This is a genomic window from Geothrix sp. PMB-07 (assembly GCF_030758935.1).
Lineage (GTDB): Bacteria > Acidobacteriota > Holophagae > Holophagales > Holophagaceae > Geothrix.
Map to the genome: position 1 here is coordinate 2216078 of NZ_CP132333.1, position 57671 is coordinate 2273748.

A 57671-nucleotide genomic window follows, 5' to 3' on the forward strand; every position below is an offset into this window, starting at 1 on the left:
TGGAAGGATCCAGGTTCATGGCTTCTTTGATCATGCCAGACGCGGCGCCCGTGTTCAGCCTGGGCCGCGCGTCACGGCAGCCAGGCGCCGCAGCCATCCGGTTAGACTGGAGACATGTCTGAGATCGGCTTCACTGTCCCCCGCCCTGCCCAGCTCCGCCGTTTCGGCCGGGTGTTCTATCCCGCGGGTCTGCGCCTGCAGAAGGCCCTGGCGGAATATGTGAATGAGGATGGGCGCCCGGACCAGCTCGTGATCCTGGAGCACGATCCCGTCTTCACCTTGGGCCGCAACGCCACCCCCGCCGACATCCACATGAGCGATGATTTCCTGAAGGCTCAGGGCGTGAGCGTCCACCGCACAGACCGGGGCGGTGAGGTGACCTATCACGGCCCTGGCCAGATTGTGGCCTATCCCATCTGCAACCTGCGCGGCGGTCGTGAGGATGTGGGCCGCCTGGTGCGTGGACTGGAAGAGGCCATGATCCGCACGGCGAAGGATTTTGGCATCACCGCCGACCGTCTCAAAGGCGCGCCGGGCATCTGGGTGGAAACACCTCGAGGTCCCGAGAAACTGGGCGCCATCGGCCTCCACCTCAGCCGCTGGATCAGCACCCATGGCATCGCGTTCAATGTGAACCCGAATCTGAACCACTTCAAATGGATCACACCCTGCGGTTTCACAGACAAAGGCGTGTGCAGCCTGGCCTCCCTGCTGGGCGACGCCGCGCCCACCTGGCAGGAAGCCGCAGATCGGCTGCAGGCGCACCTCATCGATTGCCTGGCCCTCGACCTTCAACCCGCGCGGGAACCCAGTCGCAGCGTGTCCGCCCTCACCTGGCGCCAGGGCGCCACGGAGCCTGAGATTCTCATGATGCTGCGGGTGCCGGAGCACGGCCTCTGGTGGCAGAGCGTCACCGGGATGATGGAGCCCGGCGAACAGCCCGAACAAACGGCCCACCGCGAAGTGATGGAGGAAACCGGCCTGGTCGGGCAGCTGTGCCCCCTGGGCCTCGCCCACAGTTTCTGGGTGGATCCCGCCATCGTCCGGTTTCCGGATGCGGAACCGCGCTTCAACACCGAGACTTGTTTCGCCATGGAGGTGGCCCCCGAGGCCCAGGTGCGTCTCGAGCCTTCTGAGCACAGCGAGTACCTGTGGTGCGGCCTGGAGGAGGCCCAGGAGCGCATGAAGTGGGAGGGTTCCAAGGCCGCCGTCGGCCTGCTTCGGCAGCAGCTGGGACGCTGACTTCCCACCCGATGGAGACTCACGGTGAAACCGGCCTGAACCGATGCGGTTCTGAGACCGCCATGCCTTCTCCCGAAGCCCAGCCCTCGCCCACCCTGCTCGGCCCATGGCCGAAGCACATCCTGTGGGTGGTGGCGGGGTATCTGGCCCTCGGCGCCGGGTCCTTCCTGCTGGCCCCCCACGCGCGCAGCCTGGGCCTGAACCTGCTCAACACCCTCGCCTTCTTCCAGGCGAGCGCCCAGGCCCTCGGCCGGGCCCGCCGCGAGCCCATGGCGCGCCGCGGTTGGCAGGTGCTCAGCGCCGGGTTGTTCGCCCAGTCCGTCAATCAGGCTTGGGCCACGATCCACATGATGCGGCTCGGAAACCCGCCCCCCTTCCCCTCTTGGGCGGACCTGTTTTCGCTGCTCTCCCTCACGCTCATCGCCTCGGCGCTGCTCGCCTGGCCCCTGGCCTCCGCTTCAGGTTCCGAGCGCTTACGGAAGGGCATGGATGGCCTGGGGGCGGCCATGTCGGCGTTTTTCATCGGCTGGTACTTCGCCTTGGGGCCCCTGTTCAGAAGGCCAGAGACCTTGCCCCTCGACCGCTGGACCATGGCCTCCTTCTTCATCGGCAACGCCACGATCCTCGGCACCTGCGCCTACCTGGGTGCGCGCCGAGCCTCTCGCTTTCGGGGGCCCCTGGGCTGGATCACGCTGGGATTCACCATCTCGCTGCTTCAAATCGTCTTCCAGGTGCCGCTGGCCCTGGTGGGCCAGTACCGCTTGGGTGATCCCCTCGACCTGATGGTGCTGCTGGCGGCCGTCTTCATGCTGCTGGCCCCCCTCGCGCCGGTGGCCCTGGAGCCAGGTCCGCCGCCGGGCGAAGAGATCCAGGATCGCTCCCCGGTGGCCCTGATCCTGCCCATGCTGCCCGCAGCCACGGCCCTGGCCTTCGTCCTGGCCTCCCTGGTCTGGGCTCCCGCCCGTCTGGACACCCCCGTGCTCGCCATGGCGACCCTCATGGCGGGCCTGGGGCTCTTCCGTGGCCTGCTGGCCCTCAGGGACCTTCAGCGCCTTTCCGCCAGCCTGGAGACCCGCGTGGGGGAACGCACCCGGGATCTCGAGATCATGCAGGAAGCCATGCTCCGAACGGAGCGTATGAATGCCATGGCGGTACTCGGTGCCGGTATGGCCCATGATCTCAACAATGCGCTTGCCACGGTCAGGGCCTGCGCGGAGTTGGCCCTGACGCGCCTCGAAGAGGGACGTCCGCCGGCAGCCAAGGACCTGGACCACATCCTGGTGGCGGCGGATCAATCAGCCGCCCTCACGCGGCGACTCATGATGTACGGCCGAGTGGAAGACGACCAGGCCAGCCACCTGTGCCTGCGGGATGAACTCGCGCACATGGAGACCATCCTCAGAATGCTCATTGGCCGACACATCAGCCTCCGCCTTGAGCTGGGCGGATCCCCCATGCCCATCCTGGGATCCCGCTCCCAGATCGAGCAGATCTTCGTGAACCTCGTGGCCAATGCCCGGGATGCCATGCCGCAGGGCGGAACCATCACGCTGCGCCTCTCGCGGGCTATCTCCAGGGGGAAACCCCTGGCGAGGGTGGAGGTCCAGGACACCGGCATGGGCATGACGCCGGAAGTCCAGGCCCAGATCTTCAACCCCTTCTTCACCACCAAAGGCCCGGGTCGCGGCACGGGCCTGGGGCTCGCCTCGGTACGCCAGCTGATGCAGGAACTGGGCGGCAGTCTCTCCGTGGCCTCCCAACCGGGCACGGGCACCACCTTCATGCTGCGCCTTCCCCTCGTGGAAGGTTGAGTCCCCGACCGGAACCAGCGCTCCGGGCGCAATGGCCAGTCAACGGCGTGAAAGGCCTGTCAGAACAGCAGTCGTCTGTGTTTGCGGTCTGCACTTCGAGGCAGCCCCTGGCTCACCCAACCAGCGTTTGCCCGCGCCCTTGATAATCTGAGGCAAACCCCGGAGAAGCCATGTTCCCCCAGTTCACTGAGGATCAATCCGCCGTGCGGGAAGCGGCCCGCGATTTCGCCCTGGCGGAAATCGAACCTGGCGCCGCAGCCCGTGATGCCAGCGGTGAATTTCCTTCAGAGATCATGAAGGAGCTGGGCGAGATGGGTTTCCTGGGCATGACCGTGCCCGAATCCTATGGCGGCGCTGGCGTGGATTTCCTCAGCTACATTCTCGCCCTGGAACAGATCGCCTACGCCGACGCCTCCGTGGCGGTGACCATGAGCGTCAACAACTCCGTGGCCTGCGCGCCCATCCTGGCCTTCGGCACCGAGGGCCAGAAACAGAAGTATCTCAAGCCCCTGGCCAGCGGCGAGGTGCTGGGCGGCTTCATGCTCACAGAGCCCGATGCAGGCTCCGACGCTGCGGCCCTGAAGACCCGCGCCACCAAGGTGGAAGGCGGCTGGCGGTTGAACGGCGCCAAGGCCTGGATCACCAACGGGGGCGTGGGGCGCTACTTCGTCACCATGGCCCGTACCGACCCCGACAAAGGCAAGAAGGGGATCAGCGCCTTCATCCTGGATGCGCAACAACCCGGCGTTGTCGTGGGCCGGGCCGAAGAAAAGATGGGCCTGCGTTCCAGCAAGACGGTGATGGTGGCCCTGGAGGATGCCTTTGTGCCTGAGGATGCCCTGCTGGGCAAGCTCGGAGATGGCCTGAAGGTGGCCTTCGGCGGGCTGGACGGTGGACGCATCGGCATCGCCGCCCAGGCCCTGGGCATCGCCCAGCGGGCCATGGACGAGAGCGTGGCCTACGCCAAGGCCCGCAGTTCCTTTGGCAAGCCCATCGGCGAACACCAGATGATCCAGACCTACCTGGCCGAGATGGAGGCGCGCCTGCAGGCTTCCCGCCTGCTCGTCTACCGGGCCGCGGCGCTCCGACAGGCGGGGAGGACCTGCACGGTGGAGGCCGCCACCGCCAAGCTCTTCACCACGGAAAGCGCGGTCTGGCTCTGCGACCGGGCGGTCCAGATCCATGGCGGCTACGGCTACTCGCGGGAATACCTGGTGGAACGGCTCTACCGGGATGTGCGGGTGACCACCATCTACGAGGGCACCAGCGAGATCCAGCGCATGGTCATCGCCAGGGAGTTGTTGAAGTAAACATTTTCAACACACGATGAAATGATACTTGCCCTCATCTCGCGAGGGAGACATGATGCTTGCTGGGTTAATCTAAACCGGTCCCCGCATTTGTCCGTAGGCAGCCTGTCCGTGTGGCAGCTCTTTTCGATCTTCAAGGAGTGGTGATGATGCGTCTTCCTATCTTCCCGGCCCTGCTGGTGGCCTTCTCCCTGGTGGCCCAGGACGCTCCGAAGGCCCCTGATGCCTCCCAACTCCGGCTGCAGGATGCCATCCAGATCGCCCTGAAGAACAACCTCCAGGTGCAGATCTCGCAGCAGACCCGGGAAAGCACCAAGGCGCAGGAACTCCAGAGCCTTGGGGCGTTTGATTGGACGCTGAACAGCGCCTATGCCATCACACATTCCAAATTCCAGCCGGACGGCCACAGCTTTGATGGCAGCGGCAACCCCATCTTCGGCAACACCATCACCGATACCCGCAAGTGGAACGTGGGCGTGTCCAAGCCCACAGAGTGGGGCGGCCTCTTCAATGTCGCCTACACCAACCCGAACTACAGCTCCACCGAGTACAACTACGCGGGAAGCCCGACCTTCTCCACGCGCTATCCCTACACCGGAAGCCTTTCCGCCTCCTTCACCCAGAGCCTGCTGAAGGGTTTCGGCCGGGAAGCCTCCGCCACCAACCTCATCGTGTCGCGCTACGGCGCCCAGGCGGCAGACTACACGTTCCAGCTCGCCATCATCGGCAACGTCGCCGCCACGGAATCGGCCTACTGGGACGTGGTCTACGCCAAGCGGAACCTGGAAAACAAGCGCCAGGCCCTGGCCCTGGCCCAGCAGCAGCTGAAGGAAAATCAGATCCGCGTGCAGGTGGGCACGCTGGCTCCCATCGAAGTCACCTCCTCGGAAGCCTCCGTCGCTCAGGCGGAGCAGGACATCATCACGTCCGAAGCGGGACTGCTCAACGCCAAAGATGCCCTCATCCGCACCCTCTACCCCACCACGGACCGGCCCGCCAACCTTGACACTGTGGACCTCCCCAGCGTGAAGCCCTTGGAGCTGGACGAGGAGAGCGCCGTCAAGCAGGCCCTGGTCAACCGTCTGGAACTGAAGAGCGCGCAGCTCGACCTGAAGGCCAAGCAGGTGCAGGAATCCGCCGCCAACAACCACCTCCTTCCCCAGCTCGACCTGAGCGTGGGCTACAACCTGAACTCCAACGTGCAGAACTCCTGGAGTTCGGTGAACACCGACCTCACCAACCGCAAGGACCCGGGTTACTCCGTGGGTCTGCAGTTCTCCCTGCCCATCCTGAACCGTGGCGCCAGGGGCAGCCTGGCCATCGCCCGGGCTTCCCGCCGCAGCAGCGAACTGAACCTCCATGATCAGGAACTGGGTATCGTGCTGCAGGTGCGCACGGCCTACCGAACCCTGGAATCCTCCGCCAAGGGCGTGGCTGCCGCCGAGAAGACCCGCTACTTCCGCGAGAAGGATCTCGAAGCGGAACAGAAGAAGTTCGAGAACGGCATGAGCACGAACTTCCTGGTGCTTTCCAAGCTCAACGACCTGAACACCGCCAAGGGCAATGAACTGCAGGCCCAGATCACCTACGCCAAGGCCGTGACCTCCTTGGATCAGGCGGTGGGCCGCCTTCTGGAGGCCCGCAAGCTGGAAGTCAAATAATTATCCGGGGGTTCCGCGCTGCGCGCACACCCCCGGGCCCCCGCGCAGAAGCCCGGCACAGCCGGGCTTCTGCTTTCCATCCTCCGGGGGTTCCGCGGCTATCTCCGCCGAGGGGCGGCAGGGCTGGTCGGGGTTTCTGACTTGGCATCGGCATCAGCAGGCAGCGTGTCCAGCAGCGTCTTCCAGTCGAACCAGGTCTTCTGGCCTTTGATCCACTTCTCGAACCAGTTGAACTCGCTGACCATCTTCACCAGCTGATAGCGGGGCTCACTGAGGCCGTGGGGCATGCCGGGATAGACGAGGTATTCCACAGGCACCTTCAGCTGCTTGAGGGCCATGTAGAGCTCATCGCTCTGGGGCTTCGGCACACGCTGATCGGCCTCGCCCACGTGAATGAGCGTGGGGGTCTTCGCGTTCTTGATGTATTTCAGCGCCGATTCGTGCACGAAGTTGTCCCAGGCCTCGTAGGGCTTGCCGCCCAGGTAGAACTCGCGCACGCTCTGCGTGTCGCTTTCGGCATACATGGAGATCCAGTTCACGGCCCCGGCCCCGGTGCTGATGGCCTTGAAGCGATCAGTCTGAGTCAGCGTCCAGCTGGACAAGTGACCGCCGGCGCTCCAGCCCATCATGCCGAGCTTGTCGGCGTCAGCGATGCCCTCGTGGATGAGGTGGTCCACGCCGCTGATGATGTCGCCGTAGGACAGCCGCATGAAGTTGCCACCGATCTGCCGGGTGAAGGCCTCGCCGTAGTTCGTCGAGCCCCGGTAGTTGGGCTGGAACACGACGTACCCGGCTGCGGCGTAGATGTGCGGGTAGGTCACGTAGCGGGCCTGGAAGCCGCTCATTTCCGCCGAGGCGGGACCGCCGTGCAGCTGCACGATGAGCGGGTAGCGTCGGCCCTTTTCGTAGCCGATGGGTTTGATGAGCAGGCCTTCCACCTGGGTGCCGTCCTTGGCCTTCCAGCGGATGGTTTCGGTCTCGCCCAGGGACAGCTTCGCCACCTGCGGGTTGGCATCCGAGACCTTCACCCAGGCCGAGGGTGTGCCGATGGACGCGGGCTTCGCCACGTAGAGATCCGCGGCTTTCCGGGGGTGACTGAAGCTGAAGAGGAAACGCTTCGCTTCAGGATGATAGGCGCCTGCGATCACGCCGGTCTCATGGGTGAGCTGGGTTAGCGTGCCATCCGCCGTGGAAAGCGAGAACAGGTGCTGGCTGGTGCCCAGCCCCTCGGTGAAGTAGAGGTTGCGGGAATCCTCGCTCCAGCTGGCGCGGGAGACGCTCATGTCCTTGCCCGCCAGAAGGTTTTTCGCGGGACCACCCGCGGTGGGAAGGATCCACAGCTTCTCATTGCGCAGCCGCTCGAAGCGCTCGGGCGCAGAGTACATCAGCCACTTCCCGTCCGGCGAGAAGGCGGAGTACCCCGCCTGCTTCTCCAGGATCTGCCGGGATTGCCCGCTCTGCAGGTCCAGCAAGTGGAGGCTGGCCTCCTCCTGTGTGATGTCACCCACTCGGCGGGCCGAGGGCATGGCGAGGTAGTCGACCCAGCGGCCATCCTTCGACAGATCGAAGGAGGTCACGGTGAAGTCCGCGCCTTCCGTCCAGCGCTTTTCGGTTTTGTCCTTGAGATCCACCGACCACAGATGCACCGGCGGCTGCTCCGGGTCGGCCACCCGCACGTCGAATTTCTTCTCCTTCCGCTTGGCCTCGTCCTTGTCCAGGCGATCCGGGCTGGTGAAGAAGAGGCGGCTGCCATCCTCTGCGATCTCGAAATCGCGGATGGGGGTGGCGTGTTTGGGCAGCGCCACGGGCGCCAATTCCTCCGAGGCCAGATCAATGATGGAGAGCTGGCGATCCTCCGCCTTCCCGGCGCTGAAGACCAGCCATTTACCATCGTGGCTGAAACTGAATGCGTGGACACCATCCTTGGCGTCCGTGAGTTTGCGGGCCTCGCCACCATCCACGGACATCCAGTAGATTTGCTGGCTGCCCTCACGGTCGCTGAGAAAGGCGAAACGCTTGGCATCCCGCGCCCACTGGGGAGATGTCTCATTCTTCTCGCGGGTGAAGGTCATCTGGCGTGCCGCACCACTCTGCGCATCCGCCAGGAAGATGTCCGTGTAATTTTTCCCGGATTTCCAGTGGGGGATGCTCATGGTGTAAAGCACTCTGGCGCCATCCGGCGACAGCTGGCCCCCGCTCACCGACCGCATCTCCATGACATCCATGAAGGTCATGGGCCGTGTGGCCGGGGCCACCGCCGGAGTCGTCACCTGAGCCATCGCCGGAGCCGCCGCCACCAGGGCCGCCATCACACCATTCCATTGCCTTGAACGCATGCCGCCTCCTACCTCGTCACATGAGGTTTATCATGGATCACCCAAAAAGCTCAGTCCATCCGCAAGCTGAGATCCACCGAGGGCGCGCTGTGCGTGAGGGCACCCACGCTGAGGAAGTCCACACCGGTTTCCGCCACGGCTCGGGCCCGCTCCAGGGTGATGTTGCCGCTGGCCTCCAGGAAGAGGCGTCGGCCGCTGCGGTCGCGCAGGGCGACCGCCTCGCGCATCTGATCGAGGGCCATGTTGTCCAGAAGCACCCCGTCTACATCCGGCAGTTCCAGGCAGGCCTTGAGCTGGCCCAGGTTTTCCACCTCGACCTCGATCTTCACCAGGTTCGGCGCCACCCGGCGGGCGGATTCCACCGCCGCCCGGATGCCGCCCACCGCCGCCAGGTGGTTCTCCTTCAACAACACACCATCGCTGAGGTTCAGGCGGTGGTTCACGCCGCCCCCGCAGCGCACCGCGTACTTTTCCAGCACCTTCAGGCCCGGCGTGGTCTTGCGCGTATCCAGGATGCGCGCACCGGTGCCTTCCACCGCGTCCACGAATTTCCGCGTGAGGGTGGCAGTGCCCGAAAGCCGCTGCAGCAGGTTCAGCATGACCCGCTCTGCCAGCAGGATGCCGTGGCTGGATCCGCGCAGCCGCATGACCTCTGTGCCCGTCCCTACTTTCTGGCCATCGTGCTTGGGCAGCTCGATGACCATCGAACCGCAGGCCAGCTTCAGGGTTTCGGCGGCCACGGGCAGCCCGGCCAGCACCAGATCGGCCTTGGCCACCACGCGGGCGGTCATGGGGCGATCCGGCACGGAGGCGGTGGTCCAGTCCTGCGTGCCCCAGTCTTCACGCAGAAAAGCGCGCAGCTGGTCGCGGTAGGTCTCGGGATGAGGCGGATGGAACATGCGGGAAGCTCCAGATTCAGCCTACAATCATGACCAAACCCGGAGTGTTCATGTCCTTCCTTCTCGTCGAGAAAGCAGATCGCGTTGCCTGGATCACGCTGAATCGACCCGAAAAGCTCAACGCCCTGAATCATGAGGTCCTGAAGGGCCTGGACCTGCTGTTCCTGGACCTGGAGCAGGATCCCGAGGTGGGCGTGGTCGTGATCACCGGAGCCGGTGAAAAGGCCTTCATCGCCGGGGCGGACATCACCGAGCTGAAGGATCTGGATGCCGCCGCCGCCCGTCGGCTGGCCCTGCTGGGTCAGGCCGTCTTCCAGCGCATTGAATCCCTGCCCAAGCCCGTCATCGCCGCCGTGAACGGCTTTGCCCTGGGCGGCGGTTGCGAACTGGCCCTGGCCTGCCACATCCGCATCGCCAGCGAGAACGCGCGCTTCGGCCTGCCCGAGGTGAGCCTCGGCACCATCCCCGGCTATGGCGGCACCCAGCGGCTGCCCCGGCTGGTGGGCAAGGGCGTGGCCCTCGATCTCATCCTCAGCGGCGACATGGTGCCCGCAGCCGATGCCCATCGCATGGGCCTGGTGAGCCGGGTGGTGCCCCAGGCCGAGCTGCGGACCGCCACGGAGAAACTGGCCAAGACCCTGCTCTCCCGCGGCCCCCTGGCCCTGCGCAGCGCCCTGGCGTCTGTGAACGAGGGCCTGGACATGCCCCAGGACCAGGGCCTTCAGTACGAGGCCGCCCTCTTCGGCCTGATGGCCGCCACCCAGGACATGAAGGAAGGCATCAGCGCCTTCCTGGAGAAGCGGAAAGCGCAGTTCAAAGGCGTGTAGAACGCCACAGAACCAAAAGCGGGGCCAATCGGCCCCGCTTTTTTGCATGCCGAGTGGAACCTACCGCTTGGCGGCGGGCGTTCCCAGCGACACGGCGGCGGACTGCTCGTTGTTGTGGAGATCCACCACCTTCACCAGGAGGCGGTCGCCGCGCACCATGTCCCGGGGCACCAGCACGTCGAAGCGCTCTTCCTTCTGATCGAAAACGCGATCCTCGGGCACGATCAGGAGCCAGTGCTCGCCATCGGCACTGACGGCCGCTTCCTTCAGCACGGAGGTCTCGTCCCGCGCCACGAAGCGCACCCGAACGCCTTCGCCTTCGGGCACGGCACTGAGTTCGGAGATGGCGGGCGGCGTGTGGTCCACCGTGAAGGGCGCCGTGCGCCAGGTGCTGGTGAGCGCCGCATTGAACGGTGCCGACGGCGCGTCAGAAGCCACCACCTCCAGCCGGTAGCGCCCATCGGGCACTGGCAGGGTGTCGAAGCTGAAGAACTTCTCCTTCCAGGCTTTTTCGAGGAGGATGGGCGCACCTTTCTCAGGCAGCAGGCGGATGGCGAACTGCAGGGCGTCGCCATTGGGATCGTTCACCCGGAACACGAAGCTCTGCCCGCCGCGCCGGAAGCTGCGCTTCTCGGCACCCATGTAGCCCAGGGCGGGAATGAGCTTCTGGGTTTCCAGGGGGACGCGCTCGATGCCGATGTCGTCGGGGGGCGCCGTGCGGGTGATGACCAGGCCCGGAGGCATCAGGTCAACCCCTTCCCAGACCGGTGCGAGGTTCCGCTGGGCCCAATAGACGTTCACCGTTTCCACGGTGGGCGTGGCGCCGCCACGGGTGCTGCTCAGGCGCAGCCGGAACTGCGCGAAGCGTGCGGGCGGCAAGGCCGGGCGCTCGCCGCTGCGAAGGGGCGGCGTCCAGTTGCTCCAGGTGGCATCGGGCGTTTCTGTGCTACCCGTGCGGAACTGCAATTCGACATTGGTGCCCGTGGGGGTTTCCGCATCCAGGTAGGCCCGGCCCCAGTCGGCGATGGGCGCCCCCTTGAGGATTCTCGATTCCAGGGTGCCTTCCGTGGCCTGCGCTTCGGAAAGCAGGTGGAGTTCGGCGGGATTCGAGCCCACCACCAGCAGATCCCCGCCGGAGGGCAGGAAGGCCGTGGCCTGGGCCGTGCCCAGCTCCTGCACCACCGCGAAGGGTTCCGTATCGCGCCCCTTGCCGAGCGGCAGGGAGAAGAGGCGTGAGCGGTTGCCCGTGGCCACCAGCAGCTGGCCCTTCCAGGCGGCCAGGGCATAGACCTGGCTCTGGGAGCTCTGCCACAGCGTTTCGGGCACCCGGTCCTTGTCGAGGCGGATGACTGCCGAGCGGGTGGTGGCCGTGGTGTCCGCCTGGAGGTAACCCTCCCGGCGCTCCAACTGGCCTGTGCTGAACTTGGGCGTCAAGCCATTGTCGGCGCCGATGAAGAGCTGTCCATCCACGTAGGCCAGGGCCCGCACTTCCTCAAAGGGCGTATCCATGAGGGTTTCCAGGCGGTCGCCCTGGCGGCTGTAACGCAGCACCAGACCGCGCCCATGGCTGCCGAGGTACCAGCCTCCCTGGCCGTCCGAAGTCAGGGCCGTGAAGGCGGTTTCATCGGCCAGCTCCGTCAGGCGTCGGCTGGAGCCTTCGCGGGCCTGCACCAGGACCGCGCCCTTTTCAGCCCCGCCCGCCACCAGCACAGTGTCGCCTTCCACGGCCAGCGCCCAGACGATGCGGGCCTCAATCTCCGCAAAGGACTTCACGTCCCCGGTTGGTGAAACACGAAGCAGCTTGCCCTCGCCTGTGGGCGCCACGATGAGATCCTGGCCCAGCCGGGCCATGGCGAAGACGATGCCCCCCTTCACCTGGCCCAGGGGCTTCATCTGGCCACCGGTGTAGTGGAAGAGCTTGCCGTCGGTGCCAGCGGACAGGTAGGCGCCACCGGAACCATCCGGAAGGGCCGACCAGATCACGCCTTCAGGCAGTTGGCCCACCCGTCGCAGGTTCGGCGCCAGGCGCAGTCGGCCGTCGGCACTGATGCGCACCCCCCGGGTTTCGGAACCCAGCCAGTCGTTGAACCCTGAGAAGGTGGCCATGGGCTGTTCCGCCAGAGCCGAAACCCCCACCACCGCCGAAAGAAGGCATGTCATCCAGCGCATAGAACCCTTTCCTCGCAGACGCATCTATTCGATCTCCACTTCAATTTGGCTGAGGCCGCGGACTTCCCGTTCGAGGGGCAGCAGGGCGCGCCCCACGATGCGGCGCTGCAGGCGGTTGTCGCTGCTGGCCCCATCGCCGCCCACAAGGCTGGCCACGGTGGGTGGAATGCCCTCGATGCGGCTGCCGCGCAGGCCCGCGCCGGGCTGCACCTGTACCAGCAGGGCGTAGGCGTGGTTGTTGCGGAGGGCCCCATTCAGGATGCGCACCACATCGCCCATGGAAGCTGTCTCAATCGCGCGCTCATCCGGATCGGCGGCCATGAGGCTGAAACCATCGCCGACCATGAGGGTCGCCTTGCCCTTGGCCGCCGAGGAGGGCACCTGAATGTTGAAGGTGGCGGTTTCCCGCACCCCCTGGATGTTCTGGAGGGTCACCAACACCGGCAGCACCTCGCCACGCTTGGCCCGCGCCTTGAGCAGGCGCACCCCGGCAATGGCGGTGAGATCCAGCCGCTCCTCAGCCTTGATGGTGATGGAGATGCCCTCGAACACGGGCTTTTCAAAGGGATTCAGGCAGATGGCCTGAAGCATCCCGCCCAGGTATTGGGCGAGACGCCCAGGGTTCAGGTCGGCGATGACATTCTCGATCTGGATGGCTGGATGCCCGGCCAGCTTGATGTTCCCCTGCATGGAAAGGCTCTGGAATCCCAGGCCGCGGGTGTGGGCGTCCAGGGTCTGGGCCACGGCCGTGGCGGCCAGGGCCGCCGTGGCCACGGGATGATCCATGAGCTCGAAGCGGAAATTGAGGGTGCGTTTGCCCCCCAGGTTCAGGCCCAGGCGCATGGGCACCATGCGGGCCTCGGCGCCGAGGATGCCCGCCACACCCGAATTGCGATCCAGGCGCAAAGCGCCAATGGGAGCGACCGGCATGGCCAGCTTGAAGGAGCTCTGGTAGCTGGACACCGTCGTGGCCACGGTGGCGGACCAGAGCGGCAGGTCCACGGGCCCGAGGTTGAAGAGTTGGTGCCCGAACATCAGCACCCGCTTGCCGGACACATAGGTGATGGTGCCCGAAGCCGTCAGGTCGAGATCGCCCTGCATGAGGGAGATGGCTGCCATGCCTCCGGGTTCCAGAGGGCTGGCCTCCTCCCGGCCACCCGAAAGCGCCGGTCCCGCGGCAAAGGTCACGGGCCATCCGGCCCAAAAGCGTTGCGCCTCGGTGCCCAACGGGCTTCCCGCCAGGGCCATGGGCAGCGCCTGGGGATCCAGATCGCCCATCACCTCTGAGAACGGCAGCATCTGGCCCAGCAGGGCCGATTTCAGCACCTTGGGCGGCTCCAGCTTGGGCAGGATGAGTGGCGTCCGGCTGGGCGCAATATCGGGAATATCCTTCAGCTGCTCCAGCATCTCCGCAATGGGCGTGATGCCCCCGATGGGTTCCTTTTCGAACATGATTCCGGTGCTGAGAGCGCCGATGAGCTTGCCGTCGATGTAGCAGGGGCTGCCGCTCATACCGGCCAGGATGCCGGTATCCGCCAGAGGGCCGCCCGAGGCCCGGACCATGATCCGGCTTCGGCCTGGGGCCGCATTCTTCTGCACTCCGACCACTTCAAACTCGAAGCGGTCGATCTTGCCACCCTGAAAGACCGTCCTGCCATGGCCCTTCATGCCTGCGCGGATCTCTGAAACCCCCATGGTGGCTGGCCCCTGGGCGAATAGGGCGCCCAGAGAAATGAAGAAGGAAGCCAGGACAACCAGTTTCATGGGGATCTCAAGGAAAGGTAGAAGCCTAACAGATGGCCCGGAATGGAACCCCTGTGACCATCTTGTGCCATTCGTGTCACATTCGTTCCTTGACCCCAGGTCAAGGTGCTATCAAGAGCCTCGGCCCGCTACTCTTGGGTATCGGAGGAACTTCATATGCGTTCACGGCATTTGCGTAACTCATCCTTGGTGGCGCTGCTGGTGGCAGCGGCTCCCCTCGTCGCCCAGGGGGTATCCACTCAGTTGGGCGGTCGGGTCCTGGATGCCAAAGGCCAAGCGGTTCCTGGGGCCACGGTGGTCATCCGCAACACGGAGACCGGCCTGACCCGCACCCTGCAAACCAGTGAGGAAGGCCGCTACATGGCCACCCTCCTGCCCGTCGGCCCCTACCAGGTCACCGTGACCAAGGCCGGCTTCCAGACTGCCGCCAACATCAAGGTGAACCTGAACCTGGGCGACGCCGCACCCCTCACTGTCCGCCTCGCCGTCGAAACTGGCGCGGTGGTGGAAGTGATGGCCACGGCTCCCCAAGTGGACGCCGAGCGCGCCAGCGCCGCCGCCATCGTGTCCCCGGACAACCTCACGAACCTGCCGGTCTTCAACCGTAACTTTACCAATCTGGCCACCCTGACCCCCCAGGTGGTGGTGGACAGCAGCCGCGGCAATCTTGCCATCGCCGGCCAGCGCGGTGTGAACACATCCATCAACATCGATGGCGGCGACAACAACGAGCCCTTCTTCGGTGGCGCCATCGGCGCAGCAGAGGGCAAGACCCCCTTCACGATTTCCATCGAAGCCATCCGCGAATATCAGGTCATCACCGACGGCGCCAGCGCCGAATTCGGCCGCATGGGTGGTGGCTATGTGAACGCCATCACCAAGAACGGAACCAACGAACTTAGTGGCAGCGTTTTCTACTACACCCGCCCGCGCATCTGGGTCGAGTCGGGCCCCACCCTTCTGCAGCCCAGCGGCTCCACCACCGCGAACCCCGTGGGCAATTTCCAGCAGGAGCAGTTCGGCTTCAGCGTGGGCGGCCCCCTGGTCAAGGACAAGCTCTTCTATTTCGTGGCCTATGATGCTCAGCGCCGGAAGGATCCCATCAACCAGGTCTGGGGACCGGCCAACGCCCCCTCCGTCCTGAACCCGGCCAACGCCGCCGATGCCGTGCTCCTCGCCAAGGGCGGCAACTATTCCAGCAAGGCCGACTCCGACACGCTGTTCGCTCGCTTCGACTGGAACATCACGACCGACCAGGCCCTCCAGTTCCGCATCAACCACTCCAAGTTCAAGGGTGACGTGGGTGCCGGCGCCCAGGCTGCCTACGAGAACCTGTCTTCGGACGAAATCACCACGGACACCTATGTGTTGCAGTGGAACTGGGTCATCAATGGCAACTGGATGAACGAAGCGCGTCTGAGCTACGCCAAGGACGACATGCCCCGGAACCCCTACGCCTCCCTGCCTGAGGTGGTCATCGGCAGCGGTTCCAACACAGTCGGTTACTACGGCGCATACCCCTTTGACCGTACCTACAACACCAAGCGCACTCAGATCCAAGAGAACATCAGCTACGTGACCCCGACCATCCAGGTGAAAGGTGGTATCGACTACAACTCTGTGGATGTTGCCGAATTCTTCGCCGGAAACTGGCGCGGCGTCTACAACTTCACCTCGCTCGCCAATTTCCGCGCCGGCAACTGGTCCTACTACCGCCAGAACTTCGGTCTGAGCGGCCCCGTGCAGAGTGCGGGCCAGTTCTCCGCCACAGAGAAGCAGCTCGCCGCCTTCATTCAGGCTGATCTCCGTGTGAGCGACACCCTGAAGGTTGGCCTGGGCGTTCGCTGGGACAAGCAGGAGAATCCTAACTATCCGATCCTGGATATGAGCAACCGCCTGGCCACCTCCATGCCCCTGACGGCGAAGATCCCCACGGACAGCCAGATTTCCCCTCGCGCCTCCTTCACCTGGACCCCTGCCATCGACCAGGGCAAAACCGTCTTGCGCGGCAGCCTCGGCCGCTATGTGAGCACCACCCCCGCCGTGTTCCTCTACCAAGTGTTCGCCGCGAATGGTCGACGGACAGGCTCCAAGGACTTCCAGCCCTCTGAAGCCGCCACCTATGGCATCCCCATCGGCGCGGCCTTCAACCCCGCGAACCCCTTCTGGTTCTCCTCCACTCCGAGTGCCTTCACGCCTTTCAACATCTGGACTTTCTCGCCTAGCTTCAAGAACCCCTACACGGACCGCGCCAACGTTGGCATCGAGCGCTCCTTCAAGGATCTCGTTCTCGGTTTCTCGGCCACGTACGCCAAGAGCAACCAGCTGGAGCGCACGGAAGATCTCAACCTCGGCACGCCGACTGCCAATGCTTCCGGCCGGCTGATCTACCCCAGCACGGTCAGCGCCAGCGGGGCCTATACACCCGTCCGCCCCAATCCGAACTACGGAACCATGGGCTACTACCTGTCGGATGCAACGGGCATCTACCATGCCTACACCGCCAGCCTGAAGTACCACAAGGAAGGCAGCGCCTTCGACGCGCAGCTGTACTACACCTACGCCATCAACAAGGACAGCGATTCCAACGAGCGCAACTATTCCGGCATCAGCATCCAGGATCAGGGCAAGCTGGGCAGCCAGTGGGGCTACGCCGACACCGACCGCCGCGAAGTCCTCACTGGCTACTTCAGCTATCTGGATAAGGACATCACGGGCATCCTGACCTCGCTCTCGGTCCGTTACCAGACGGGTACGCCCTACACTCTGACCTACTCGGCCGATGTGAACGGCGATGGCAACAGCTCCAATGACCGCTATTTTGACAACGGCCGCGACACGGGCCGCAACACCCAGCGTGCCGGTTCGGTCCTCTCCTTCGACCTTGGCCTCCGCCGCGAGTTCCTCCTGACCCGCCGCGTGAAGATGACCCTCTCTACGGACGTCTTCAACCTCCTGAACCGCCAGGACACCTACCTGTCCACGGGCGTGTCCTACCCGACCGGTGTGACCCCGGCCACCGTGGATGCGAACTACGCCAAGAACCTGACCCTCAAGCAGAACTGGCTCGGCTCTGCCCGCCAGATCCAGGTCGGCGCTCGCTTCGCCTTCTAGGCTGGACAGATCCCCCCAAGGGCGGCGCGCAAGCGCTGCCCTTTTTCGTTATGGTTGAAGCATGCGAATTCTGGCGCTGGGCGATGTGGTGGGGGAACCGGGACGGCGGCTGGTGGAGGCTTTCGTGCCCGACCTGCGCCGCGAGACCGAGGCCGATTTCGTGGTGGTGAACGGCGAGAACGCCGCCCATGGCCATGGCATCACCGAGCCCATCGCCCGGGAATGGTTTGATCGCCTGGGCGTGGACGTGATCACCACCGGCAACCACGCCTTCGATGTCAAGGGCATCGAAGGGTACTTCCGCCAGGAACCACGTCTCCTCCGCCCCGCCAACCATCCGCCGGAAACCGCCGGCAATGGCTGGGTGAAGCTACATACCACCTCGGGCGCCGAAGTACTCGTCATCAACCTCATGGGCCGGGTGCACATGCCTCCCTGCGATTGCCCCTTTCGTTGCGTGGACCTGATCCTGCAGAAAGAGCGGGCCGATCTCGTTCTCGTCGACATGCACGCCGAGGCCACCAGCGAGGCTCAGGCCATGGGCTACCATCTGGAGGGCCGCGCTGCCGCGGTGCTGGGCACCCACACCCATGTGCCCACCCTCGACGCCAAGGTGCTGCCGGGCGGCACCGCCTATGTGACGGACATCGGCATGACCGGACCCTATGGCGGCGTCATCGGGATGAAGAAGGAAGCCAGCCTCGGCCGTTTCCTGAAGGTGCAACGCCCCAAATACGAGGTGGCCGAAAGCGATCTGCAACTCCATGCCGTGCTCATCACCACCGAAGGCAAGAAAGCCATCCGCATCGAGCGGATCCTGCGGACGCTATGAATCTTCCACCTGAAATCGCGAGGCGATTTCAGCGGCTGAACCTTCGCAGCATGCGCATGTTCCGCCGGTAGGCCACGCCCCGGGTGAAGTTGATGGCCACCTGGCGGGGAAAGCGGGTGATGGAGCTGGCGAGGGTGATGAAGGTACGAACGGTCTGGGCGGCGGTACGCCCCTGGCGGCTGGCGTTGTCGTAATAGACCATGAGGGCCTGGCGCATGGTGGCCCGGGGCAGGTTGAAGAGGCCATAGCTCTCGATCACATCGTGGTTGATGCGGCGGGTTCCATCCTGTTCCGTGACGATGAGGTCCTCAGGGCGGATCTCTTGGCTCATGGCAACTCCTCGGGTCAAAAGTGTATCGGCCCGAAAAGGGGTTTGCTCAAGCCGTGCCAATCCAGCCGGGAATCAATCCTCAAGCTTGGGGAACAGAACCCCAGCCAGGGCTGCCCCGATCAGGGGCGCCGCCCAGAACAGCCAGAGCTGGGACAGGGCCCAGCCGCCCACGAATAGAGCCGGCCCGGTGCTGCGGGCAGGGTTCACGGAGGTGTTGGTCACCGGGATGCTGATCAGATGGATCAGCGTCAGGCAGAGACCGATGGCCAGGGGCGCAAATCCCTGGGCCGCCTTCTTGGCCGTGCTGCCCAGGATCACCAGCAGGAAGAAGAAGGTCATCACCACTTCCGTGAGGAAGGCGGCGCCCAGGCCGTACCGGCCCGGGGAGTGCTCCCCGAAGCCATTGCTGGCGAAGCCGCCGATGGCGGAGCCGTTGCCTGTGGCGATCACGTAGAGAATGGCCGAGGCGGCCACGGCCCCCAGCACCTGAGCCACCCAGTACGAGGCCAGATCCTTGAAGGGGAAGCGCCCGCCCACAGCCAGGCCCAGCGTCACCGCCGGATTCAGGTGGCAGCCGGAGATGGGCCCGATGGCATAGGCCATGGTCACAACGGTCAAACCGAAAGCCAAACTGACGCCATGGAGGCCGATGCCCACGCCTGGGAAGGCCGCCGCCAGCACGGCGCTGCCACAGCCGCCCAACACCAGCCAGAGCGTCCCCAAAAACTCAGCCACGAGCCGCTTGTTCATATCACCCTCCTGGGAAGAATGCGCGGAAACAAGGAATTGAAGTCGACAGTCTACCCGGCGCCGGAACAGCGCCGAGGGTTATCCCGGAATGGTGAGGAAGTGTAAGCGTGCCTCAGGAAAGGCGGGTCCATCCCTCCAGGAACAGCCCGAACAGGGGATCGGCCTCTGCCTTCTGTTCCACCAGGGTCCGGATCTGGGCCTCCTCGGCCTCCATCTGCTCGGGACTGAGGTGCCCGGACAAGGTCATGGCCCGCAACCAGACCAGAAAGGTGGTCAAGGCATCGAACTGGTTGTACCGCACAATGCCTGCGATATCCCCGGCCCGCCAAAGGTCGATGACGTTCTTGCCATCGGTGCCCAGCTTGCCGGGAATGCCGCAGGCCGTGGCCAACTCGTGCAAGGTGGAGGAGGCCTTGCCCCAGGCGCCGGTGATTTCCCGCAGGTCGATGTGCTGGTTGCCGTAGCGGTCGAAGAAATCCCCGGCGGCCCACTTCTCGGCGCTGCGCCCCAGGCCGGGAATGGAGAGCCGGTGCACCATGGCCCGCTGAACCAGGATGGGCAGGTCGGACTCGCGGGAATTGAAGCCCACCAACTGGGGTTTCTTGTCACCCAGAGCCACCAGAAAGCGCCGCAGCAGATCATCCTCGGGCAGCGCTTCCGGCCCCTCCGGCAAGGCGTAGAGCCGATGGGTGACCTCGCCATGCTTCACGGTACGGATCACGGCCGCGATGGACACCACGCGGCAGAGGATGGTCTTCAGGTAGGGCTGGGGATTTTCGGCGGTGGCACCGCCATAGGCCCAGAGCCGCTCCAGCACCATTTCATCGGGCATGTCCTTGGGCAGATCCAGCACCCGCCTTCCCGTGGGCGGGTCCGGCACCCACTCGGCATCGAAGGCGAAGATCTGGTGATGCGGTGGTCTCAGCATGGCTGCCTACTTTCCCAAAGCCCACTTGCCGCCGCCACCGATGGCGCAGGCCAGGCCCACCAGCAGGCGGAAGAGGCCGCCCAGGTTCGCCAACAGCCCGGCCCCGTGGAGCCATCCATGGACCAGCGGCCAACCCAGCACCGCCGCCAGGATGCCCCCCGCCAAAGGCACCCAAATGCCCAGCAGGATCAGGACCCCGCAGATCAGCTCTCCCAGGGACAAACCCCAGGTGGCGGCATGGGCCACGGTGATGGCGCCGTGGGCACCACGCAGCGTCGAAAAAGCCTGCAGCACCGCCATGCCGCCCACTGCCAGCCGAAGCAGGAGCAGAGCCCAATCGATGCGGGATTTGGAGGCGGCCATGGTGTCCCCGGGAATCGTCCATTGTAGGCTTGGGGATCATCCTTGGACCAACCATGATCCGCACCCTGGCCTTCGACGCTGACGACACCCTCTGGCACAACGAAACCCACTACGCCGAAACCCAGGAGGCCTTCCGGGCCCTGCTGCGCCAGTACCACGACGACGCCTGGATCGACGAACGACTACACGCCACCGAAATGCGGAACCTCAGCCATTACGGCTACGGGATCAAAGGCTTCACGCTCTCCATGATCGAGACCGCCCTCGAACTCACCGAAGATCGCCTCGACGGCGTCGGCATCCGCCAAGTGGTCGAGCTCGGCAAGGCCATGCTGGCCAAGCCTGTGGAGCCCCTCCCCGGCGTGGCCGAGGTGCTCCGCCAATTGGCTGGCACCCACGACCTCATGCTCATCACCAAGGGCGACCTCTTCGACCAGGAGACCAAGCTCGTGAAATCGGGCCTGGGTGGCCATTTCTCCAAGGTGGAAATCGTCTCCGAAAAGGACGAGGCCACCTATGCCGCCATCCTCGAGCGGCACGGCCTCGCTTCTGAAAGTTTCGTGATGGTGGGCAACTCCGTGAAGTCCGACATCCTGCCCGTGCTGGCCCTTGGCGGGCGGGCGGTGCACATCCCCTACCACCTGACCTGGGCCCACGAGGTGGTGGCCAGCCCCGAGGGCGCGCCGTTCCCTGTGCTCGGATCCATCCAGGAGCTTCCGAATCTGCTGGCCAGCTGGTGACGGCGTTCTCAGGCCACCAGCGCTATCCTTAGAGAATCGGCCCAGCTGCCATCGCACTGACCGGCCTGCAGAGGCAACCGGGCTCTGCCCTTCTTTGTGCTGCTTCTCCAGCTTCAATTCCAAGGAGATCCCCCATGAGCATTCAGACCATTGGCGTCATCGGCGCAGGCCAGATGGGCAACGGCATCGCCCACGTGTTCGCCCAGGCGGGCTTCAGCGTGCTCATGCAGGACATGACCGAAGCCTTCGCCCAGAAGGGCCTGGCCACCATCGACAAGAACCTGCAGCGGGGCGTGGACAAGGGCAAGCTGACCGTCCAGGAGAAGGCCGCCATCCTGGATCGCGTGAACCTCACCACCCGGCTGGAGGATCTCGCCAACTGCGACATCGTCATCGAGGCCGCCACCGAGCGGTGGGACGTGAAGAAGCAGCTCTTCGAAACACTGGATGCGGTGTGCAAGCCCGGCGCCATCCTGGCCTCCAACACCAGCAGCATCTCCATCACCAAGCTGGCCGCCGTCACCAAGCGGCCTGAGGCCTTCATCGGCATGCACTTCATGAATCCCGTACCGGTGATGCAGCTCATCGAGGTCATCCGCGGCCTGGCCACCAGCGATGCCACCTTCGAGACCGTGATGGAGCTCTCGAAGAAACTGGGCAAGACGCCCATCGCCTGCAACGATTTCCCCGGCTTCGTCAGCAACCGGGTGCTCCTCCCCATGATCAACGAAGCCATCTACGCCCTGTACGAAGGCGTGGCCACCGTGGAAAGCATCGACGGCATCATGAGGCTGGGCATGAACCACCCCATGGGACCCCTGGCCCTGGCGGATTTCATCGGCCTGGACACCTGCCTCTTCATCCTCAACGTGCTGCGGGATGGCCTGGGCGACCCCAAGTACCGTCCCTGCCCCCTGCTCATCAAATACGTGGATGCGGGCTGGCTGGGCAAGAAGTCGGGCCGCGGCTTCTACGATTACAGCAAGGCCTGAGGCCCGGTTCCAGAGTCTCCGGGGAACGTGATCTGAGTCGCCCTGGCGGGAGCCCCGGGTGCCGGTGGATCCCGCTAGAATGCCTCATTCCACCCCACGAGGAGACAGCATGGCGACGGCGCGAGTACGCGAGATCCTGTCCTGGTACAGCTCTGAAAATCCAGGCGTGAAAGCCAACCTGGCCCGCATCATGAACACGGGTCGGCTGGCGGGCACCGGCAAGTTCGTGATCCTGCCCGTGGACCAGGGCTTCGAGCATGGGCCCGCCCGCAGCTTCGCCCCCAACCCGGCGGGCTACGATCCCCGCTACCACGTGGAGCTGGCCATCGAGGCCGGCTGCAATGCCTACGCAGCGCCCCTGGGCTTCATCGAGCATGTGGCCTCGGACTATGCCGGCGACATCCCCTTCATCCTGAAACTCAACAACAGCGACTGCCTCAGCAAGGGCATCGAGCCCTGCAGCGCCATCACCGGCAGCGTGGAAGACGCCCTGCGCCTGGGCTGCGCCGCCATCGGCTACACGATTTACCCCGGCAGCGGTGATCGCAACATCCAGTACGAGGCCCTGCGCGAGCTGATCCTTGAGGCCAAGGCCGTGGGTTTGCCTTCTGTGGTGTGGTCCTACCCCCGCGGCTCAGGCCTGAGCAAGGATGGCGAGACCGCCGTGGATGTGGCGGGCTATGCCGCCCAGATCGCCGCCCAGCTGGGCGCCCACATCATCAAGGTGAAGCCCCCGAAGAAGCACCTGGAAGTGAAGGAGGCCGCCGCCACCTTCGAGAAGCAGGGCATCCCCATCGACAGCCTGAGCGACCGCGTGAAGGAAGTGGTGCGCAGCGCCTTCGGGGGTCGCCGCATCGTCATCTTCAGCGGTGGCGAGGCCAAGGGCACCGAGGAAGTCCTCCAGGAAGTCACCCAGCTGGCCGCGGGCGGCGCCTTCGGTTCCATCATGGGCCGCAACGCCTTCCAGCGTCCCAAGAAGGAAGCCATCGAGCTGCTGCACAGCGTGATGGACATCTTCAAGTTGGCGTGAGGGCTCGGAACGCTGCGCGTGCCGAGATGAGAAGAGCGGCGCCTTCGCGCCGCTCTTCTGGTATGCGGTTTGTCTTTTTTAGCTCGGAATGCGCAGCATTCCGAGCCCTACTTGGGCGGGTGCTCCAGGAAGCTGAGCCCCACGCTCTTCTCGGCCGTGGTGCGCCGCTGCCAGTCATTCTCGAAGAGGATGGCGGGGTTGCCCTCGGTGTCTTCCACCAGCTCGCCCCAGAATTTGCTGGGCTCGGGCCAGCCGCCTTCGATCCAGCGGGCCATCTGGAAACCGCGAGGCTCCAGCAGCACGGGGCAGGCGTATTCCTCTTTGAGGCGGTGCTGAAGCACCTCGAACTGCAGGCGGCCGATGGCGCCCAGAATGGGCAGCGGCGCCCCGCCCTTGGGCCAGAACACCTGCACCACGCCCTCTTCCGCAATCTGGGTGAGCCCCTTGAGGAAGCCCTTACGGGCGCCGGGATCCGCCAATCGCACCGACACGAACTGCTCTGGGGAGAACCGGGGCACGGCGTGGAATTCAAGGGGGCCCGCAGCACTCAGCACGTCGCCGATGCGGAAGAGGCCCGGATTGATGAGGCCCAGGATGTCACCCGGGTAGGCCTCGTCCACGATCTGCCGCTCGCGGCCAAAGAACATGTGGGGGTAGTTGAGCTTGATGGATTTCTTTTCGCGCACGTGCAGCGCATCCATGCCGCGCTCGAACTTGCCGGAGACGATGCGGGCGAAGGCCACGCGGTCGCGGTGGGCCTTGTTCATGTTGGCCTGCACCTTGAACACGAAGGCCGTGAAAGGCTGTTCCGGCGCCACCTCGCCGCCGTTCATGAGGGGCCGCGCCCCGGGGGCCGGAGCCAGGTCCAGAAATTCCTCCAGGAATTCCGCCACGCCGAAGTTGTTCACGGCCGAGCCGAAGAACATGGGTGACTGTTCGCCGCGCAGGAAGGCCTCGCGGTCGAAGGCGGGCAGCACGTGGTCCATGAGGTCCACATCGTCCTTGAGCTGCTGCAGTTCGGCGGCCGTCAGCAGGGCGGCGATCTCGGGGTCGTCCAGCCCCCCCTGCCCGGCCACGCGGGCCTTCCGGCCTGCTTTCGCCCGTTCGAACACCTGGATCTGCCCCGTGGCCCGCACGTAGACGCCCTTGAAATCAGTGCCCGAGCCGATGGGCCAGGTCATGGGGACGGCGTGGAGGCCGAAGAGCTCCTCGACCTCGTCGATGAGTTCCACGGGCTCGCGTCCGGGCCGGTCCAGCTTGTTCACGAAGGTGAAGATGGGAAGGCGGCGTTCCTTGGCCACCCGGAAGAGTTTCTTGGTCTGCTCTTCCACGCCTTTGGCGCAGTCCAGCAGCATCACCACGACATCCGCCGCCGTGAGGGCCCGGTAGGTGTCTTCGCTGAAATCCTGGTGGCCCGGCGTGTCCAGCAGGTTGATGGCCTTGCCCAGGTATTCAAACTGCATGGCCGCGGAGGTGACGCTGATGCCGCGCTCCTGCTCGATGCTCATCCAATCCGAATGGGCGGCCGCGCCGCCTTCCCGGGCCTTGACGGAGCCAGCCCGGTCAATGGCGCCGCCATAGAGCAACAGTTTCTCTGTCAGCGTGGTCTTGCCGGCGTCAGGGTGGCTGATGATGGCGAAGGTGCGCCGCCGCTGGATTTCTTCCGAAAGGCTCATGGATTCCAACATAGAAAGGCGCGGCTGTGCCGCGCCTCGTCCATTCTAGCTCCAAAGGGCGCTTTCGCGCCCTTTGGAGATGGGGTTCAGCCCCGGGCCGCCATCCGGCGCTGGATCTCCACTTCATCCACATCCTCGATGTGGGTGGCAATCCACCAGTTGTTGCCCCAGGGATCCTGCACCCCGGCGTTGCGGTCCCCGTAGAACTGATCCGCGGGTTCCAGGGTCGACACTCCACCTGCCGCCAGAGCGGCTCGGTAGACAGCATCTGTGTCGGGCACATACAGATAGAAACCCGTGGGCATGGGCTTCCAGGGATCCTTGGCCTGGGCCACCATCAGCATGGAGTCGCCGATGCGGACTTCGGCGTTGGCGATGGTGCCGTCGGGGCGGAGGGTGCGGCTCTTCTCCACGGCGCCGAAGGCCTTTTCGATGAAGGCCAGGAAGGCCAGGCCATTGGGAACGACCAGATAGGGCGAAACGGTGTGGAATCCTGCAGGTACCGGCTCAACCATGGTTGCCTCCTTACACTTGCTCCAAAAGGGCGCCCAAGCGCCCTTTTGGAGTCGGGAACAGTTACTTGATGATGCCCACCTGACTGAGCATCCAGGCGGTTTCGAAGGCCTTGTCCTTCAGGGCGTCATAACGCCCAGAGGCGCCGCCGTGACCAGCAGGCTCCATCTTGATCTTCAGCAGCAGGGGGTTGCTGTCAGTCTTCAGGGTGCGCAGTTTGGCCACGTATTTGGCGGGCTCCCAGTACATCACCTGGCTGTCATTGAAGCTGGTGGTGACGAGGATGGCCGGATAGGCCTTCTTCTGCAGGTTGTCGTAGGGGCTGTAGGCGCGCATGTAGTCGAAGGCGGCCTTCTCGTTGGGATTGCCCCACTCCAGATACTCGCCCACGGTGAGCGGCAGGCTGGCGTCCATCATGGTGTTCATCACATCGACGAAGGGCACGGCGCTGTGCACGGCCTTGAAGAGATCGGGGCGCAGGTTGGTGACGGCGCCCATGAGCAGGCCACCGGCGCTGCCGCCCTCGATGACCAGGCGGTCCTTGCTGGTCCACTTCTCCTTCACCAGGAAGTCGGCGGAATCAATGAAATCAGTGAAGGTGTTCATCTTCTTCATGAGCATGCCGTCGTCGTGCCAGGCCTCGCCCATGTCGTTGCCACCCCGGATGTGGGCCAGCACGTAGACCATGCCACGGTCCAAGAGACTCAGCCGGGGGATGGAGAAGGTGGCCGACTGGCCGTAGCCGTAGGAGCCGTAGGCATAGAGGAAGAGCGGCGCGCTGCCATCCCGCTTGACGCCCTTCTTGTAGACCACGGACAGCGGCACTTTCACCCCATCCCGGGCCGTGGCCCAGAGGCGCTCCGTGGCGTACTGGGATTTGTCATAGCCGCCCAGCACTTCCGTCTGCTTCAGCAGGGTCTGCTTGCCCGTGGCCATGTCGCAGTCGTAGATGCTGGAGGGCGTCACCATGGACTGGTAGTTCAGCCGGAAGGTGGTGGAGGTGTACTCCGGAGTGCCGGCGTCGAAGGCTGAGTAGACGCTCTCGGGGAAGCTCACATCCCGCCAGGTTTTCGCTTTCACATCGAAGATGCGGAAACGTTCGAGCCCCTGGCTCTTCTCCGCCACCACAAAGAAATCCTTGAAGGGATCGAAGCCATCCAGCAGCACGTCTGGCCGGTGGGGCAGCACTTCGCTCCAGTGGGCGGGATCGGGTGTGGCCACGGGGGCGGAAACCAGGCGGAAGTTCTTGGCGCCCCTGTTGGTGCGGAGGTAGAAGAGGCCCTCCCGGTGTTCGAGGTCGTATTTGTGGCCCTTTTCCCGCGGCAGTACGGCCTTGAACGCGCCCTTGGGGTCGTTGGCGGCGAGGTAGCGCATCTCCCAGGTGTCTGTGGATTGGCTGGCGGAAACGAGGTACTTGTGGTCCTTGGTGCGGCCCACGCCCACGCCGTAGAGCTCATCCTTTTCCTCAAAGACCAGCTCAGGTTTGCCCGCTTTCAGATCCAGGCGCCAGAGCTGGTTGGAGCGCTTCGTGACGGCATCCTCGGTGACGAAGAAGACATGGCGGTTGTCCGCGGCCCATGTGAAGGAGGTGACCCGCTCGGCCAGGGGAGCGCTGATCTTGCCCGTGCCCAGATCCTTGGTGAAGAGCGTGTACTGGCGGAAGCCCGTGGCATCGGTGCTGTACAGCAGAGTCTTGTCGTCATCGCTGACGGACAGGCCACCCAGGCTGAGGAACTTCAGCCCCTTGGCCAGTTCGTTCTGGTCCAGCAGGACCTCCTCCAGAGCCTTCTCATCGTAGGCGCCGCTGTTGGTGGCCTTGCGTCGACACTGGATGCCGTACTGCTTGCCCTCCTCCGTGCGGGAGTAGTAATGGTAGGCGCCGCGTCGCACCGGAACGCTGAGATCGGTCTGCTTGATGCGGCCCAGAATCTCCTTGTAGAGGGCCTCGGAGAACGGCTTGAGATCCGCCGTCATGGCCTCCATGTAGCTGTTTTCCGCATTCAGATAGGCCACAACTTCGGGGTTCGCCTTCTCCCGAAGCCAGAACCAGGGGTCGTTCACCTTTTCGCCATGCCAGGTAGACAGGTGTTCGACCTGCTTGGCCACAGGGGGCACGGGTGCCTGCGCTGCGAGACGCAGCGTGACGCTCACAAGGGCCGCCAGGCCCGCAAACCGGAGGGTACGGATGGACATGGAGCGCTCCTGATGAACATGCGCTCCACCGTACCATGAAAAACGGGCCCCTCAAGAGGGGCCCGTTGGTGGTTTCTTGCGTGGCCTGTTTAAGCCTTGTCTTCCACGGTGGGAATGCGCATGCCATAGAAGGAGCGCCACACGAAGACCGTGGAGATCAGGAAGAAGACCAGGGCCCAGATGTGAGCGGTCACCGGGTTCAGCTCGATCGCCAGCTCGACGGCCAGAAGACCAAAGAGGGTGGTGAACTTGATGACGGGGTTCAAGGCCACGGAAGAGGTGTCCTTGAAGGGGTCGCCCACGGTGTCGCCCACGACGCAGGCGTCGTGCAGGGCCGTGCCCTTGGCCTTCAGTTCGGTTTCCACCAGCTTCTTGGCGTTATCCCAGGCACCACCGGTATTGGCCATGAAGATGGCCTGATAGAGACCGAAAACAGCGATGGAGATCAGATAGCCGATGAAGAAGTAGTGGTTGGCGCAGGCGAAGGCCAGGGTGGAGAAGAACACCGCCAGGAAGATGTTGAACATGCCCTTCTGGGCGTACTGGGTGCAGATCTCCACCACTTTCTTGGAGTCTTCCACCGAGGCCTTGGCGGCCCCGGAATCCAGCTTGATGTTCTGCTTGATGAACTCCACCGCCCGGTAGGCACCCGTGGCCACGGCCTGGCAGGCCGCGCCGGAGAACCAGAAGATGATGGCGCCGCCCGTGATGATGCCCAGGAGGAACAGGGGGTTGATGATCGAGAGGCCACGGAAGACGTTCTCGACACCGAACTTGCCGTTCAGCACCTGGATGATGGAGAAGATCAGCGTCGTGGCGCCCACCACGGCGGTGCCGATGAGCACGGGCTTGGCCGTGGCCTTGAAGGTGTTGCCGGCGCCGTCGTTCTCTTCGAGGTACATCTTGCCGTTCTCGAAGTCGGGCTTGAAGCCGAAGTCCTTCTGGATCTCCGCCTCAATGCCGGGAATCTCCTCGATGGTGGAGAGTTCATAGACGGACTGGGCGTTGTCCGTCACGGGGCCATAGGAATCCACGGCGATGGTCACGGGACCCATGCCCAGGAAGCCGAAGGCCACGAGGCCGAAGGCGAAGATGGCAGGAGCTTCCATGAAGCCGGCGAGGCCGAAGGTGGACACGTAGTACGCGGCGCCCATGAGGGCCACGATGGTGAGCCCCATCCAGTAGGCGGAGAAGTAGCCCGCCACCAGGCCGGAGATGATGTTGAGAGAGGCTCCGCCCTCCTTGGAGGCCGTCACCACTTCGCGGACATGGCCGGAGTTGGTGGAGGTGAAGGCTTTCACCAGCTCGGGAATGAGCGCGCCCGCGAGGGTGCCGCAGGTGATGATGGTCGAGAGCTTGCACCAGAGGTGGTCGGGCAGGTTGCCGATGAGCACCTTGGAGAGCACGTAGGTCATCACGATGGAGACGATGGACGTCAGCCACACCAGGGTGGTCAGGGGCGTCTCGAAATCGAACTTGGAGGACGCGCCGTACTTGGCCTTCGCCCAGAGGCCGTTGATCCAGTAGGACGCGGCGGAGGTCACAATCATGCCCACGCGCATGACGAAGATCCACACCAGCAGGGGCACCTGGATGGCGGGGTCCTTCACGGCCAGCAGGATGAAGGTAATGAGGGCCACGCCCGTGACACCGTAGGTTTCGAAGCCGTCGGCCGTGGGGCCCACGGAATCGCCCGCATTGTCACCCACGCAATCGGCGATGACGCCGGGGTTGCGGGCATCGTCTTCCTTGATTTTGAAGACGATCTTCATGAGGTCGGAGCCGATGTCAGCGATCTTGGTGAAGATGCCGCCTGCGATGCGCAGGGCGGCGGCACCGAGGGACTCGCCGATGGCGAAGCCGATGAAGCAGGGGCCAGCGGCATCACCGGGAATGAACAGCAGGATGGCCAGCATGAGGAGCAGTTCCACCGAAATGAGCAGCATGCCGATGGACATGCCGGCCTTCAGGGGGATTTCCATGGTGGGGAAGGGCTTGCCGCCCAGGGAGGCAAAAGCCGTGCGGGAGTTGGCGAAGGTGTTGATGCGGATCCCGAACCAAGCCACCGCCACCGAGCCCAGGATGCCGATGACCGAGAAGATCAAGATCACGATCACCTGGCCCCAGCCCATGGGCGTGTGCGCCAGGAACTTGAAGTAGGCGACGATGATGACGGCAATGAAAGCCCAGAGCACGGAAATGAATTTGATCTGGGTGATCAGGTAGGTCTTGCAGGTCTCGTAGATCAGCTCGGAGATTTCGAGCATGGATTTGTGCACGGGAAGATCGCGGATCTGGGCGTACTGCACCAGGCCGAAACCAATGCCGAGCAGACAGATGAAGAGGCCGATGAGCAGCAGGTTGTGGCCCGTCATGCCCATGAAACTGCCCTGCAGGGCAGGGATTTTCAGTTCTGCCTCACCGCCCGCGAAGGCTGGCGACGAGAGGAGCAGCATGACGATGGCGGTCATGGCCCCCTTCATGAGTCGGCCCGGCGCGAGCGAGCCGAGCAGGCGTTTGATCATCTCCATGGTTTTCCTCCAAATGGATTCAGAAAGGTGAAACGTGTGTGGTTGATGGAATCGCGGGATGGGATCGAGGTGGCGGGCGTTGAATCGGCGCAAGCCCCGCTGGGGGGCGAACCACCAAAGATCGTGTTTGGATCGTGAGAAACTCTAGCGCGGAAGGGCCTCTTGCCGCAAGACTGGGGCCCAGGCCCACGCCGTCTCAACCTCCAACAGCGCCGTTTGAGGCCAGTGTGACCAACGCCCACACCAAGGGGCTTTGGATTCCTCCCTCCAAGGAAGATAATCGAGAGACATATGGCTTCTCCCTTCGCTTCCGGCCATCCAGATCCGCCGGAACCCTCGCTTCACATTCAAGCCTTCTTCAAGGAGTCCACCTATGTCCGTCGCTGAACAGAGCATCGCGGGCGCGGAAGCCCGCGGCCACGGCTTCCTGGCCTCATCGGTCGGGAGAAAGGTGGTGATGGCAGCCACCGGCATCATCCTCTTCGGGTTCGTCACCGTGCACATGATCGGCAACACCCAGGCCTACCTGGGCGCCGAAAGCTTCAACGCCTACGCCAAGTTCCTCCACACCATGCTCCACGGCGCCGGCATCTGGATCTTCCGGGCCGTGCTCCTGACCGCTGCTGGCCTCCACGTCTGGGCCGCCGTGACCCTCACGCTGGATAACCAGGCCGCCCGCCCTGTGGGCTACCGCGCGCAGCAGTCCCAGGCCTCCACCTGGGCCTCCCGCACCATGCGTTGGAGCGGTGTCATCCTGGCCGCCTTCATCGTCTACCACCTGCTCCACCTGACCACGGGCACGGTGCACCCGAATTTCGACCACGCCAATCCCTACGCCAATTTCGTGAACGGCTTCAAGGTGCCCGTGGTGGCCGGCTTCTACATCGTGGCCCAGCTCTGTCTGGGGCTGCACATGTGGCACGGCGTCTGGAGCGTCACCCAGTCCTTGGGCCTCGCGCATCCCCGCTACAACAGCCTGCGCCGGAACTTCGCCACCGGCCTGACGATCCTCGTGGTTGGCGTGAACATCACCTATCCCATCGCCGTCCTCACCGGCGTCATCCACTGATCCAGGAGCAGCCATGGAACTCAATGCACGAATCCCTGACGGCCCCATCGAGAAGAAGTGGGAGAAGCACAAGTTCGAATCCAAGCTCGTCAACCCTGCCAACAAGCGCAAGTACCGCATCATCATGGTGGGCTCCGGCCTGGCCGGCGGCGCCGGCGCCGCCTCACTGGCCGAGCTTGGCTACAACGTGGACTGCTTCTGCTACCAGGACAGCCCCCGCCGCGCCCACTCCATCGCGGCCCAGGGCGGCATCAATGCGGCCAAGAACTACCGGAACGACGGCGACAGCGTCTACCGCCTGTTCTACGACACGGTGAAGGGCGGCGACTTCCGCGCCCGTGAGGCCAACGTCTACCGCCTGGCCGAAGTGAGCGCCGACATCATCGACCAGTGCGTGGCCAACGGCGTGCCCTTCGCCCGCGAATACGGCGGCCTGCTGGACAACCGCTCCTTCGGCGGCGCCCAGGTGAGCCGCACCTTCTACGCCCGCGGGCAGACCGGCCAGCAGCTCCTCATCGGCGCCTACCAGGCCCTGGAGCGCCAGGTGGGCCTCGGCACCGTGAAGATGCACAACCGCCACGAGATGCTCGAACTCATCATCGTGGATGGCGTGGCCAAGGGCATCGTCACCCGCGACATGGTTACAGGCGAGATCGAGTCCCACATCGCCGATGCCGTGATCCTCTCCACGGGCGGGTATGGCAACGTCTTCTACCTGTCCACCAATGCCATGGGCTGCAATGGCACCGCCGTTTGGCGCGCCTACAAGAAGGGCGCCGCCTTCGGCAATCCCTGCTTCACGCAGATCCACCCCACCTGCATCCCCGTCACCGGCGACCACCAGTCGAAGCTCACGCTCATGTCCGAGTCGCTGCGCAACGATGGGCGCGTCTGGGTACCAAAAAAGAAGGAAGACTGCAAGAAGAACCCCAACGACATCAAGGAAGAGGACCGCGACTACTACCTGGAGCGGAAGTACCCCTCCTTCGGCAACCTGGCCCCGCGCGACATTTCCAGCCGCGCGGCCAAGCAGGTTTGCGATGAGGGCCGCGGCGTGGGCGAGACCGGCCTGGGTGTCTACCTCGATTTCTCCGACGCCATCCAGCGTCTGGGCAAGGCCAAGATCGAGGAAAAGTACGGCAACCTCTTCGAGATGTACGAGCGCATCACGGACGAGAACCCCTACGAAACGCCCATGCGCATCTACCCCGCGGTGCACTACACCATGGGCGGCCTCTGGGTGGACTACAACCTGCAGAGCACCATCCCGGGCCTGTTCGTGGCCGGCGAAGCCAACTTCAGCGACCACGGCGCAAACCGACTGGGCGCTTCGGCCCTCATGCAGGGCTTGGCTGACGGCTACTTCGTGCTGCCCGCCACGGTGAGCAACTACCTCGCGAGCCTCAAGCCCGGCGTCCGCCCCGCTGCAGACCACCCGGAAGTGGCCGGGACCGTGACGGCCGTGAAGGACCGCATCCAGAAGCTGCTCTCCATCAAGGGCACCAAGAGCCCCACGCACTTCCACCGAGAGCTGGGCAAGATCATGTGGGAGTACTGCGGCATGGCCCGCAACGAGGCCGGCCTCAAGAAGGCCCTCGAGCTCATCCCCAAGCTCCGCGAGGAGTTCTGGCGGGATCTCCGCGTGGTCGGAGAGAACGAGAGCCTCAACCAGAGCCTGGAGATGGCGGCCCGTGTGGCCGACTTCCTCGAACTGGGCGAGCTGATGTGCCTCGACGCCCTGCAGCGCCGCGAAAGCTGCGGCGGGCACTTCCGCGAGGAGTTCCAGACCGAGGAGGGCGAAGCACTGCGCGACGACGAGAACTTCTGCCACGTCGCCGTCTGGGAATACAAGGGTGAAGGCCAGGCTCCGGTGCGCCACATCGAACCCCTGACCTTCGACAACGTCCACCTCGCCACCCGCAGCTACAAGTGAGGGCCTGAGCCATGTCCCAGAAATCCATGAACCTCACCCTCCACGTGTGGCGCCAGAAGAATGCCAAGTGCGACGGCAAGTTCGTCGAGTACAAGGCCGACGGTGTCAGCCCCGACATGTCCTTCCTCGAGATGCTGGATGTCGTGAACGAAGGCCTCATCGCCAAAGGCGAAGAGCCCATCGAGTTCGATCACGACTGCCGCGAAGGCATCTGCGGCATGTGCAGCATGGTCATCAACGGCCGTCCGCATGGACCCAAGGAACGCACCACCACCTGCCAGCTGCACATGCGCAGCTTCAAGGATGGCGACAGCATCACGCTGGAGCCCTGGCGCGCCGAGGCCTTCCCCGTGATCCGCGACCTCGTGGTGGACCGCACGGCCTTCGACCGCATCGTCGCGGCCGGTGGCTTCATCACGGCGCCTGCGGGCTCGCCCCAGGATGCCAATGCGCTGCCCATCTCCAAGGAGCATGCCGACCTGTCGATGGATGCCGCCGCCTGCATCGGCTGCGGCGCCTGCGTGGCCGCCTGCCCCAATGCCAGCGCCATGCTCTTCGTGTCCGCGAAGATCAGCCACCTGGGCCTGCTGCCCCAGGGGCAGCCTGAGCGCTACCTCCGCGTCCGCGACATGATCGCCCAAATGGACGCCGAAGAGTTTGGCACCTGCACCAACCACGGCGAATGCGAAGCCGCTTGCCCCAAGAGCATCAAGATGGAGAACATCGCGCGCATGAACCGCGACTTCATCAAGGCCAGCCTCACCTACCGGCCCGCCAGCACCAGCGGCGGCGGTGCGGGCTGAAGCACGCTCATCCCCATAAAAACGCCCGGCTCAGCCGGGCGTTTTTATGGGTGGTCGCTTTGCAGAGGCGGACTGTTCTGCCGAAGTCCTCTACCCTCTAACTGTGAAATATATCAAGATACCTGTATCTCCTGATCAAGGGAAAATCACCAACATTGCCTTGACCCGGCAAGCCGCCGGGTGCGCGGTTGCTTATCCTCCCAACCCACGACCCTGCCTTGTCCACCAGGGTTATCCGGAGGCCAAAGAACACGACCCAACTTAAGCGCGATGGGTCGCGTCTCCATCCTCATCGTGATGGGCGCAACCCTTCCCATCCACGCACATGGCGTTCAGACCGCCGATGTGTCGGGCGTGGTTGTGGATGACAAAGGGCAACCAGTCAGCAATGCCCGCATCATCCTCACCAGCCCCTCCCTCCAAGGTCAGCGCACCTACACGACAGATGCCTCCGGCCGATTCTCTGCCAGGCTGCTTCCCCCTGGCGCCTACACCATCCAGGTTTCCGAACCCAGCCACCAGACGTTGAGCGCCAACCAGCGTTTGGAACTGGGCCAGAGGTACAGCCCCCGCTTCGTTCTCCAGCCGGTGGGTAATGCGGTGGTGAGTGTCATCGGAACCTTGTCCCAGGTTGACAAGCAGGAAACCAGCACCAGCTCCAGTTTCCGTCTGGAAGAAGTCAACAACCTGCCCACAAACCGCAACGTTGAAAGCATGATGGCGCTGGCTCCTGGCGTCATCGATTCGAGCACGGTGAACGGTTATGCTCAGGTCCGCGGTGCCCTGAGTTCCAACAAACGCTTCATGCTGGATGGCCAGGAAGTCTCCGATAGCATCTACGGAAACCGCGGCATTTCGGTGATCGACGATGCCATCGACGAAGTCCAGATCATCACCGGAGCCATCTCTGCTGAATACGGCGACGTGGATGGAGGTGTCATCAACGCAGTCACCAAGACCGGTGGCAACAAGTTCACCGGTGTCTTCCGCAGCCAGCTGAGCAACGCCTCCTGGAACGCCACTAAGCCTTTCACCACCACGGCCAATAGGGCCCTTATTCCCAACAAACTGAACCACACGGACAGCCTGAGCATCGGCGGCTACCTGATCAAGGACAAGCTCTGGTTCTTTGTCTCGGGCCAGCAGCGCAACAACTCCACATTCCAGACCATTGATGCCGCCTCATCGGTGGATCCAGGCAAAGGCTACGCCCAGGGCGATGATGACAAGCGGCTCCAGGCCAAGTTCACTTACCAACTGAATCAGGACCATACACTTTCCTTCGCCTATGTCACCCACCGCGAAATGGTCACCAACAACAATTTCCTCTCCGGTGAGCTGGCCGCGCTGGAACCCCAGCTATCTCAGGACAGTTCCTGGAGTCTGAACTGGTCCGCCAACTGGGGGCTCAATCTCTCCATGGAGGCCCGCGTTGGTGTGAAGAAAGAGGCCCTCACCGGAGGCGGAACCGTTCCCGGTGTCACGCCAGTGTTTGACTACAACTCTGGGCTGGCGTACCTGAATGGCTTCTTCAATAACTACGATGGCGGAGATCATCGGGACAACCAGAGTGCCGACCTGAAGTTCACGAGCCTCTTTGAAGCAGCCGACTCCCACCAGCTGGTGTTCGGTGGGAATTACCTAAAAGGCAGCCACCGCGCCCAAAACCAGCAGTCCCGCACCAATGCCTACTACGATGTGGCGGGTTGGGATCCCCTGGGAACTCTTGGCGGGGCGCCCGATGGGGGCACGCCGTACGACTATCAAGTGTACAAATCGAGCACAGCGACCGCCTACGACAACAGCCTCGGCCTCTTCATCAATGACAAGTGGTCCCTCAATGACCGCGTCTCACTGAGCCTGGGCCTGCGTTGGGACAAATATCACGCCTACAGTGAGGATTCGCCCGCCACCGCTGGCGCTTCGGGCCTGTCGCCCCGCCTGAGTGGGAAGTGGGACATCTTCGGCGATACGTCCTGGCAGGTCGCGGCCAGCTTCAGCCGATACAACGCCAAGCCACTCTCTGCCATCGTCAATTCTGTCAGCAATGCGGGCAATCCCACGAACATCGGCTACCTGTACACCGGCCCCTACGATGGGGCAACGCCTGGTTCCACCGCGAGTCCTTCGAGCGTCACCAATCCGGCCAATTGGACGCAGGCTTATAACTATTCCAGCCCTCAGACCACCCGTCTCTCACCCAATTTGAAGGCGCCGCACACCAACGAATACCAGCTGAGCCTGACCCATGGTTTCAAGCTGGTTGGCCATGACGGCTATGTGAAGGGCACCCTCGTCCGCAAGGAATTCAAGGATCTCTTTGATTATCGTGCGGGCAATGATGGGACCTTCGCGCCTCCCGCTGAGTTGGGCCTGGGTTCCATATATGTGAAGGTCTGGGAGAACAGCAGCCAGGCCAAACGGACTTATCAGGACATGGAACTGGAGTCCGGAATCCATACGCCCAATTGGGACGCTTCGGGCAACGTGGTCTGGTCAACATTGAAAGGAAACTACCAGGGCGAAGGCAGTGGCGTTGGCCCCTCCGGTCAGGGTCTGAACTACTTCACGTCCATCAATGGGGCCCCCATTTACGACATCAACCACTTCTCGCCGAGCGGCCCCCTCGTGGGCCATGTTCCCCTCCGCATCCGTGCGACCGCCGACTACCACTTCGACTGGTCCTTGGGCAAAACCACCTTTGGCATCATCTACCGCTTCGACTCCGGCACTCACGACAGCCAGACCCGCACGGTGAACGCCGCAGACGTCAACCCGGCTCTCACCCAGATCAGCACCTTGACCCAGTACCGCAATGACACCCGGGGCAATATCGTCTATCCTTCCCAGGCTTTCACGGATTTGGCCATTTCCCAGGATTTCAAACTGTTCAAGGTTTCCGACAAATCCGTGGCCTTCTTCGCCAAGGTTGCCATTCTGAACGTCTTCAACCACCAGCAGCAGAAATCGTGGCGCAACCAATGGCAAACCCCCAATGGTGGCAACATCTATGACCCAGCGGGATGGACCCCGGTCACCGGCAACGGCCTGCCTCATGGGGCCAGCGATTACGGGGAGGCACGATCCCTTACCGCACAGGCCGGGTTCAAATTCTGATTCACCTGTAACCTTGCCCCGCACACATGAAAACGCCTGGCCGCCGCCAGGCGTTTTCATGTGTGGGCCGCCGAAAGTCCCTGCCCGCCTGGCGCCATTCGTCGGGGCCGCAGCCCCATTCACCGGGCAACCGTGACCACGGCTTCTGCACCAACGCAACTCAGTCCATGCTCATACCAGCCCGACCTTCCCAGGCCATCTGCAAGAGCTGAGGAAGCCCCCTACTTCGAACCATTTCACCCAGAATGAATCATGCGCCTTCCCGCCGTCCGATCCGCCCTGCACGCCCGCCTGCGGCACCCGGGCTGGTGGTCCATGGCCATCGTGCTGAGCACCTTCCCGTGCCTGTTCATGGTGCTGGCTCCGGGTCCCCACACGGGCCGGTTCTACCTTGGAGCGCTTTGGACCATTCCGGTACTGAATGTCGGGCTCTTCCTCTCCCCCCTGCCCTGGCAGTGGAGTGCCGACGAACGCTTGATGACGGGCTGGGGGCGCGGTCTTCTTCAGGTCCTGGTGTTCGCCCTGGCCATGGGCGCCCTCCTGGCCCCAATGGGCTGGTTCACGAACCACGCCACCCCCAAGGAATCCTTCAGCCTGGGGGCCATCCTGGGACTGTCCCTGCCCTTCCTGCTGCTGCTGGGGCCCGCAGGTTGGATCATTGCCCGGGCCGAACGGCTGGCCCGTGAAGCCCGCGATGCCCAGGCCAAGGCCCGGGAAAGCCTGTGGATGAGCCACCGGGGTGCGTTCAGTCCCCGCCTCCTCTTCAGCAACCTGAACCAGCTCGCCCTCACCGCCGGCCAGGACACGCGCTCAGCCGAGCAGGGGTTGCTGGATCTGGCCGCGCTGTACCGCCGCTGGCTGATGGAGGCAGAGCTGCCCCTCATCCCTCTGGCCACGGAACGCAGCCTGACCGAACAGTATCTCGCCCTTGAACGCAAACGATGGGGCGACAGCCTGAACCTCCGCTGGCGGCTGGCCCCCGATCTTGACGCCTTCCTGGTTCCTCCCCTCCTGCTGCAACCCCTGCTTGAATCGGCGCTGGAACACCCCACCGAAACAAGGCTCGACATGGATCTGGAAGAACAATCCCTGCCCCCCGGCCAACTGAGCCTGCGGCTGCAGGTCAGGGGCCCCGCCCCCATGCCCAGCGACGCTCAGCTCCACCCCATCCGACGCCGCCTGCAGGCCCTGCTGGGCCGTGAGGCCCAGCTCAGCCTGGTCTCGGTCCAAGGCGGCTGGGACATCCAGCTCCAACTGCCAGCCATGCCCGGGGAGGCCAAGCCATGAGGTTCCAGGAGGCCCTCCAGGCCGTGGCCCGACGAAGCCGACGCCCCGCCATCCTGGCCCTCGCCGGCAGCATGTGTCTGTTCAACTTGGGCTTGGTGGGCCTGGGCATGCTGGCCCAGCGGGTGGCGCCGCCTTCGGCCACCATGCCGCCGGCCATCCTGAACCTGCGCCTGGTCCTATGCACCATCCTGGGGTGTGGCTTCCTATTCATGGTCAGCCCCTTCAGCTGGCAATGGACGGGCGATGGACGGAGGATGGCCCCGCCCCGCCGAGGCATTCCCCAGGCCCTGCTCCTTCACATCGGGTATTCCCTGGTGAACATCGCCATCGGCTGGCCCAATTTCCAGAAATCGCTGACCTTCGCTACCCACGCTCCCCAGTCCAAGCCCATCGGCTTTCTGCCCCTCATGGGGGTGGGCCTGCTCCTGGGTTTCGCCTTCAACGTGGTGCTGAGCTTCGCCCTGGCCTTTTGGGAGGCCAAGACCCATGAGAAGCAGGAGGCGCTGCGCCAGGCTGAGGAGGCCCGCTGGAGCCTGCTGAAGGCCCAGATGTCGCCCCATGTCCTGCTGAACAGCCTCAACGGCCTGGCGGAGCTGGTGCGGGATGACACAGAGGCCGCCGTGAAAGGCATGCGTGACCTGGCCGAGATCTACCGCCAGTTGCTCACCCTGGGCGAAACGCCGACCGTTCCCTTGCGCGAGGAGCGCCACCTGCTGTCCCGCTACCTGGATGTGGAGAAGCTGCGCCTGGGCGAGACCCTCCAAGTTGATTGGGACTGGGATCCCGCGCTGGATGCCATAGCCGCCATGCCCCTGCTCCTCCAGCCCCTGGTGGAGAACGCCATCAAGCACGGCGTGGCTGCCGACCCCAACGGGGGCCTCATCCGCATCAGCGGCCAGCGGGCGGGCGGACACCTGATCCTCGCAGTCGCGAACACCGGGCAGGCCGCTGCTCCGACGTCTTCGAAGGGAACCGGCGTGGGGCTGAGGAACCTCCGCTCCCGGCTGGAACTCGCCTATGGCGGACGGGCTTCCTTCGATCTGGTGCGCGAGTGGCCCTGGACCCGCGCCATTCTGAAACTCCCCTTGGAGGAGAAGCCATGACCCTGCGCGTGGTGCTCGCCGATGACGAACCCCTGGCTCGGAAACGCCTGGCTCGGTTGCTGCGGGAGGCGGGCTGTGAGGTGTTGGCCGAACTGTCGGGCAGCGCCGCCACGCTGGAATGGTTCGCCAGCCGCGGTGGCGGTGAGGCGCTCTTCCTGGACATCCAGATGCCGGGGTTGACCGGGCTGGAGGTGCTGGCGGAATTGCAAGATCCGCCACCGGTGGTCTTCGTGACCGCCCACGTACAGTACGCCGTGCAAGCCTTCGAGGCCGCCGCCGTGGACTACCTCCTGAAACCCGTCACCGAGGACCGGCTGCACAAAACCCTCGAGCGGCTCCGACACCAGCAGATTCCCCGGCGCAGGGGCCCCGAGCTGGCGGCCCTGATACCGACCCCTTCGCCCCGGTTCCCCGTGCGGGCAGGTGAGGGCTTTGTTTTCTTAGACCTGCGTAAAGTCAGCCACTTCGAGGTGGAAGATGAAGTGGTCTATGCCTGGTCCAACGAACGATTCCGAACCTCCTGGACCACCCTTCTGGAGATCGAGCAGGCCTTCCCCGAAGAGGGCCTGTTGAAGGTCCATCGCCACCTCCTGGTGCGGCCCCAGGCCATTTTGGGCTTCAAGCCCCTGCTGGGCGGCCGAGGCGACATCACCGTCACGGGCGGGCGGGTGCTGCCGGTGAGCCGGGCCATGACGCCCAAGTTGAAAGCCCTGCTGGGCCTGCTTTCCAAGGAACCGGGCTGACACCTCAGCGGGCTTGCTTGAGGAGTTGGAGGGCCCGCTCTTCCAGCCGCGCGGGCTCATTGAGTTCCGGTTCTTCCAGCACCGCCTCCAGGAGCTGAATTTGAAGGTCGCCCAGCCAGGGGCCGCCCCGTCGGCCCGCCAGCTTCATGAGCGCGGCGCCGTTCAGGGCCAAAGCCCTCACGGACAGCGGTGGAGCCTGATCAGCCAAGGTCTGAAGCCGGTCCATCACCTTGCCATGCTCTGCCTGCCGGGCCTCCCACTCGAAGCCCTTGCCCCGCTGGTCGGCCAGCCGAAATGCCCCCCAGTGTTCCAACGTCAGGCCATCATCTCCCAGCCTGCGGAGGAACCGGCGACAGGCCGCATCCTTCCAGGTGGCGTCAGGGTGGAAGCCGTGGTGCCGGATGAGGGCCAGCACCTCTTTTCGAAGCGCATGGCTGGCCTTCAGCCGGTCGAGGATGGCTGCGGCCAGATCGAGGGACCGGGTTTCGTGGTTGTAGAAGTGGACTTCCCCATCCCCGCCCACGGTACGCTTGTCCGGCTTGCCCGAATCGTGCAGCAGGGCGGCCCAGCGCAGACCAGCTTCCGCCGGGGCGTGCCCCACCACCTCCAGGGTGTGCCGCCAGACATCGTACCGGTGGTGGCGGTTCTGAGCACAGCCCAGCATGGGCCTCAGCTCTGGCAGCCAGAGGTCCAGCAGGCCGCTGGAGGCCAGGAGATCCAGGCCCCGCGCCGGATTCTGGCTGCGCAGCAGCTTGTCCAGCTCGGTGAAGACACGCTCCACCGCCACCTTGCGGGCCACCTCCAGGCGCAGGGGAATGGCAGCAGCGGTGGCCGCCTCCACCTCGAAACCCAGCTGGGCGGCAAAACGACAGGCCCTCAAGGGGCGCAGCCCGTCCTCGGCGAAACGCTGCAAGGGATCACCCACGGCCCGAATGAGACCCTGGGCCAGATCCCGCCGCCCGCCGAAGGGATCCACCAGATCGCCGCCGCCCAAGGGCATCGCCATGGCATTGATGGTGAAGTCCCGCCGGGATAGATCCTCTTCCAGGGACACACCGAGGTGCACGGACTCCGGCCGCCGTCCATCCAGGTAGTCGCCATCGCTGCGGAAGGTGGTCACCTCCACGGGCCGGTCCTCCAGCATCACGGTCACGGTGCCGTGCTGCAAACCCGTGGGAATCACCTTCAAGCCCGCCGCCCGGGCGCGGTCCATGACCGCCTGGGGCAGCAGGCGCGTGGCCAGATCCCAGTCCGCGTGCGGGCGATCCAGCAGCTCGTCGCGGACCGCGCCGCCGACGATCACCAGCTCGGATCCTTCCCCCAGGGCCTCCTTGAGCCGGAGCAGCGGGGCCCAGGTCAATCCGCGGCTCCAGCGAGCCTGCGAAGCGCCTCGCCAGCCACCCGGCAGGTGAGCCAGGGGCGCAGGATCTGGGCGCCCTGGGATTCGTAGAACTCAATGGCGGGCGTGTTCCAATCCAGCACCTGCCAGGTGAAGCGGCTCCAGCCATGCTCTACCGCGGTGGCCGACAGGTGCTGCAGCAGCCCCTTCCCGATGCCATGGCCCCGGAATTCCGGCCGCACGAAGAGGTCCTCCAGATAGAGGCCTGGCCTGCCTTCCCAGGTGCTGAAATTCAGGAACCAGAGGGCGAACCCGGCGGGTCGTCCCTCCCACTCCGCCAAGGTGACCCGTACCAGCGGGTGCTCGGAAAAGAGGTGCCGCCGCAGATCACCCTCGGTGGCCACGGCGGCCTGGGGCTCGCGCTCGTACTCAGCCAGTTCCCGAATGTAGGCCAGGATCAGCGAGGCATCGGCGGGAACGGCGGGGCGCAGGGTCAACATGCGTCTATCCTAACCAGATGGACCAGGACACCGCCCTCCGGCTCTATGAGGCCATGCTGCTCACCCGCTTGACCGAGGAGCGGCTGGTGAAACTCTTCCGCCAAGGACAAACCCTCGGCAGCGTGTACCGCAGCCTGGGCCAGGAGGCCACGGCCTGCGCCACGGCCATGGCGCTGGGGCCGGAAGATGTCATCGCGCCGATGATCCGCAACCTGGGCTCCATGTTCGTCCGCGGAGTCACTCCCAAAGAGATCTTCCTCCAGTATCTGGGCCGGGCCACAGGCCCCTCCGGAGGCCGCGAGCACAACAACCACTTCGGCTCCGTGGCCCGGGGCATCATCGCGCCCACGTCCATGCTGGGGGCCCTGATTCCGGTGATGGCCGGTGTGGCCCTCTCCTTCCGCCAGAAGGGTGAACGCCGGGTGGCCATGACCTGGATCGGCGATGGCGGCAGCTCCACCGGCGCCTTCTATGAAGGCCTCAACTTCGCCACCGTGCAGAACCTCCCCCTCATCGTGGTGGGCGAATCCAATGGCTATGCCTTTTCCACACCACCGGAGCGGCAGATGGCCGGGCGCATGTCCCAGCGCTCCCAGGGGGCCTTTACCCTCACCGTGGACGGCAACGATGCCGTGGCGGTGTACGAGGCCGCAGCCCAGGCTCGCCAGCGCTGCCTGGAGGGCCAGGGCCCGGTCTTCCTCGTGTGCGAAACTTTCCGCATGAAGGGCCACGCCGAGCACGACGACCAGCGCTATGTGGACCCGGCACTGCTCGCCCAGTGGGCGACCAAGGATCCCCTGCCCCGCTTCGAGGCCTGGATGGCGCACCGAGGTTGGAAACCCGACCCCAGCCTTGGACCGCGGCTCGAAGCACGATTGTCAGCGGCGGCTGAAGCGGCCCTGGAGGCGCCCTGGCCAACCATCGAAGGCCTTTCTCAGGGCATTTTTAGCATCTGAAACCGCTGGTATTCAGCCACTTCCGCCTCCCTCCCGATGAGGGGGAAGCGGAGAAGCCCATGAGCATCAGCACGTTTACGGATCGGTTCCAAATACGCGGGAAGTTCAACCTGCTGCTCAGCCTTCAGGTCCTGGCCCTTGCCCTGGTGGGGGGACTGGGTTGGGCCGCAGTGAACGAATTGCAGCGCGGCCAGCAGGAGCTGGCCGAACAACTGCGGGAAACGGCGGCCCTTTCCCGCGTGCTGAATGGGATCAACGTCGTGCGTACCGTCCACATCAGCCTGATCGGGGGCGCTGCGGACCCGGAGTACATCGCAGCCCGGGAAACCCGGCTCAAGGGCTACGAGGCCACGCTGCAGCAAGATCTGGAAGCCTTGAAACCCCTGACTTGGTCTGCCCAGGACAAGGTGCTGCTGGACGAGGGACTCCAAACATTCCAGGACTACACCAAAGGCTTCCCCGCCCTGATGGCCGAGGCCAGGATTGATCGCACACCCAAGACCCTTTCCCGCCTCATGGACGCGAACGCCGAGTTGCTGCGGGTATCAAGGGACCGGTTCCTGAAGGTGCAGAAAGCCTCTGAGGATGACGCCGCCCGCATCATCACCGAGGACGTCGCTGCTGCCGCCAAGGGCAAGATCTGGATTCTCAGCCTCAGCGCCGGCGCCATCCTCCTGGGCATCCTGCTCAGCCGCGCCATCGGGGCGCGTGTGAGCCAGAAGGCCCATACCATTGAACTGGCCATGGACGCGGTGACGGCGGGAGATCTGACCCACCTGCCCGCCGCGGAAGGACAGGACGAACTCGACCACGTGGCCCGGGGTCTGGGCCAGGTCATCCAGAGCCTCCGCAGCGACATCCAGGCCATCAGCCAATCCGCAGAAGGCACCGCCTCCAGCGCTACGGAATTGGCGGCGACCACGGAGCAGGTGAACCGCACCACGGAAGAACTCCGCCGCAGCACCGAACAGGAGCGCCTGGCCATGGAGCGCTCTTCGGCCGCCCTGGAGGAGATGAACGCCAACATCCAGCAGGTGAAGCAGAGTGCCCTGCGGGCGGAGGCCCTTGCGACGCGTTCGCAGGAGGCGGGGCATCAGGGCCTCATCGCCGTGCAGGACACGGGTCACGCCATGGAGGCCATCGAGGAAAGCTCGTCCAAGGTGAACCGGATCATCACAGTGATCACGGACATCGCGCGACAAACCAACCTGCTCTCCCTCAATGCCGCCATCGAGGCCGCCAAGGCCGGTGCCATGGGCAAGGGCTTCGCCGTGGTGGCCGAGGAAGTGCGCAAGCTCGCGGAACGCAGCGGCAGCGCGGCCAAGGAGATCACCGCCCTCATCCAGGAGAGCACCGAACGTGTGGGCCTGGGCACTGAGTCGGTAAAGCAGGCCTCCCTCAACCTGGAGCGCATCGAGGGCCATGTCCGCGACAATGCGGGCCAGCTCAAGGAGATCGCCCATGCCATGGATGAGCAGGGGCGAGCCAGTGAAGAAGTGGTCCAGGCCATGGCCTCGGCCACTCAGATGGTCGAGCGCAATGCCTCGGCGGCCACAGAGCTGTCAGCCACCGTTCAGGAGACCGCCCGCACCACGGAGGAGCTGGCCAACCTGGCTCAGCAGATGCAGGTGCTTACGCGGCGCTTCAAGCTCTCGTAGCCACCTCGAGGATCGACAATGCGGCGTTGGTCACGTGGTCTGACCGCTAGACTGTCCTTGATATGGGGGAAACCGTGTTCGTTCTCATCCTGAATGCCGGCTCGTCGAGCCTGAAGTTCAACCTCTTTGACATGGCCAAAGAGGTTTCCATCGCCGAGGGCATGGCTGAGCGCATCGGCATCGCCGATGCCAACCTGGCCTGCGTCATCGAGGGCGACAAGCGCAAGGAGGTGATGGACCTTCCCACCCACAAGGAGGCCCTGGAAGCCATTTTGGAGCGGCTGCGCGCCACGGTGCTGCACGAAACCCCCATCCATGCCGTGGGCCACCGCGTGGTGCATGGCGGCCCCAAGTACGGCGATTCGGTGCTGGTCACGGAAGAAGTCATCCAGGACATCGAACACTTCGCCATGTATGCGCCCCTGCACAACCCCGCCAACGCCTTGGGCATCCGCACGGCCATGGCCGCCTTCCCGGATGTGCCCCACGTCGCGGTGTTCGACACGGCCTTCCACCACAACATCCCTGATCATGCCCGCATTTACGGCATCCCCTACGACCTGAGCCAGAAGTACGGCATCCGCCGCTACGGCTTCCACGGCACGAGCCACGCCTATGTGGCCGCCCGCACCGCCATCCTGCTCTGCCGCCCGCTCCGCGCCCTCAAGATCGTCACCTGCCACATCGGCAACGGCACCAGCATCTGCGCCGTGCACAACGGCAAGAGCGTGGACACCAGCATGGGCATGACCCCCCTGCAGGGCGTCATCATGGGTACCCGCTGCGGCACCATCGATCCCAGCGTGGTGGAAATGCTCATGGAATACGAGCACCTCGATTACAACGGCATCACCGACCTGCTCAACAAGAAATCCGGCCTGCTGGGCATCTCCGGCGTGTCCTCCGATTTCCGTGAGATTGAGCGCGCCGCCGAACAGGGCAATGATCGCGCCCGCCTGGCCCGCGACCTCCTGACCTACAACGTGCGTCAGTACATCGGTGCCTACGCCACCGTGCTTGACGGCGTCGACGCCATCACCTTCACGGCCGGCATCGGCACCCACAGCACCTTCGTGCGCGCCAAGGTCTGCAGCAAGCTGAGTTTCCTGGGCGTCAAGCTCGACAAGGAAGCCAACGAGCACGGCACCGGGGAAAGGATCATCAGCGCCCCCGACTCCAAGGTCGTGGTCACCGTGGTGCCCACCAATGAGGAATTGATGATCGCCCGGGAAACCGTTCGTTAGACCAGAACCCATCCCTGCTCAGGCCCCCGAATGGGGGCCTGAGTCATTGAGGCCCTTGGGTTCTCCAAGGGCTCTGGAGCCGAACCGAAATCCGGCCCAGCCCAGCCGTCACTGGCCGGTGGCCATCGTCCAGTGGCCGAATCATGTTCCAGGTGCCCTCTAAACGGCTTCAGACTCTGGTCCGTAGGCATTCCATCATCCCGGCTGGTCCGGCGTCTTTCCCATCAGGGGGTTCCATGCAGAAGCGGTGGATCATTGTCTCCGTGGCCGGTCTGGCCGCGGCGACGGGCATGTTCTTGACCTTGAAGGGCGGCGATGGCAAGTCCAAGAAGGCCGAAGCGAACACCCCCTTCCGCGTGGGCAAAGTGCAGGCTGAAGACCTGCAAGTGAGCGTGCGCGAGGTTGGCGTGGTGGATCCCCTCATCAAGGTCGATGTGAAATCCACGGTGTCGGGCCGCATTGTCCAGTTGAAGGTGCGCGAAGGTGCTTCAGTCCGCTCCGGCGAGGTGCTTGCCGAGGTCGAACCCGACGTCAACCAGGCCCAAACGCTTTCCGATGTGCAGGGCAGCGTCTCCCAGGCCCGGGTCAGTTTCAAGAATGCCGAGCGGGACTTCGCCCAGCAGGCGGAATTGTTCAAAGCCGGTCTCATATCCGACCAGGCTTTCCGCGGCGCCAAGACCGCCCGCGACCTGGCCGAGGAACTCTACAAGGCCGCCCAGACCCGCTATCAGATTGTCGAGGACCGGGGCATTCCCATCAGCGGCAACGCCTCCACCCAGCTGGCCCGAGTCACCGCGCCCATGAACGGCGTGATCATCAAGCGGGGCGTCGAACTGGGCGATACCATCACCTCCGGCGTCAGCTCCTTCAATGCGGGCACCGTGGTCTTCACGGTGGCCGATCTGGCCTCGCTCATCGTGAAGGTGAACCTCAACGAGGTGGACATCGCCAAGGTGAAGGTGGGCCAGCCCGTGCGCGTCACCCTGGATGCCTATCCCCAACGCGCCTTCACAGGCAAAGTCCGTTTTGTGGCCCCCGCCGCCGACCTGGTGGAGAAGATCAAGGTCTTCCGGGTGGAAGTGGCCCTGGATGAACTCACGGATTCCTTCAAGACGGGCATGAGCGCCAACGTGGAGATCCTCGGCGAGAAGCGCGACAAGGCCGTGAGCATCCCCCTGGAGGCCCTGCAACGCCGGGATGGCCAAACGGTGGTCTACCGCATGAAGGAGAACGTCACCCCCCAGGACATCGCCAAGGCCAAGGACGGCCTCACGGGTCGTGGCAAGTTCATCTGGCTCTCCGATCACTGGAAGGAATACTTCGAGGTGGTGCCCGTGAAGGCCGGCATCGCCACGCTGGAGCGGGTGGAGATCCTGTCGGGACTGAAGGCCAACGATCAGGTGAGCCTCGAAGACCCCAGCAAGAAGAAAGTCGAGAAAGATGATGAGAACAACTAGCCCCATAATCCAAACCCAGGCCCTCACCAAGGTCTACGGCTCCAACGGCACCGCGGTGCATGCGCTGCGCGGCATCGATTTCAGCGTGGAAAAGGGCGAGTTCGTGGCCCTCATCGGCCCCTCGGGCTCGGGCAAGTCCACCCTCATGGCCATCCTGGGCTGCCTCGATCTGCCCACGGCGGGCACCTACACACTGGACGGTCGCCAGGTTCAGGGCCTGGCGGGCGGCGAGCTGGCCCGCATCCGCAATGAGAAGGTCGGCTTCGTCTTCCAGAGCTACAACCTGCTGCCCAAGGCCAGCATCGCCCGCAACGTGGAGCTGCCCATGCTTTACGCGGGAGTGGGCCGCAAGGAGCGACGCGAGCGAGCTTTGGCCCTGTTGGAGAAGGTGGGCATCGCCGACAAGGCGGACAAGCTACCTGCCACCCTTTCGGGTGGCCAGAAGCAGCGCGTGGCCGTGGCCCGCGCCCTGGCCAACGAACCGGCCCTGCTGCTGGCCGACGAACCCACGGGCGCCCTGGACTCCAAGACCGGTGCTGAAGTGCTTGAGCTGTTCCACGAGCTGCACCAGCAGGGCAACACCATCCTGCTGGTCACCCACGACCCTTCCATCGCCGCCCAGGCGGAACGCCGGGTGGAGATTCGCGACGGCCTCATCGCCCTGGCCGAGGGAGTGGCCTAGATGAAGACTTCCGGCGCCTTCCGCGAACGGCTGCACGGGGCCTGGACGGAGATCCGGGAGAACCTCGGGCGCTCGGTGCTGCAAGCCCTCGGCGTGCTGCTGGGCGTGGCCTCGGTGCTGGGCGGATTCTCCATCTCCGACAGCCAGCGCAAGCGCTCTGATGAGATGTTCGTGAAGATGGGTGGCCTGGACAAGCTCAACGTCCAGCCCAAAGCCGCCATCAAGGACGGCCGCCCCACGGCCCTCCAGCAGGCGAATCTCGGGCTGCGCGACGCCGACGCCATCGGTGGCGAGGCCCTCAAGGCCGACGCCATCCAGGGCGTGAGCCGCCAAAGGAACGCACGGTCCCGAGTGGTATCCGCCTACGCCGATCAGGATCGCCAGATCAGCGGCATCGGCGGCGATTACATCCCCGCCAATGGGTACGGCATCGCCCAAGGCCGGGGCTTCTCGAACACCGAGATGGAAACCGGTGCTTCCGTGGTGGTGCTGGGCACCGAGGCCGCCAACACCTTCTTCCCCAAAGGCGACGCCCTGGGGGCCACTCTGAAGATCGGCGACATCCCGGTGACCGTCATCGGCACCTTCGAGGAGCGGGTTTTCCGCTTCCGCGAAGGCCAGGGCAATCAGTTCTGGTGGCGCAACCGCATCATCGCCGTGCCTGCAAATCTGGTGCAGCGGCGCATGAACGGCGACGCCTACCGCCGCGTGGACCGGGTGACCTTCCGCATCCCAGACATGGGCGCCATGAGCGGCTTCGCCGCCCAGATGAAGAACCTGCTCACGGCGAACCACCGCCTGCAGGAGGATTTCCGCCTGGATGATGTGGCCGCGCGCATCCGCCGCCGTCAGAGCCAGGGCGATGTCTACAACATCATCTTCATGCTCTCGGGCGTGCTGGCCCTCGTGGGCGGCGGCATCGTGAACGTGAACATCCAGATGGCCAGCCTCAAGGAGCGGGTGCGCGAGGTGGGCGTGAAGATGGCCATTGGCGCTTCCGGCCGCGAAATCTTCAAAGGCTTCATGACCGAAGCCTTGCTGCTCACGGCCCTCGGAGGCTGCGCGGGGTTGATCCTGGGCATCGGCTTTTCCTGGATCATCACCACCAGCATCGGCATCCCGCTCTACATGACCTCCTCCAGCTTCATCTGGGCCTATGGCCTGGCCGCTGCCTTCGGCTTCCTCTTCGCGCTCTATCCGGCCTGGAAGGCCAGTCGGCTGTCCCCCATGGAGGCCCTGCGCTATGAGTAACGAGGCAACGCTCCTCCGGGCCCCCGGCCCCTCCCTGCTCAATGGCGAGGCCCCTGCCCCGGCCGCCCCATCCCGCGGGTTCAATGCGGGCATGCTCTGGGAAATCGTCCGCACCGGTCTGGTGGAACTCTGGGCCCACAAGGTGCGCAGTCTCCTGACCCTCACCCTGCTGATGCTGGGCGTCTTTGCGCTCGTGGTGATGACCTCCGTGCTCGATGGCGTCATGGACAAGATCAGCACCGGCTTCGCGGGCATGAGCTGGGATGGCACGGTGCGCATCGCGCCGAAGACTGCTGAGACGAGTGAGGAGCGCAAGCGATTCAACATGAGTCCCGGCCTTCGTTACGAAGACCTCAGCCGCATCACCACGCCCAATGCCAAGGTGTTGGCCTACCTCCCCCGGGCTCAGAAGAACGTCCCCGTCCGGGTGCTGGGCGACACCGAACGCATTTTCGTGAACGGCGTGACGCCGGAGTATTCGCAGTGGATGAACCGCCCCATCGGCCTGGGCCGCGGCCTCACGGAAGATGACGAGCGGCGTCGTTCCACCGTGGCCGTAGTCGGTGCCACCCTGGCCAGCAAGCTCTTCGGCGGCGGCGATCCCGTGGGCCGCGACCTGGTGGTGGAGGGCGTGCCCTTCCGCATCGTAGGGGTTCAGGCGCCCGGACAGATCTTCAATGACGAAAACTACTTTGACGCCAACGGCATCCTGATCCCCCTGCAGACCTACATGGATCGCATGGATCCAGCCCACAAGCTGGCCCAGGTGACCGTGAAGCTCCGGCGCCCCGAGGACATGGGTGAGATCTCCGCCGCCCTGCTGGGACGAGTCCGCCAGGCGCACCACGGCATCGAGGATGTGGAAGTGGTGGATCTGGATGCCGAAGCGGCCAAGGCCTATCAGAATTTCCTGGAGCAGATGCGCGGCTGGAAGATCGTGCTGCTCAGTCTCGCCGGCACGGTGCTGCTGGTGGGCGGCGTGGGTGTGCTGTCCGTGATGCTCATCAGCTTCAGCGACCGACGTTTCGAGATCGGCCTGCGCAAGGCGCTTGGCGCCTCGGACCAGGAGATCTTCATCCAGTTCCTGCTGGAAGCCGTGGTGCTGGCCGCCATTGGCGCCCTGCTGGGCACCCTCAGCGGGGGCCTGCTCTGCCAGGCCCTTTCCGCCAGCTTCCCCTATGGCCTAGTGGTGAATCCCATCGGCCTCATCACAGCCTGGGTGGTGGCCCTGACTCTGGCCGTGGTCTTCGGCCTCTACCCCGCCTTCCGTGCCATGCGCCTCAGCCCCATGGAAGCCATGCGGTAACCTGAATGAATGGCTGATCCCATCCACGTCACCGCCTCCGTTCGCATCCCTGCCGACGCCATCCGCTTCAAGGCGGTGCGGGCCGGGGGCGCGGGCGGGCAGAACGTGAACAAGGTGTCCTCCAAGGTGGAGCTGCGCATCGATCTGACTGCCATCGAGGGCCTTCCCGAGGATGCGTTGATCCGCCTGCGCGTGGCCCAGCGGAACCGCCTGGATGCGGAAGGCCTCTGGATGATCACCAGCGACCGCACCCGTAACCAGCTCAAGAACCTGGACGATGCCCGCGAGAAGGCCGTCGAGGCCATCCGCGAGGCCCTGGTGCGCCCCATCACCCGTCGCGCCACCAAGCCCACCAAAGGCTCCAAGGAGCGGCGCCTTGATTCCAAGAAGCGGGCCTCCGAGGTCAAGCGGCGCCGGAGCGGCCCCCTGGAGTAAGCTCAGGCCACCCCCCATAGGAGCCGCCATGCCCGCACCTCAGACCTATGCCAACCACCGACGTCTGGAGCCACTGCAGCACTTCGTGCTGACACCCATCCTGCTCATCACCTGGATCGCCACCATCTGGCAGGCCATCAAGTTCCCGAGCCTGCACAGCGTGTGGGTGGCTGTTCTGGGCTTCGTCATTCTGATGGTGGCGATGCAGGTGCGGATGTATGCCCTGAAAGTGCAGGATCGCGTCATCCGCCTGGAGGAGACCCTCCGCATGGAACGCATCCTTCCAGCGGAGCTGAAGGAACGCATCCCAGAACTCTCGGTGAAGCAGATGGTCGGACTGCGCTTTGCCGCTGATGCGGAGCTGGCGCAACGGGTGCGGGAAGCCCTCGATGAAAAGCTCGATGGCGAAGCCATCAAGAAGCGCATCCAAACCTGGCGCCCGGATGACTTCAGGGTCTGAGCTGCGCCGGTCTGCGGTCTAATCCCGTACCCAGTGGCAGGTATACCCACCAGGGTTCTTGATCAGGTAATCCTGGTGGTATTCCTCGGCCTTCCACCAGGGGCCCGCGGCGGTGATTTCCGTAACAATGGGCCGCTTCCATTTGCCGCTGGCATCCACTTCCGCCTTCACCCGCTCGGCGGTCAGCCGCTGGGCCTCGGAGTGGTAGAAGATGGCGCTGCGGTACGAGGTGCCCATGTCATTGCCCTGGCGGTTCAGGGTGGTGGGGTCGTGCATGCGGAAGAAGAAGCGCAGCAGGGCCTCATAGGTGGTCTTGGTAGGGTCGAAGTAAATCTCGACGGCCTCGGCGTGCCCCTCGTGGTTCTGGTAAGTGGCATGGGCCACCTTCCCGCCGGTGTAGCCCACCTCAGTCTTGAGGACACCTGGCTGTTTGCGGAGCAGGTCCTCCATGCCCCAGAAGCAGCCCCCGGCCAAGGTGGCGACTTCCTCCTTGGCCTCCTTCGGCGCGGGCGCGGCCTTGCCGAAGAGCGGCAGGAAGCTGCCCAGCCCCTCCTTCTCGAGATCCTCCACAGGAATGAAGCGCAGGGCGGCGCTGTTGATGCAGTAGCGCAGCCCGCCGCGGTCCCGCGGGCCATCATCGAACACATGCCCCAGGTGGGAATCCGCATCCTTGGACCGGACTTCGGTGCGCACCATGCCCAAGGAGGCATCGCGCTTCTCCACCACATCCTCAGCCTCCAGCGGCTTCGTGAAGCTGGGCCACCCGCAGCCGGAATCGAACTTGTCCTTGGAGGTGAACAGGGGCTTGCCGCTGACGACATCGACATAGATGCCATCCCGGTGCTCGTTCCAGAATTCGTTGCGGAAGGGCGGCTCCGTGCCCGCTTCCTGGGTGACGTGATACTGCATGGGCGTGAGCTTCTGCTTCAGTTCAGCGGCGCTGGGCTTCTTGGAATCGGTCAGAGCTTCCTCTCGGGCGGACGGGGCTGCCGCGCTGGCAGACCTATGGTTGTTTGAAACAGTGAATCCGAAGGCCGCCAAGGCCACCGTGCAGGCGATGCTGCCCAGGATGGTGCGTGGTCCCATGTGAATCCTCCGGTCTGGATCCTTTGATGCAGGAATGGCGTCCAATGGTACAGGCCCGAAAAAGAAGCTGCCTCCTCTCGCTCCAGCGGTCACCTAAGCCCTGTCGCACCCGTACAATGAGGGTTGTCCCCAGGGGGAAGTCCTGCGCCTCATCATCGCCGAAAAACCAAGCATGGGCCGCGCCGTGGCGGAGGCCCTCGGGTTGCCCGGCAGGGGAAGGAGCCTCATCGAGGGCAACGGCCTGGTGGTGACCTGGTGCGTGGGCCACCTGGTGGAGGCCCTGAATCCCGAAGGCTACGATCCCGCCTGGAAGGCTTGGCGCTGGGACCGCCTGCCCATCTTTCCCGAACCCTTCCGGTACGTGGCCATTCCGCAGACCCGCGACCAGTTCGATGTGGTGGCGCGCCTGCTCAATCGCGAAGACATCACCGAAGTGGTGAACGCCACGGACGCCGGACGCGAAGGCGAGTTGATCTTCGACCTGGTGTACCGGCTGGCCGACTGCACCAAGCCCGTGTTGCGCTTCTGGACCTCCAGCCTCACGCCAGAAGCCATCCAGGAGGCCTACCAGGCCATGAAGCCCGGCGAGGCCTACACGGGCCTGCGGGAGGCCGCCCGCAGCCGCCAGGAGGCCGACTGGCTCGTGGGTATCAACGCCACCCGCGCCCAGACCCTGCGCATGCGCCGGGCCGGCGCCGAGGAAGGCGTGTGGAGCGTGGGCCGGGTGCAGACACCGACGCTGGCCCTCCTGGTGCGCCGGGAACTGGAAATCCGCGACTTCAAGCCCCAGCCCTTCTGGACCCTGCGGGCCCGCTTCGCGCATCCCAACGGAACCTACGAAGGCCGCTGGTTCAAGGAAACCGAAGGGCAAACCCAAGAGCGCTTCGCCACCGAGGAAGAGGCCCGCGGTCTCGCCGCCAAGCTGGAAGGCAAGCCAGGGAGGATTCGGAGCGCCACCGGCCGCACGGAGAAGAAGAAGCCCGAGCTGCTCTACGACCTCACGGCCCTGCAGAAGGAAGCCAACAAGCGCTTCAACCTCACGGCCGAGGAAACCCTGGGCCTGGCCCAGAACCTCTACGAGAAGCAGCTCATCTCGTACCCCCGCACCAACAGCCGGCACCTCACGGAAGCCGATGCCCAGAAGGCCCCGCAGTGGATCAAGTCACTGGCCCAAGGTCAGCTCACGGAGCTGGGGCCCTTTCTCGACGAGCTCCGCAAGCGATGGCCCGTGAAGCTGGACAAGCGGTTCGTGAACGACAAGGAAGTGGAGGATCACGCCGCCCTGGTGCCCACAGAAAAACCCGCACGCGGTCTGGTGGGCGACGAGCTGCGCATTTACGAGCTCATCGCACGACGCTTCCTCGGGGCCTATTTCCCGGATCGGGTGGAGGCCAAGACCACCATCATCACGGAGGTTGAAGGCGAGACCTTCAAGACCAACGGCACCATCGTGAAGGAGGAGGGCTGGTCCGCCGTGGATCCCCCCCACCGCCGCAAGAAAGTCGGCATGACCGCGGATCAGGCCGAGGCCGAAGCAGGAGCGAAGGGCCACCTGCCGAAGGCAGGCCCGCAGGGCGAGGCACAGGATGTGCCGAGTGAAGAAGAGGCCGACGAGGAAACCGAAGGTGGACTGCCCCTGGTGAAGAAAGGCGAAGGCGTCGAAGTGGCCTCGCTGCATCCGAAGGAAGGCAAGACCACGCCTCCCAAGCGCATGAGCGAGGGGGATCTCCTGTCCGCCATGCAGGGCGCCGGTCGTGATCTCGACGACGAGGCCCTGCGTGGCGCCATGAAGGATTGCGGCCTGGGCACGCCCGCCACCCGCGCCAACATGATTGAAACCCTCATCAAACGCGCCTACATCGAACGCAAACGGAATGTGCTGCTGCCGACGGACAAGGGCATCCGCCTGATCCAAAGCCTTCCAGCCGAAGCCCTCTGCAGCGCCGAACTGACCGGCAACTGGGAGGCCCGGCTAGAGCGGATGCGGCGGGGCGAGGAGGCCCGTGAAGCCTTCATGGCCGATATCCGCGGCTTCGTCGCCGGGGTGGTCGCCGACCTGCAGGAGGCCCCGGCCCCGCAGATTCACGGCAGCCCCTGCCCCAAGTGCGGCCAACCCATGCGGGTGATCCCCAGTACCCGCCGCGGCGACTTCTTCCATCGCTGTTCGCCCTGCAACCTCATGGAGCCGGTGCCCAAGACTTCATGAGATTCCCCCCTCACAGTGAAGGAACCCCCATAACGCGTGTTCGATTGCAGAGCCAAACCTAGCGGGACTTCTCCTTCCGATAGGCTTCGACCTCGGCCTTGAGCCCGGCAGAGTAGTTCGGGTAGCAGTCCGGGCATACCCCGTGGCTGAAATCCGTGCCCGAGTGGGAGTGGATGTATTCATCCAAGGCCTGCCAGGCCCCATCGACCTTCTTGATCTTCTTGCAGAACATGCAAAGCGGCAGCAGTTCCTGGAGGGCCTTGATTTGGCTTGCCTGGGCTGCGGCCAGAGCCGCCTGGGCCTCCACCCGGGCGGTGACATCCGTGCAACTGCCGATGTAGCCTGCAAATTCCCCCGCCTCATTGAACATGGGCACGCCCCGGTCGAAAATCCAGCGCCAGGCCCCGTCGTGGCGCCGCAGCCGGTATTCCATCTCGAAGGTGGCGTGGCGGCCGAAGTGATCAAGGTAGGTGTCGAGGCAAGGCTGCAGATCCTCCGGATGAACGCCCTCGGCCCAGCCGTTGCCGGCTTCCTGGGCCATGGTACGCCCCGTGAAATCCAACCACCGCTGGTTGAAGTAGTCGCAAAGGCCGTCAGTGCCAGCCCGCCAGATCAGGATGGGGGCCTGTTCGACCAGGACGGCGTATTCCTCGGACAGGAGCCTGGGATGAACCTCGACCATTGAAACCTCCGCGGAGAACTGGCCTGAATGCCGCATCGGTTTTTCCCTGGCGCTTCATGAGGCCGGTCATCGGCTCAGGGATGGCACCTTGACGTATCTCACATAGTCCATGTCGGCCTCCTTGATGTGGTGGTCGAACCAGTCTGTGAGAAATTCCGTCACTTCCGCGGTCACGGGTTCACCCTTGGCCTGCAGATACTGGATGGTGCGCACCTGAAGAATCAATTGATGGTGCTCTTCTGAGTGCCGGATCCGCGCGGGGTATTCCAGCTCCTTCATGAACGTTTCTTCGGACTGGAAATGCCGGATGCTTTGGCGCGCAATCACGGCCAGCCCCTCCTCCACCTTCCGGGCTGAGGAGCCGTCCAGCACCGCCGCGTCCAGCTGGTTCAAGGAATCGAAAAGCATCTGGTGCTGGGCATCAATGAGTTCGATGCCTGTTTCAAACTGGTGGCTCCAAAGCGCCATGGGCATGGCACCTCCTGTTTGTCATGGATGGGACGTGACGAGCATGTATGATTACCACAGTATCGCATATAGAACAGGCCTGTCCCCCCGCCGTTTGAACCCCCGAGACGGTCCGGAATTTCAATCCAGGTGGGAACAGTTGCCCTGGTGCCAGCACCCTGAACGTGACCGCCCCAAAAACCACTGACCTTTGGAAATCCCATGCCAGCCGGAACCACCTGCCCCAGGCCCCCCATCAAGGTCATCGAGAAGGCCACCGTGCGAGCCTGCATCGCCATCGCCCGGAAGGTTCAGGAAGCCAGGTTCCAGGCTGGCGATACGGCCGGTTCGGACGCGGCTCGGTTGGTCGCTCGGCTCATGGAAGAGGAACTGCTGGAGCAGCCTGGGGACCGTGAAGACCTCCGTGCACAGGAAGCCTCCTGCAGCTAAGCCTCCCACAGATGTGGTAGGCCTGAATCTCCCTCAACGTGCCGGAATGGCCGCGCCAAGGAAGGGTTTCGGCCTTTGGCCTCCCTCCAGGAAGAAGGCCGGAACGGCCATCGCGGTCTTTTCCGCCTCCCCTTTCGTGGCATAGTCGCCCAGGAAGAGCTGGTACGCGGTCTTCCCACCCTTGAGCTGGATGGGAGCGATGAACAGATCGGGGTTCGCACCAGGGAATGCACGCACAGCATTGGCCAGGGTGCCGGGAAGGTTCGCGATTTCCAGGCGCAGGGTCCAATGGCCGGCTGGAATGGCCCGCATGCGTTGGCGGCCCAGTTCCAGGGCCCTTCCCATGTCGCCTTTCCGCAAAGCGTCAAGCCGCTCGTGGAGCGAAGAGGCGCCTTTCCGATCCTCCACAACGGGGGACACTGGTGCTGCCGTGACTGAAGTGAGACCGGGCAAAGGTGGAGGCGGCGGTGGCAGAGCGGTTTCGGCTTCGCGCACCGGAGCGATTGGAACGGACGTCGCGGCGATCTCAGGCTTCGCCGCCGAAGCCGATACCGGCAGCGGAACCGGCACTGGAGCATCCACCATCACCGGAGGTGGAGCCACCGGCTGGACCACGGGTGCTGGGGGCGGCGTCAGCTTCACCTCCGGCGCAGGTGGAGTCGGCTCCCTTCGACTCGCGGAGGACAGACCACCCCAGGTCACTCCGACCAGGAGAGAAGCCTGCAGATCCTTGCGATCCTTGTTGGTGAAGGCCATGAGGTAGCGGCCTTCCATGCCCCAGATGACATGCAGGCCGGGCCGGTGGAGCCAGCCCAGAGAGGCGTGGAAGGCCGTGCCTTTGCCCACCTCCAAACGCTGCGTTGAAGCAGCCGTCTGGGCCACGGTGACACTGCCAAGGCCCACGCCGAAATAGGGCCAGAAGCGGCCCAAAGCATCACCCGCCAAACCCGTCAGAAGGGTGGCCGAGAGTTCACTGTGGCTGGTCTTCAACATGGGAACCAGGTCGCTTTTGGAATGGGAGCTCAGCCCCTCGAGGCTCCAGCCGTAGCGCTGCTGATCGAACACCATGCCGGCCTGCCCGCCCAAAAAACCCGCCGCCTTCGTATGGTCCTGGGGATCAAGCGCGAGCGATCCGCCACGCAGGCCCACCCAACCGAATCCGGAATCCGGCCCCTGCGCAGCCAAACTGCCCACAAGACCAGCCCCCAAAGCCAGGCTCCGGACCTTCATACCCTTCTCCTCGATGCACAAAGTCAAAGAGGGTAGCGCGAAATGAGGGGTGGGGGCAGCCATCCAAAGGATCGGCAGGGGAGAAGCGATCATCCGGGACCAGCGGGCAGATTCGGTTGAAAGCACATCTCATCGGGATTCGAACTGCGCCTGGCTTCGCCAGCCGCCGGTCCCGCTTCGGTACTCAGAATGTGTCTCGTCCCACTCAGGCGGGA

47 protein-coding genes (1 of these 47 cut by a window edge) are annotated in these 57671 nt (G+C 64.3%); 28 read left to right on the plus strand and 19 right to left on the minus strand.

What is annotated here, in order from left to right; all coding sequences use genetic code 11:
* Positions 1-19: the beginning of a serine/threonine-protein kinase gene (locus tag Q9293_RS09865; protein WP_306245936.1), read on the minus strand. The gene continues 1442 nt to the left of window position 1, outside the view; 19 of the gene's 1461 nt are visible here — the first part of the coding sequence; its start codon is at positions 17-19; its stop codon lies off the left edge, out of view.
* A 95-nt stretch (positions 20-114) separates the two neighbouring features.
* Between Q9293_RS09865 and lipB the strand changes: the two genes are divergently transcribed.
* From lipB to Q9293_RS09885, 4 genes are all read left to right on the plus strand, one after another.
* Positions 115-1242 carry a lipoyl(octanoyl) transferase LipB gene (lipB, locus tag Q9293_RS09870; RefSeq protein ID WP_306245938.1) on the plus strand — a complete coding sequence of 376 codons (1128 nt, stop codon included), beginning with the start codon at positions 115-117 and terminating at the stop codon, positions 1240-1242.
* 62 nt (positions 1243-1304) lie between these two features.
* Complete coding sequence (locus Q9293_RS09875) at positions 1305-3053, plus strand: sensor histidine kinase (protein WP_306245940.1); 1749 nt, start codon at positions 1305-1307, stop codon at positions 3051-3053.
* A 170-nt stretch (positions 3054-3223) separates the two neighbouring features.
* A complete protein-coding gene (locus tag Q9293_RS09880) occupies positions 3224-4363 on the plus strand; it encodes an acyl-CoA dehydrogenase family protein (RefSeq protein WP_306245942.1) in 1140 nt (379 codons plus the stop codon).
* 146 nt (positions 4364-4509) lie between these two features.
* Positions 4510-6024, plus strand: coding sequence for a TolC family protein (locus tag Q9293_RS09885; protein WP_306245944.1), 1515 nt, complete (start codon positions 4510-4512; stop codon positions 6022-6024).
* A 98-nt stretch (positions 6025-6122) separates the two neighbouring features.
* Here Q9293_RS09885 and Q9293_RS09890 read toward each other — a convergent pair whose 3' ends face one another.
* Positions 6123-8360 carry a S9 family peptidase gene (locus tag Q9293_RS09890; protein WP_306245946.1) on the minus strand — a complete coding sequence of 746 codons (2238 nt, stop codon included), beginning with the start codon at positions 8358-8360 and terminating at the stop codon, positions 6123-6125.
* A 50-nt stretch (positions 8361-8410) separates the two neighbouring features.
* Positions 8411-9259 (minus strand): carboxylating nicotinate-nucleotide diphosphorylase, encoded by an 849-nt coding sequence (gene nadC / locus Q9293_RS09895; RefSeq protein ID WP_306245948.1) that lies wholly within the window; start codon positions 9257-9259, stop codon positions 8411-8413.
* A gap of 50 nt (positions 9260-9309) precedes the next feature.
* Here nadC and Q9293_RS09900 point away from each other — a divergent pair, with 50 nt between their 5' ends.
* The gene (locus Q9293_RS09900; protein ID WP_306245950.1) at positions 9310-10086 is read left to right on the plus strand and encodes an enoyl-CoA hydratase/isomerase family protein; all 777 of its coding nucleotides are present in this window, start codon (positions 9310-9312) and stop codon (positions 10084-10086) included.
* A gap of 60 nt (positions 10087-10146) precedes the next feature.
* Here Q9293_RS09900 and Q9293_RS09905 read toward each other — a convergent pair whose 3' ends face one another.
* Both Q9293_RS09905 and Q9293_RS09910 read right to left on the minus strand, forming a co-directional pair.
* A complete protein-coding gene (locus Q9293_RS09905; RefSeq protein ID WP_306245953.1) occupies positions 10147-12192 on the minus strand; it encodes a hypothetical protein in 2046 nt (681 codons plus the stop codon).
* A gap of 87 nt (positions 12193-12279) precedes the next feature.
* Complete coding sequence (locus tag Q9293_RS09910; protein ID WP_306245955.1) at positions 12280-14019, minus strand: SpoIVB peptidase S55 domain-containing protein; 1740 nt, start codon at positions 14017-14019, stop codon at positions 12280-12282.
* A 156-nt stretch (positions 14020-14175) separates the two neighbouring features.
* On the opposite strand from Q9293_RS09910, the gene Q9293_RS09915 reads away from it, so the two are divergent.
* Positions 14176-17133, plus strand: a complete 2958-nt coding sequence (locus tag Q9293_RS09915) for a carboxypeptidase regulatory-like domain-containing protein (RefSeq protein ID WP_306245957.1) — start codon at positions 14176-14178, stop codon at positions 17131-17133.
* A 61-nt stretch (positions 17134-17194) separates the two neighbouring features.
* The gene (locus Q9293_RS09920) at positions 17195-17965 is read left to right on the plus strand and encodes a TIGR00282 family metallophosphoesterase (protein ID WP_306245959.1); all 771 of its coding nucleotides are present in this window, start codon (positions 17195-17197) and stop codon (positions 17963-17965) included.
* 28 nt (positions 17966-17993) lie between these two features.
* Here the strand turns inward: Q9293_RS09920 and Q9293_RS09925 are convergent, their stop codons facing one another.
* From Q9293_RS09925 to Q9293_RS09940, 4 genes are all read right to left on the minus strand, one after another.
* On the minus strand, positions 17994-18296 hold the full coding sequence (locus tag Q9293_RS09925; protein WP_306245961.1) for a hypothetical protein: 303 nt from the start codon (positions 18294-18296) through the stop codon (positions 17994-17996).
* Between the two features lie 72 nt (positions 18297-18368).
* Positions 18369-19046: an aquaporin Z gene (gene aqpZ / locus Q9293_RS09930; RefSeq protein WP_306245963.1), complete on the minus strand. Its 678-nt coding sequence runs from the start codon at positions 19044-19046 to the stop codon at positions 18369-18371.
* A gap of 112 nt (positions 19047-19158) precedes the next feature.
* Positions 19159-19974, minus strand: coding sequence for a hypothetical protein (locus tag Q9293_RS09935; RefSeq protein ID WP_306245965.1), 816 nt, complete (start codon positions 19972-19974; stop codon positions 19159-19161).
* Positions 19975-19980: 6 nt separating this feature from the next.
* Positions 19981-20337 (minus strand): hypothetical protein, encoded by a 357-nt coding sequence (locus tag Q9293_RS09940; protein ID WP_306245967.1) that lies wholly within the window; start codon positions 20335-20337, stop codon positions 19981-19983.
* 53 nt (positions 20338-20390) lie between these two features.
* Here Q9293_RS09940 and Q9293_RS09945 point away from each other — a divergent pair, with 53 nt between their 5' ends.
* From Q9293_RS09945 to Q9293_RS09955, 3 genes are all read left to right on the plus strand, one after another.
* A complete protein-coding gene (locus Q9293_RS09945; RefSeq protein WP_306245969.1) occupies positions 20391-21077 on the plus strand; it encodes an HAD family hydrolase in 687 nt (228 codons plus the stop codon).
* 134 nt (positions 21078-21211) lie between these two features.
* On the plus strand, positions 21212-22069 hold the full coding sequence (locus Q9293_RS09950) for a 3-hydroxybutyryl-CoA dehydrogenase (protein ID WP_306245971.1): 858 nt from the start codon (positions 21212-21214) through the stop codon (positions 22067-22069).
* Between the two features lie 109 nt (positions 22070-22178).
* On the plus strand, positions 22179-23099 hold the full coding sequence (locus Q9293_RS09955) for a class I fructose-bisphosphate aldolase (protein WP_306245973.1): 921 nt from the start codon (positions 22179-22181) through the stop codon (positions 23097-23099).
* Between the two features lie 107 nt (positions 23100-23206).
* On the opposite strand, the gene Q9293_RS09960 is transcribed toward Q9293_RS09955, so the two are convergent.
* The 4 genes from Q9293_RS09960 to Q9293_RS09975 all read right to left on the minus strand — a co-directional run bounded on the left by Q9293_RS09960 (position 23207) and on the right by Q9293_RS09975 (position 29964).
* Positions 23207-24775: a peptide chain release factor 3 gene (locus tag Q9293_RS09960; protein WP_306245975.1), complete on the minus strand. Its 1569-nt coding sequence runs from the start codon at positions 24773-24775 to the stop codon at positions 23207-23209.
* An 86-nt stretch (positions 24776-24861) separates the two neighbouring features.
* Positions 24862-25290 (minus strand): VOC family protein, encoded by a 429-nt coding sequence (locus Q9293_RS09965; RefSeq protein ID WP_306245976.1) that lies wholly within the window; start codon positions 25288-25290, stop codon positions 24862-24864.
* Positions 25291-25351: 61 nt separating this feature from the next.
* Positions 25352-27481 (minus strand): S9 family peptidase, encoded by a 2130-nt coding sequence (locus tag Q9293_RS09970; protein WP_306245979.1) that lies wholly within the window; start codon positions 27479-27481, stop codon positions 25352-25354.
* Between the two features lie 89 nt (positions 27482-27570).
* Positions 27571-29964, minus strand: coding sequence for a sodium-translocating pyrophosphatase (locus tag Q9293_RS09975; RefSeq protein ID WP_372342206.1), 2394 nt, complete (start codon positions 29962-29964; stop codon positions 27571-27573).
* Positions 29965-30385: 421 nt separating this feature from the next.
* Here Q9293_RS09975 and Q9293_RS09980 point away from each other — a divergent pair, with 421 nt between their 5' ends.
* The 7 genes from Q9293_RS09980 to Q9293_RS10010 all read left to right on the plus strand — a co-directional run bounded on the left by Q9293_RS09980 (position 30386) and on the right by Q9293_RS10010 (position 40067).
* Positions 30386-31081 (plus strand): succinate dehydrogenase cytochrome b subunit, encoded by a 696-nt coding sequence (locus Q9293_RS09980; protein WP_306245983.1) that lies wholly within the window; start codon positions 30386-30388, stop codon positions 31079-31081.
* 13 nt (positions 31082-31094) lie between these two features.
* On the plus strand, positions 31095-33014 hold the full coding sequence (locus Q9293_RS09985; protein ID WP_306245986.1) for a fumarate reductase/succinate dehydrogenase flavoprotein subunit: 1920 nt from the start codon (positions 31095-31097) through the stop codon (positions 33012-33014).
* Positions 33015-33025: 11 nt separating this feature from the next.
* Positions 33026-33817, plus strand: a complete 792-nt coding sequence (locus tag Q9293_RS09990; RefSeq protein WP_306245988.1) for a succinate dehydrogenase/fumarate reductase iron-sulfur subunit — start codon at positions 33026-33028, stop codon at positions 33815-33817.
* 270 nt (positions 33818-34087) lie between these two features.
* Positions 34088-36934, plus strand: a complete 2847-nt coding sequence (locus Q9293_RS09995; RefSeq protein ID WP_306245990.1) for a TonB-dependent receptor — start codon at positions 34088-34090, stop codon at positions 36932-36934.
* A gap of 252 nt (positions 36935-37186) precedes the next feature.
* Positions 37187-38221 (plus strand): histidine kinase, encoded by a 1035-nt coding sequence (locus Q9293_RS10000; RefSeq protein WP_306245992.1) that lies wholly within the window; start codon positions 37187-37189, stop codon positions 38219-38221.
* Positions 38218-39324, plus strand: a complete 1107-nt coding sequence (locus Q9293_RS10005) for a sensor histidine kinase (protein WP_306245994.1) — start codon at positions 38218-38220, stop codon at positions 39322-39324. Before Q9293_RS10000 ends, Q9293_RS10005 begins: the two co-directional genes overlap by 4 nt.
* Complete coding sequence (locus Q9293_RS10010) at positions 39321-40067, plus strand: LytTR family DNA-binding domain-containing protein (protein WP_306245996.1); 747 nt, start codon at positions 39321-39323, stop codon at positions 40065-40067. The genes Q9293_RS10005 and Q9293_RS10010 overlap by 4 nt, the downstream gene beginning before the upstream one ends.
* Positions 40068-40071: 4 nt before the next feature.
* On the opposite strand, the gene Q9293_RS10015 is transcribed toward Q9293_RS10010, so the two are convergent.
* A complete protein-coding gene (locus tag Q9293_RS10015; RefSeq protein ID WP_306245999.1) occupies positions 40072-41427 on the minus strand; it encodes a CCA tRNA nucleotidyltransferase in 1356 nt (451 codons plus the stop codon).
* Positions 41424-41906, minus strand: coding sequence for a GNAT family N-acetyltransferase (locus tag Q9293_RS10020; protein WP_306246001.1), 483 nt, complete (start codon positions 41904-41906; stop codon positions 41424-41426). The genes Q9293_RS10015 and Q9293_RS10020 overlap by 4 nt, the downstream gene beginning before the upstream one ends.
* 53 nt (positions 41907-41959) lie before the next feature.
* Here Q9293_RS10020 and Q9293_RS10025 point away from each other — a divergent pair, with 53 nt between their 5' ends.
* The 9 genes from Q9293_RS10025 (at position 41960) to Q9293_RS10065 (ending at position 51355) form a co-directional block, all read left to right on the plus strand.
* Entirely contained in the window at positions 41960-42862 is a 903-nt protein-coding gene (locus Q9293_RS10025) for a thiamine pyrophosphate-dependent dehydrogenase E1 component subunit alpha (RefSeq protein WP_306246003.1), read from the plus strand.
* A gap of 59 nt (positions 42863-42921) precedes the next feature.
* The gene (locus Q9293_RS10030) at positions 42922-44520 is read left to right on the plus strand and encodes a methyl-accepting chemotaxis protein (RefSeq protein ID WP_306246005.1); all 1599 of its coding nucleotides are present in this window, start codon (positions 42922-42924) and stop codon (positions 44518-44520) included.
* A gap of 74 nt (positions 44521-44594) precedes the next feature.
* Positions 44595-45764, plus strand: a complete 1170-nt coding sequence (locus Q9293_RS10035) for an acetate/propionate family kinase (RefSeq protein ID WP_306246007.1) — start codon at positions 44595-44597, stop codon at positions 45762-45764.
* Positions 45765-46000: 236 nt separating this feature from the next.
* Positions 46001-47221 carry an efflux RND transporter periplasmic adaptor subunit gene (locus Q9293_RS10040; RefSeq protein WP_306246009.1) on the plus strand — a complete coding sequence of 407 codons (1221 nt, stop codon included), beginning with the start codon at positions 46001-46003 and terminating at the stop codon, positions 47219-47221.
* Positions 47205-47903: an ABC transporter ATP-binding protein gene (locus Q9293_RS10045; protein WP_306246011.1), complete on the plus strand. Its 699-nt coding sequence runs from the start codon at positions 47205-47207 to the stop codon at positions 47901-47903. Before Q9293_RS10040 ends, Q9293_RS10045 begins: the two co-directional genes overlap by 17 nt.
* Positions 47904-49154, plus strand: a complete 1251-nt coding sequence (locus Q9293_RS10050; protein WP_306246013.1) for an ABC transporter permease — start codon at positions 47904-47906, stop codon at positions 49152-49154.
* Positions 49147-50460, plus strand: coding sequence for an ABC transporter permease (locus Q9293_RS10055; protein ID WP_306246014.1), 1314 nt, complete (start codon positions 49147-49149; stop codon positions 50458-50460). Before Q9293_RS10050 ends, Q9293_RS10055 begins: the two co-directional genes overlap by 8 nt.
* Before the next feature lie 9 nt (positions 50461-50469).
* Positions 50470-50895, plus strand: a complete 426-nt coding sequence (gene arfB / locus Q9293_RS10060; protein ID WP_306246016.1) for an alternative ribosome rescue aminoacyl-tRNA hydrolase ArfB — start codon at positions 50470-50472, stop codon at positions 50893-50895.
* 28 nt (positions 50896-50923) lie between these two features.
* On the plus strand, positions 50924-51355 hold the full coding sequence (locus tag Q9293_RS10065) for a DUF6526 family protein (protein WP_306246018.1): 432 nt from the start codon (positions 50924-50926) through the stop codon (positions 51353-51355).
* An 18-nt stretch (positions 51356-51373) separates the two neighbouring features.
* On the opposite strand, the gene Q9293_RS10070 is transcribed toward Q9293_RS10065, so the two are convergent.
* On the minus strand, positions 51374-52441 hold the full coding sequence (locus Q9293_RS10070; protein WP_306246020.1) for a bifunctional methionine sulfoxide reductase B/A protein: 1068 nt from the start codon (positions 52439-52441) through the stop codon (positions 51374-51376).
* Positions 52442-52613: 172 nt separating this feature from the next.
* Here Q9293_RS10070 and Q9293_RS10075 point away from each other — a divergent pair, with 172 nt between their 5' ends.
* On the plus strand, positions 52614-54647 hold the full coding sequence (locus Q9293_RS10075) for a DNA topoisomerase 3 (protein ID WP_306246022.1): 2034 nt from the start codon (positions 52614-52616) through the stop codon (positions 54645-54647).
* Between the two features lie 58 nt (positions 54648-54705).
* On the opposite strand, the gene Q9293_RS10080 is transcribed toward Q9293_RS10075, so the two are convergent.
* Positions 54706-55329 carry a PAS domain-containing protein gene (locus tag Q9293_RS10080; protein ID WP_306246024.1) on the minus strand — a complete coding sequence of 208 codons (624 nt, stop codon included), beginning with the start codon at positions 55327-55329 and terminating at the stop codon, positions 54706-54708.
* A gap of 66 nt (positions 55330-55395) precedes the next feature.
* Positions 55396-55803: a bacteriohemerythrin gene (locus Q9293_RS10085; RefSeq protein WP_306246026.1), complete on the minus strand. Its 408-nt coding sequence runs from the start codon at positions 55801-55803 to the stop codon at positions 55396-55398.
* 195 nt (positions 55804-55998) lie between these two features.
* On the opposite strand from Q9293_RS10085, the gene Q9293_RS10090 reads away from it, so the two are divergent.
* On the plus strand, positions 55999-56226 hold the full coding sequence (locus tag Q9293_RS10090) for a hypothetical protein (protein ID WP_306246028.1): 228 nt from the start codon (positions 55999-56001) through the stop codon (positions 56224-56226).
* Between the two features lie 33 nt (positions 56227-56259).
* Here Q9293_RS10090 and Q9293_RS10095 read toward each other — a convergent pair whose 3' ends face one another.
* Entirely contained in the window at positions 56260-57456 is a 1197-nt protein-coding gene (locus tag Q9293_RS10095) for a hypothetical protein (RefSeq protein WP_306246030.1), read from the minus strand.
* Positions 57457-57671: the final 215 nt, after the last annotated feature.

Coding starts and splice junctions, on each gene's coding strand:
- Q9293_RS09995 (WP_306245990.1), top strand. CDS start 34,088: ATGGGTCGCGTCTCCATCCTCATCGTGATGGGCGCAACCCTTCCCATC.
- Q9293_RS10070 (WP_306246020.1), bottom strand. CDS start 52,441: ATGGGACCACGCACCATCCTGGGCAGCATCGCCTGCACGGTGGCCTTG.
- Q9293_RS10085 (WP_306246026.1), bottom strand. CDS start 55,803: ATGCCCATGGCGCTTTGGAGCCACCAGTTTGAAACAGGCATCGAACTC.
- Q9293_RS09955 (WP_306245973.1), top strand. CDS start 22,179: ATGGCGACGGCGCGAGTACGCGAGATCCTGTCCTGGTACAGCTCTGAA.
- Q9293_RS10045 (WP_306246011.1), top strand. CDS start 47,205: ATGATGAGAACAACTAGCCCCATAATCCAAACCCAGGCCCTCACCAAG.
- Q9293_RS10000 (WP_306245992.1), top strand. CDS start 37,187: ATGCGCCTTCCCGCCGTCCGATCCGCCCTGCACGCCCGCCTGCGGCAC.
- Q9293_RS09910 (WP_306245955.1), bottom strand. CDS start 14,019: ATGAAACTGGTTGTCCTGGCTTCCTTCTTCATTTCTCTGGGCGCCCTA.
- Q9293_RS10090 (WP_306246028.1), top strand. CDS start 55,999: ATGCCAGCCGGAACCACCTGCCCCAGGCCCCCCATCAAGGTCATCGAG.
- Q9293_RS09945 (WP_306245969.1), top strand. CDS start 20,391: ATGATCCGCACCCTGGCCTTCGACGCTGACGACACCCTCTGGCACAAC.
- Q9293_RS09875 (WP_306245940.1), top strand. CDS start 1,305: ATGCCTTCTCCCGAAGCCCAGCCCTCGCCCACCCTGCTCGGCCCATGG.
- Q9293_RS10030 (WP_306246005.1), top strand. CDS start 42,922: ATGAGCATCAGCACGTTTACGGATCGGTTCCAAATACGCGGGAAGTTC.
- Q9293_RS09905 (WP_306245953.1), bottom strand. CDS start 12,192: ATGGCCACCTTCTCAGGGTTCAACGACTGGCTGGGTTCCGAAACCCGG.
- Q9293_RS09880 (WP_306245942.1), top strand. CDS start 3,224: ATGTTCCCCCAGTTCACTGAGGATCAATCCGCCGTGCGGGAAGCGGCC.
- Q9293_RS09965 (WP_306245976.1), bottom strand. CDS start 25,290: ATGGTTGAGCCGGTACCTGCAGGATTCCACACCGTTTCGCCCTATCTG.
- Q9293_RS09980 (WP_306245983.1), top strand. CDS start 30,386: ATGTCCGTCGCTGAACAGAGCATCGCGGGCGCGGAAGCCCGCGGCCAC.
- Q9293_RS09985 (WP_306245986.1), top strand. CDS start 31,095: ATGGAACTCAATGCACGAATCCCTGACGGCCCCATCGAGAAGAAGTGG.
- Q9293_RS10040 (WP_306246009.1), top strand. CDS start 46,001: ATGCAGAAGCGGTGGATCATTGTCTCCGTGGCCGGTCTGGCCGCGGCG.
- Q9293_RS10055 (WP_306246014.1), top strand. CDS start 49,147: ATGAGTAACGAGGCAACGCTCCTCCGGGCCCCCGGCCCCTCCCTGCTC.
- Q9293_RS09920 (WP_306245959.1), top strand. CDS start 17,195: ATGCGAATTCTGGCGCTGGGCGATGTGGTGGGGGAACCGGGACGGCGG.
- Q9293_RS10025 (WP_306246003.1), top strand. CDS start 41,960: ATGCTGCTCACCCGCTTGACCGAGGAGCGGCTGGTGAAACTCTTCCGC.
- Q9293_RS10010 (WP_306245996.1), top strand. CDS start 39,321: ATGACCCTGCGCGTGGTGCTCGCCGATGACGAACCCCTGGCTCGGAAA.
- Q9293_RS09990 (WP_306245988.1), top strand. CDS start 33,026: ATGTCCCAGAAATCCATGAACCTCACCCTCCACGTGTGGCGCCAGAAG.
- Q9293_RS09925 (WP_306245961.1), bottom strand. CDS start 18,296: ATGAGCCAAGAGATCCGCCCTGAGGACCTCATCGTCACGGAACAGGAT.
- Q9293_RS09970 (WP_306245979.1), bottom strand. CDS start 27,481: ATGTCCATCCGTACCCTCCGGTTTGCGGGCCTGGCGGCCCTTGTGAGC.
- Q9293_RS10095 (WP_306246030.1), bottom strand. CDS start 57,456: ATGAAGGTCCGGAGCCTGGCTTTGGGGGCTGGTCTTGTGGGCAGTTTG.
- Q9293_RS09915 (WP_306245957.1), top strand. CDS start 14,176: ATGCGTTCACGGCATTTGCGTAACTCATCCTTGGTGGCGCTGCTGGTG.
- Q9293_RS10075 (WP_306246022.1), top strand. CDS start 52,614: ATGGGCCGCGCCGTGGCGGAGGCCCTCGGGTTGCCCGGCAGGGGAAGG.
- Q9293_RS09975 (WP_372342206.1), bottom strand. CDS start 29,964: ATGAAGGGGGCCATGACCGCCATCGTCATGCTGCTCCTCTCGTCGCCA.
- nadC (WP_306245948.1), bottom strand. CDS start 9,259: ATGTTCCATCCGCCTCATCCCGAGACCTACCGCGACCAGCTGCGCGCT.
- Q9293_RS10080 (WP_306246024.1), bottom strand. CDS start 55,329: ATGGTCGAGGTTCATCCCAGGCTCCTGTCCGAGGAATACGCCGTCCTG.
- aqpZ (WP_306245963.1), bottom strand. CDS start 19,046: ATGAACAAGCGGCTCGTGGCTGAGTTTTTGGGGACGCTCTGGCTGGTG.
- Q9293_RS09885 (WP_306245944.1), top strand. CDS start 4,510: ATGATGCGTCTTCCTATCTTCCCGGCCCTGCTGGTGGCCTTCTCCCTG.
- Q9293_RS09950 (WP_306245971.1), top strand. CDS start 21,212: ATGAGCATTCAGACCATTGGCGTCATCGGCGCAGGCCAGATGGGCAAC.
- lipB (WP_306245938.1), top strand. CDS start 115: ATGTCTGAGATCGGCTTCACTGTCCCCCGCCCTGCCCAGCTCCGCCGT.
- Q9293_RS09940 (WP_306245967.1), bottom strand. CDS start 20,337: ATGGCCGCCTCCAAATCCCGCATCGATTGGGCTCTGCTCCTGCTTCGG.
- Q9293_RS09890 (WP_306245946.1), bottom strand. CDS start 8,360: ATGCGTTCAAGGCAATGGAATGGTGTGATGGCGGCCCTGGTGGCGGCG.
- arfB (WP_306246016.1), top strand. CDS start 50,470: ATGGCTGATCCCATCCACGTCACCGCCTCCGTTCGCATCCCTGCCGAC.
- Q9293_RS09935 (WP_306245965.1), bottom strand. CDS start 19,974: ATGCTGAGACCACCGCATCACCAGATCTTCGCCTTCGATGCCGAGTGG.
- Q9293_RS10065 (WP_306246018.1), top strand. CDS start 50,924: ATGCCCGCACCTCAGACCTATGCCAACCACCGACGTCTGGAGCCACTG.
- Q9293_RS10005 (WP_306245994.1), top strand. CDS start 38,218: ATGAGGTTCCAGGAGGCCCTCCAGGCCGTGGCCCGACGAAGCCGACGC.
- Q9293_RS10050 (WP_306246013.1), top strand. CDS start 47,904: ATGAAGACTTCCGGCGCCTTCCGCGAACGGCTGCACGGGGCCTGGACG.
- Q9293_RS09960 (WP_306245975.1), bottom strand. CDS start 24,775: ATGAGCCTTTCGGAAGAAATCCAGCGGCGGCGCACCTTCGCCATCATC.
- Q9293_RS10020 (WP_306246001.1), bottom strand. CDS start 41,906: ATGTTGACCCTGCGCCCCGCCGTTCCCGCCGATGCCTCGCTGATCCTG.
- Q9293_RS09900 (WP_306245950.1), top strand. CDS start 9,310: ATGTCCTTCCTTCTCGTCGAGAAAGCAGATCGCGTTGCCTGGATCACG.